General features: G+C 56.6%; 34 protein-coding genes. 15 read left to right on the top strand and 19 right to left on the bottom strand.

The features are described 5' to 3' along the window. Positions 1-155: 155 nt before the first annotated feature. The 7 genes from rho to HJW02_RS11930 all read right to left on the bottom strand — a co-directional run bounded on the left by rho (position 156) and on the right by HJW02_RS11930 (position 9,731). Positions 156-1,601, bottom strand: a complete 1,446-nt coding sequence (rho, locus tag HJW02_RS11960) for a transcription termination factor Rho (protein WP_102721219.1) — start codon at positions 1,599-1,601, stop codon at positions 156-158. Then, on the bottom strand, positions 1,594-2,199 hold the full coding sequence (coaE, locus tag HJW02_RS11955) for a dephospho-CoA kinase (RefSeq protein ID WP_022398195.1): 606 nt from the start codon (positions 2,197-2,199) through the stop codon (positions 1,594-1,596). The genes rho and coaE overlap by 8 nt, the downstream gene beginning before the upstream one ends. Before the next feature lie 94 nt (positions 2,200-2,293). Further along, entirely contained in the window at positions 2,294-5,023 is a 2,730-nt protein-coding gene (locus tag HJW02_RS11950; RefSeq protein ID WP_102728664.1) for an Amuc_1098 family type IV pilus outer membrane protein, read from the bottom strand. Between the two features lie 71 nt (positions 5,024-5,094). After that, entirely contained in the window at positions 5,095-6,108 is a 1,014-nt protein-coding gene (locus HJW02_RS11945) for an Amuc_1099 family pilus-like system protein (RefSeq protein ID WP_102721221.1), read from the bottom strand. A 33-nt stretch (positions 6,109-6,141) separates the two neighbouring features. After that, the gene (locus HJW02_RS11940) at positions 6,142-7,098 is read right to left on the bottom strand and encodes an Amuc_1100 family pilus-like protein (RefSeq protein WP_102721222.1); all 957 of its coding nucleotides are present in this window, start codon (positions 7,096-7,098) and stop codon (positions 6,142-6,144) included. Positions 7,099-7,127: 29 nt separating this feature from the next. Continuing rightward, positions 7,128-8,966, bottom strand: a complete 1,839-nt coding sequence (locus HJW02_RS11935) for an Amuc_1101 family PilM-like pilus complex protein (protein ID WP_102721223.1) — start codon at positions 8,964-8,966, stop codon at positions 7,128-7,130. Between the two features lie 51 nt (positions 8,967-9,017). Next, positions 9,018-9,731 (bottom strand): Amuc_1102 family pilus-like protein, encoded by a 714-nt coding sequence (locus tag HJW02_RS11930; RefSeq protein WP_022398190.1) that lies wholly within the window; start codon positions 9,729-9,731, stop codon positions 9,018-9,020. A 193-nt stretch (positions 9,732-9,924) separates the two neighbouring features. Here HJW02_RS11930 and HJW02_RS11925 point away from each other — a divergent pair, with 193 nt between their 5' ends. Together HJW02_RS11925 and lgt are read left to right on the top strand one after the other, a co-directional pair. Continuing rightward, positions 9,925-11,004 (top strand): M42 family metallopeptidase, encoded by a 1,080-nt coding sequence (locus HJW02_RS11925; RefSeq protein ID WP_102721321.1) that lies wholly within the window; start codon positions 9,925-9,927, stop codon positions 11,002-11,004. An 11-nt stretch (positions 11,005-11,015) separates the two neighbouring features. Further along, complete coding sequence (lgt, locus tag HJW02_RS11920) at positions 11,016-12,074, top strand: prolipoprotein diacylglyceryl transferase (protein ID WP_022398188.1); 1,059 nt, start codon at positions 11,016-11,018, stop codon at positions 12,072-12,074. Here the strand turns inward: lgt and HJW02_RS11915 are convergent. Beyond that, a complete protein-coding gene (locus HJW02_RS11915) occupies positions 12,071-12,805 on the bottom strand; it encodes a DUF3313 family protein (protein WP_102726533.1) in 735 nt (244 codons plus the stop codon). The genes lgt and HJW02_RS11915 overlap by 4 nt on opposite strands. 81 nt (positions 12,806-12,886) lie before the next feature. Beyond that, on the bottom strand, positions 12,887-13,588 hold the full coding sequence (locus HJW02_RS11910; RefSeq protein WP_146018172.1) for a DUF3313 domain-containing protein: 702 nt from the start codon (positions 13,586-13,588) through the stop codon (positions 12,887-12,889). 118 nt (positions 13,589-13,706) lie between these two features. On the opposite strand from HJW02_RS11910, the gene HJW02_RS11905 reads away from it, so the two are divergent. The 8 genes from HJW02_RS11905 (at position 13,707) to HJW02_RS11875 (ending at position 21,453) form a co-directional block, all read left to right on the top strand. Beyond that, a complete protein-coding gene (locus HJW02_RS11905; protein WP_102721226.1) occupies positions 13,707-14,990 on the top strand; it encodes an aminopeptidase P N-terminal domain-containing protein in 1,284 nt (427 codons plus the stop codon). Between the two features lie 65 nt (positions 14,991-15,055). Next, positions 15,056-15,931, top strand: coding sequence for an ATP phosphoribosyltransferase (hisG, locus tag HJW02_RS11900; protein WP_022398184.1), 876 nt, complete (start codon positions 15,056-15,058; stop codon positions 15,929-15,931). A 39-nt stretch (positions 15,932-15,970) separates the two neighbouring features. Beyond that, positions 15,971-16,075: a hypothetical protein gene (locus HJW02_RS14170; protein ID WP_012420149.1), complete on the top strand. Its 105-nt coding sequence runs from the start codon at positions 15,971-15,973 to the stop codon at positions 16,073-16,075. 187 nt (positions 16,076-16,262) lie between these two features. After that, positions 16,263-17,264, top strand: coding sequence for a hypothetical protein (locus tag HJW02_RS11895; RefSeq protein ID WP_146018173.1), 1,002 nt, complete (start codon positions 16,263-16,265; stop codon positions 17,262-17,264). Continuing rightward, entirely contained in the window at positions 17,257-18,093 is an 837-nt protein-coding gene (locus tag HJW02_RS11890; RefSeq protein ID WP_146018174.1) for a hypothetical protein, read from the top strand. The genes HJW02_RS11895 and HJW02_RS11890 overlap by 8 nt, the downstream gene beginning before the upstream one ends. 195 nt (positions 18,094-18,288) lie before the next feature. Then, positions 18,289-20,037, top strand: a complete 1,749-nt coding sequence (locus tag HJW02_RS11885) for a hypothetical protein (RefSeq protein ID WP_102733132.1) — start codon at positions 18,289-18,291, stop codon at positions 20,035-20,037. A gap of 243 nt (positions 20,038-20,280) precedes the next feature. Beyond that, positions 20,281-20,751, top strand: a complete 471-nt coding sequence (locus HJW02_RS11880; protein WP_146023790.1) for a hypothetical protein — start codon at positions 20,281-20,283, stop codon at positions 20,749-20,751. Positions 20,752-20,757: 6 nt separating this feature from the next. Continuing rightward, a complete protein-coding gene (locus HJW02_RS11875; RefSeq protein ID WP_102728670.1) occupies positions 20,758-21,453 on the top strand; it encodes a hypothetical protein in 696 nt (231 codons plus the stop codon). 87 nt (positions 21,454-21,540) lie between these two features. On the opposite strand, the gene HJW02_RS11870 is transcribed toward HJW02_RS11875, so the two are convergent. Beyond that, the gene (locus HJW02_RS11870; RefSeq protein ID WP_102721231.1) at positions 21,541-22,770 is read right to left on the bottom strand and encodes an ATP-binding protein; all 1,230 of its coding nucleotides are present in this window, start codon (positions 22,768-22,770) and stop codon (positions 21,541-21,543) included. Between the two features lie 12 nt (positions 22,771-22,782). Next, entirely contained in the window at positions 22,783-23,487 is a 705-nt protein-coding gene (locus tag HJW02_RS11865; RefSeq protein WP_022398179.1) for a response regulator transcription factor, read from the bottom strand. 216 nt (positions 23,488-23,703) lie between these two features. Here HJW02_RS11865 and ilvD point away from each other — a divergent pair, with 216 nt between their 5' ends. Then, positions 23,704-25,380 carry a dihydroxy-acid dehydratase gene (gene ilvD, locus HJW02_RS11860; protein ID WP_102721232.1) on the top strand — a complete coding sequence of 559 codons (1,677 nt, stop codon included), beginning with the start codon at positions 23,704-23,706 and terminating at the stop codon, positions 25,378-25,380. A gap of 244 nt (positions 25,381-25,624) precedes the next feature. Here the strand turns inward: ilvD and HJW02_RS11855 are convergent, their stop codons facing one another. Together HJW02_RS11855 and HJW02_RS11850 are read right to left on the bottom strand one after the other, a co-directional pair. After that, positions 25,625-26,044 (bottom strand): hypothetical protein, encoded by a 420-nt coding sequence (locus tag HJW02_RS11855; protein WP_022398177.1) that lies wholly within the window; start codon positions 26,042-26,044, stop codon positions 25,625-25,627. Positions 26,045-26,113: 69 nt separating this feature from the next. Next, on the bottom strand, positions 26,114-30,190 hold the full coding sequence (locus HJW02_RS11850) for an autotransporter outer membrane beta-barrel domain-containing protein (RefSeq protein ID WP_102721233.1): 4,077 nt from the start codon (positions 30,188-30,190) through the stop codon (positions 26,114-26,116). 390 nt (positions 30,191-30,580) lie between these two features. Here HJW02_RS11850 and HJW02_RS11845 point away from each other — a divergent pair, with 390 nt between their 5' ends. Further along, positions 30,581-31,579, top strand: a complete 999-nt coding sequence (locus HJW02_RS11845; protein ID WP_180970983.1) for a tyrosine-type recombinase/integrase — start codon at positions 30,581-30,583, stop codon at positions 31,577-31,579. 92 nt (positions 31,580-31,671) lie between these two features. On the opposite strand, the gene HJW02_RS11840 is transcribed toward HJW02_RS11845, so the two are convergent. Next, positions 31,672-32,598, bottom strand: a complete 927-nt coding sequence (locus tag HJW02_RS11840) for a uracil-DNA glycosylase (protein WP_022398174.1) — start codon at positions 32,596-32,598, stop codon at positions 31,672-31,674. Positions 32,599-32,807: 209 nt separating this feature from the next. Here HJW02_RS11840 and thiH point away from each other — a divergent pair, with 209 nt between their 5' ends. Both thiH and HJW02_RS11830 read left to right on the top strand, forming a co-directional pair. Continuing rightward, positions 32,808-33,944, top strand: coding sequence for a 2-iminoacetate synthase ThiH (gene thiH, locus HJW02_RS11835; RefSeq protein ID WP_102721322.1), 1,137 nt, complete (start codon positions 32,808-32,810; stop codon positions 33,942-33,944). 107 nt (positions 33,945-34,051) lie between these two features. Beyond that, entirely contained in the window at positions 34,052-35,938 is a 1,887-nt protein-coding gene (locus HJW02_RS11830) for an LTA synthase family protein (protein WP_102721235.1), read from the top strand. Between the two features lie 63 nt (positions 35,939-36,001). Here the strand turns inward: HJW02_RS11830 and HJW02_RS11825 are convergent, their stop codons facing one another. Beyond that, positions 36,002-37,159, bottom strand: a complete 1,158-nt coding sequence (locus HJW02_RS11825) for a hypothetical protein (RefSeq protein ID WP_102721236.1) — start codon at positions 37,157-37,159, stop codon at positions 36,002-36,004. Between the two features lie 225 nt (positions 37,160-37,384). On the opposite strand from HJW02_RS11825, the gene HJW02_RS11820 reads away from it, so the two are divergent. Further along, the gene (locus tag HJW02_RS11820; RefSeq protein WP_180970984.1) at positions 37,385-39,739 is read left to right on the top strand and encodes a glycoside hydrolase family 95 protein; all 2,355 of its coding nucleotides are present in this window, start codon (positions 37,385-37,387) and stop codon (positions 39,737-39,739) included. Positions 39,740-40,007: 268 nt separating this feature from the next. On the opposite strand, the gene HJW02_RS11815 is transcribed toward HJW02_RS11820, so the two are convergent. The 4 genes from HJW02_RS11815 to HJW02_RS11800 all read right to left on the bottom strand — a co-directional run. Further along, entirely contained in the window at positions 40,008-41,381 is a 1,374-nt protein-coding gene (locus HJW02_RS11815; RefSeq protein ID WP_102721238.1) for a DUF2851 family protein, read from the bottom strand. Positions 41,382-41,398: 17 nt separating this feature from the next. Next, positions 41,399-41,926 (bottom strand): STAS domain-containing protein, encoded by a 528-nt coding sequence (locus tag HJW02_RS11810; protein WP_022398168.1) that lies wholly within the window; start codon positions 41,924-41,926, stop codon positions 41,399-41,401. Between the two features lie 156 nt (positions 41,927-42,082). Further along, positions 42,083-43,606, bottom strand: a complete 1,524-nt coding sequence (locus tag HJW02_RS11805) for a prenyltransferase/squalene oxidase repeat-containing protein (protein WP_102721240.1) — start codon at positions 43,604-43,606, stop codon at positions 42,083-42,085. A 229-nt stretch (positions 43,607-43,835) separates the two neighbouring features. Continuing rightward, positions 43,836-44,986, bottom strand: a 1,151-nt coding sequence (locus tag HJW02_RS11800) for a prenyltransferase/squalene oxidase repeat-containing protein (protein WP_208050645.1), incomplete at its 5' end; no start/stop codon positions are given.

Below are 44,986 nucleotides of genomic sequence, written 5' to 3'. Positions count from 1 at the left end.
TGTCCATGATGTCCATGATGTCCATGATGTCCATGATGTCCATGATGTCCATGATATTGCCGCGAAACCCGGAAATGACGGGGAACATCTCCATAAAAAACCTCCGTCCCGGTGAGGGAACGGAGGCGGTAAAGACGGAAAAAGGGAGGTGAACCTTAACGCAACCCTGTCAGCAGGAGTTCCGCATTGTTCTGTGTCTTGGAGATATTTTGCAGGAGGGCCTGGAGGCCTTCCCAGCCCGGCTTCATGGCGAGCTGGCGGCGAAGCTGCATGATCTTGACGAACTCCTGTTCGTTGTACAGCCTGTCGTCATTGCGGGTGCCGCTCTGGGAAAGGGCGATGGCCGGATAAATGCGCCGTTCGGAAAGCTCCCGGTCCAGCCGGATTTCCAAATTGCCCGTTCCCTTGAATTCTTCAAAAATCACTTCATCCATTCTGGACTCCGTATCCACCAGGCACGTGGCGATGATGGTCAGGCTGCCGCCTTCCTCCACGTTGCGCGCGGCGGAAAAGAACTTGCGCGGTTTTTCCAGCGCATTGGAACCCAGGCCGCCGGACATGATGCGTCCTCCCGTCTGGTTGGCGTTGTAGCCGCGGGCCAGCCGGGTAAGGGAGTCCAGCAGGATGACGACGTCCTTGCCCATTTCCACCAGCCGCTTGGCTCTCTCAATGACTAGGTCGGAAACCTGGGCGTGGCGGCGGGAAGGCTCGTCAAAGGTGGAGGCGTACACCGGAGCATCCACGGTTTCTTCAAAATCCGTTACTTCCTCCGGGCGTTCGTCCAGCAGCAGCACGATCAATTCCACTTCCGGATAATTGGCCCTGATGGAACGGGCGATTGTTTTCAGAAGAACGGTTTTGCCGCCGCGCGGGGGCGCCACGATCAGGCCGCGCTGGCCTTTGCCGAAAGGGGTCATGAGGTCCAGCACGCGCATGGCGGCGGAATTGACCTCCTTGTTTTCCAGAAGGAGGCGTTCCTTCGGGAAGAGGGGGGTGAGGCGTTCAAAGTCACTGCGCGCCCGGTACTCTTCTGCGGGGATGCCTTCCACGCTGATGACGGAAGAGGCGGAAAGGTACTTGTCATGGGGACGCAGCTTGCGCAGCCTGACCTTGATCTGCTGGCCTACGCGGAGGTGCAGGGGCTTGATGAGGTTGCCGCCCAGGTAAATATCATCCGGAGAGGTGCGGAAGCTTTTAACCGGATCCCTCAGCATGGCGTAATTGTCCTTGGCCTGTTCCATGACTCCGGAGACGACTACTTCATGGCCCTTTGCCAGAAGCTGCTTTCCCAGCTCAAAAATCAGTTGGGACTTGGTGAGGGAGGCCGCGTTCCGGATAGGGAGGCTTTCCGCCATCTCCTGAAGATCGTTCAGGGGGCGTTCCCGCAGTTCATTGATGTCAATCTGTTCCGGAACGGGAGCGGCGGCTTCCTCCGCCCGGGCCGGGACTGCCGGAGCGCAGGCCGTATCCCCTGCGTTTTCCTCCGGAGCGGCAGCCGGATGTTCCTCAGAAATCCCTTCCGGTGCGGGAAGGGGCTTGGGGGGAGCCGCCTGCGGATCCTCTCCGGAGGGGAGGGGCTTGTTGTCGAGTTCTTCAGTCATGAAAAAAATGTTGGTAGAGTCTTTGGATTTGCTGGCGGAGCAGGTCCGGCGGTCCTTCGTTCCAGAGGACGAAATCGGCCGCGGCCACTTTTTCCATGATAGGACGCTGGGCCGCCAGAATGGCTTCAATCATGTCCTCACGGAATCCGTTCCTGAGAGCCAGGCGGGTCTTCTGCGTTTCCCGGGAAACGGCCACCACGCACACGGCATCCTGGTGGTAGCGCGCCGATGTTTCAAAAAACAGGGGCACGTCAATGACAAACCCGGCTACCGCCGCATTCTGACGCGCCGCCCGCATTTGCGCAAGACATTCTTGGTGCAGCAGGGGGTGAATGATTCCTTCCAGCGTCCTGCGGCTTTCCGGATTCCGGAAGACAAGCTCCCGCAGGAAGTTCCTGTCCGCGCGGCCGTCTTCATCCACGCTGGCGGGTCCGAAGGCGCGGGAGAGCCTCTCCCTGAGCCTGCCGCCGTCCAGCAGCCTGCCTGCCTCCGCATCACAGTCAAAAAGGCGCAGGCGCGGCCCCCCCTCCTCCATCAGCAGGCGGATGGCGGTGGACTTTCCGGTGGCGATTCCGCCGGTCACGATCAGCGTCTTCATGAGGGAAGGGAAAAACCGGGTATGTATGGGACATAAAGAGCGGGTGAAAGGTTCACCCTTTCACCCGCTCCAATATGGACGTTATGCACGCCGCCTACATGGGAGGCAGCAGGCCTTCGGAAGCAGGCAGTGCGCTTTCCGGAGCGGCCGCGGTGGGAAGGGCGTTGCCGCGTACGGGCTGGCCCGTGGCGTCAATGATCTGTCCCGTCACGAAGATCATCAGATTCTTCTTGATGTGGTTGTCGGAGTTGCTGCGGAAGAAGCGTCCGATGAGAGGCAGGTCACCGAAGATCGGCACCTTGTCTTCCACCGTCTGCACGTTTTCCGTGATCAAACCACCGATTGCCACGGTGTGGCCGTCGTAGATGAACAGGGACGTTTCAACGGAACGCTTGGAGAAGATGGGCTGCTCAATGCGGTTTTCCGTCAGAGTCAGGGACATCGGCTTGCCGTCGGAACCAACGCCGGTGGACTGGATCGGGCTGCCGTAGTTCACGAAGCCTTCAAATTCCACGATGCTGGGCTTGAAGTTGAGGTCAATGATGTACTTGTTGTCACCAATGGTGGGCACAACTTCCAGGGTCACGCCGACGGGCTTCATTTCAAACACGCCGGGAGTGGCGGGAGTGACGGGGAAGCTGGTGACCTGGGCCTGGTTTTTGGTGCCTACAAGGTCATCCAGAACGTTGTTCCGGTTATTGTAGTTGCCGCCGCCCCAGCTGCTCACGTTGTTGGGAAGTTCCGGGGGTTCGTATTCGGTGGGGTACCAGAATTCGCGGATGATTTCAATCTTGGCGGTTTCACCGGACTTGGCGGTCACGCTGGGAGCGGTGAGAACGTCGGAACCCTTCTTCTGGGACAGGCCGCGCATCAGCATCTGGAAGGCGCCTTCGTCATAGATGCCCGTCAGGGACATGATGCCGGGAGCCGGATTCTTCTTGGTGGCTTCAGTGCGGTTGGTGCTGTTCAGCAGGTTGTCCACGGAGTTCTTGGCAATGGCGTAGTCGCCCGTGCGGTTGCCGCCGGTGGCGAGGCCGTTGATCAGGCCGTTGCCGTCCGTATTGGTGCTGTTGTTGTTCACGGGCCAGCCGCTTACGCCGCCAGGGGACTGGGTGAAGTCATCGGGAACGAGGCCGGTGCCGTAGTTCGTGCCGCCGCCCAGGAAGGTGCTGCGGTCGTTGCTGACGGAGAACGGCGTAACGATCCAGTCAAAGCCGAGTTCTTCCGTGTTTTCCTGGGTCACTTCCACGAACTTGGTCATGATGCGCACCTGCTGGGATTCGCCGCGGGTGTTTTCAATGAGCTGTTCGATCAGGTCCAGGTTGCCGGAGGTGTTGCGGACGACCAGGGAGGAGTTGCCGTTGACAAGGAATGCCGTGGCGCCTTCCGGGAAGCTGATGCCGCTCTTTTGCAGCAGGCTGCGGATGGAGGGCATGGGCTTGAGGCCGGAGGAGCTTTCACCACCGCCGCCGAAGGGGTCTTCGCTGACGTCGCCGCCGCCGTCGCCGACGGTGGTGCGGAGAGCGGACTGGAAGCCCGGAGGCACGGAGAAGGTGCGCTGGTAGAGATCCACGTCATTGCCGCCGGCAGGAAGGATGGTGACGGCATAGTCTTCCACCTTCTGGCGCAGGCCGGCGTTGCTGCAGATGAAGCGGAGCACTTCCAGCATGGGAACGTTGGTCAGCTTGAGCTGGCCGATCTTGCGGGTGCGGATGCTTTCCTGCGGAGCGGCAACCGGAGCGACTTCCGTGACGTCCGTTGATTCCTCGCCGAAGCCGCCGTCGTCAGCTGCGGGAGCTGTCGGAGTAACGGCTGCGGGCTGGGAGTCGTTGATAACAAAGTTGATGCCGCGTTCGCCGTTCGGGCCTACCGTACGGTCCAGTTCGATAGACTTCTTGCGCAGGTAGTCGATGGCGTCTTCCACGGTGGTGTCTTCAAAGGAGACGGAGGGGATGATGATGCTCTTGAGCTTCATCAGGTTGGCCGTGGCGCCGTTGACATCCGTGATCGGGGCGTTGTCCGCTCCGTCGGCTCCCGTCGGGACTTCCATCGGAATGGGGCGTTCCCACATTTTGTCTACTTCCGCAAGCATGGTGCTGCGGGTCTCGTCGTAGGCGGCCGCATAATAGGCCATTCTGCGGCGGTTGACCGTTTCCTGTCCGCGGCGGGCTGCCACGTTGTACGGGTCAATGGAAAGAACCTTGTTGAATTCGGCGATGGCTTTGTCGTAGTCGCCGAGGTCATAGTAACCATAGGCCATGTGAAGGAGGGTGTTCACCTTTTCCACGTTCTTGACGTGTTCGGGGGTAAGCGCCGGATTCGTGCGAATCGGGTCCTTCATGTATTCGAGCGTCTGCTTGGCAAGCTTGGCGCTCCGGGGATTGAGCTTGATGGCGTCCTGGAGAAGCTTGTCGGCTTCGTCATAGCGGCCCACTTTGATGTATTCCTGAGCAACGGCGATGCTGGCGTCGCCAATGTGGTTGGCGATGGCTTCCTTGCGCTGGTCGTTGATCGGCGCGGAGGGCAGCATGTTGTAAGCGGCATTGTATTTGTCCAGGGCTTCCTTGTACTTGCCTTCGCGGTACAGGTTGCGGCCTTCTGCAAGGAGCTGCATGGCTTCCTGGGTCTGCGCTTCGCGGCGGGCCATGGCTATGCGCGCTGCATCGGACTGGTAGTAACTGCCCGGTCCGGCGTAGGACGATCCCAAGGCACTGGAGGTTCCGACGGCGCCGCCATCACCAGCCTGCGCAAACGGGCAGGAGGCAGCAATGGCCATCAGCGCGATCAGGGAACGCTTCGGTTGATAAAGTGGTGCGTGGTCCATAGTTAGGTTCTTCTTTTTACATGTTTTTCGGATTTGTGAAGCTTTTTTTTCAGAAAAGTTTAAATCCGGGTCTATTTTTTCTTGCTCAGTGTTGTTTGTTCTCCAGTGGTTTTGTTGGCAATGGTTACGGTCTGCGTAGCATTATCAACGGTTTTCAGCGTATAGGTCTGTTTGGTGTCTCCCGGGATCTGGAAGTCGGCGCCTTCCTCCACTTCAAAGCTGGTATCCCGTTCGGGGCCGGCGGCGATAGTAAGGTTTACTTTCTTATCAATGATTGGAATGACGTATTTTGTGCCGCGCCTGATGGTGTAGGTTTGGCCGTTTTTGGTCGGCTTCAAATCCTTGACGACGGCTTCCTCATCCGTTTCCACCATGTCCAGGCTGGGGTTCTTGAATTCCTTGCTGGCGACGCTGACAAGCTCGAACCTGGGTTCGTCTTTCGTGTTCTTGCGGGTGCCGAACTTGCCGTTGGGCTGGACAATGTTTCTCCAAAGCTCCTGCCTGGCGCGGTTCATGCCCTTGAAGGTGAAGTCATTGCCGTCCGACTGCGTGAAGGCCAGGTAAAAGCCGAACTGCTTGATTTCGTCCACAAAGAGCTTGTTGACGAGGGGTGGGTGGCTGTTCGGATCATTGGGATGCGTTTTAGCCTCATATTCCTCCTGTACGGTGAATCCGTCGTTGTCAGGGTCCCGGGTGAGGACGTCCGAGTAAACGAACTCATTTTCCAGACCGTTGTCCAGGAACCATTTGTTCGGGATGTTGCCGTGGATGGGAGGTCCTGAAATAATGTCAAAGGGTTCCATTCCCCCTTCCTTGATCCAGAGATTGGGAGCTACGAAGCCCACGTACTGCTGCGTTTCCTGCGCAATGGGCTTGAGCTCATGGGAGGCGGAAAGCTCCTGATTGACTTCCGCGGCTTTCTTGATGCCGGGAGGAGGTCCAATCGCCTTTTCCGAAACCTGCGTGGTGAACTTGTACTTGTCATTCAGTCCCAGAAGGGTCACCGTACCATAGACGGCTACCCCCAGGCCCAGGACGATGCCGGAGGCCAGCAGGATTTTGTCGTAGTTTTGTTTTTCAGACATGTTGAAAGTATTTGCTGCGGTTGGTTGCCGTAATTAATCTTCAGACGGTTCCTGTGCCTTGGGCTGGTTGAAGTGGACCAGGTTGAGGGAGACCTGGACAAAGATTTGCTCGTTGCCCATGTAAGGTTTGATGAGTTGCTGGATGGCCGGTGCTGCAGGCGCAGCCGCTTCATCAGCCGGCGTCAGGGATGCCGCTCCCGCAGCGGGCTGGGCGGCGGCAGGTTTGGCCGCTGCCGGATTGGCGATGGGGGGAGGCATCATACGCTCGTTGCGGATCCGGATGGAATTAACCGTGAACAGGTAATCCTGGGAGTCCGTAATAGCGTTCATGGCTTTCAGCACGCTTTCCCGGTTGCCCTGGAAGGCGATTTCCAGGGGCATGGGAGTCCAGGGTGCCTGGTTGGGCTCGTCAGCGTCCTCTTCCGGATTGTTCGCCGGATTTTCAATGGGGAGCTGCGGACGGTACACCTTGATGAATTTGGACAGTCCGCAGTCCGTCAGCTTGTTGACGAGGCTGTTGACGGCTTTCAATTCAAAGCCCAGCGTGGAGGCCGCCTGCACGGACGGAGCCTGGGTGCTGTAAACCTGGAAGCCGAGCCAGGAGGAAGTGTCCGTGATCAGGATGTTCTTTTTCTTGCAGGAGGCGATCAGGGCGTCCCTGAACGTTTTCAGTTCATTCTGGAATGCCGTGGGCGTGGTGGGAACCAGCGCGGAGGAAGCAAGGAAGGGCTTGTATGCCGTTTCCAGGCTGGTGACCGCCTTAGCATAGCGGTTCAGTTCCTTTTCCAGCTCCTCATTGGATGCGCGGCTCGGCGTGATTTCAGCGGCGTTGGCGGATTTGATCTCCTTGGAGGCGACGCTGATTTTCTTGTCCAGCTCGCTGCGTTTGGAATTGACGATGTACCCAGTTACGGATAACCCCAGGAATAAGAGAAGCCCCACGCCCGCCACCATGGCGGCGGGCTTGTTGTCTGTAATCCAATTGCTCATAAAATATGTCTTGTTCGGGTTGGGTAATCTTATTTGTTAAAGTTCACGGGAATGGGAGTTTTTAACGGAAGCACCAGCTTGAAGGGGACAAAGGCCCCTGCCGCTGCGTCTACCTTGGCGTCCTTGGCTCCCAGCTCCATGATCTGGCGGGCTTCCAGCTTCACGTCTCCGGGCTTGAAGGTGAACAGGGATTCCTTGTTTCCGTCTATTTTTGCCTGAAGGTCCTGGATGATTCTCTGGCCGCCCAGACTGCGCCGGACAAACCCGGTCAGGCGCACGGCGTTAACGCTGTAAACGGACGGTTCGTCTTCACTGGAGGTGTTCGCGGAGGATTCCGTCCTGATGTCGTCCACCAGGGACGTGTTTTTATCCGACGTGAAGGAATCCTTGATAACGGAGTAGCCTGTGATCTGGGTGGTATCCTCCGGATTGAAGTGGGCCAGCGGTTCGAAGTCCGTGAACCAGTAGGGATAATCCTTGTGTTCCGACTGTTCCAGCAGGTGCTTGATGATGTCCGCATATCCGTAGCGCTGTAGCGTGAGCTGCTGGTAGGAGGCCAGGGTGGCGTCCAGTTTTTTCAGCTCCTGTTCCTTCTGGCGCAGGGCGGATTGCTCCGACTTAATGGAGGTGACGGTGGGGTGCACGCCGGCGAGGGTTTCCTCCGCCTTCTGCACGCCCATATATCCAGTGACGGCATAAGCTGCGGCGCCGAGAACGGCGATGGCGGCTCCGGCGATGATGGCGGGCATCTTCTTCTGGTTGGCGCGCTTTTTGGCAATTGCCGTGGGTTCCAGGTCAATGTTGAGGGAAGCCCTGCCGATGGCGTTGACGGCGGTGCCGATCAGGCCGCCCAGGATAAAGGCTTCACGGGAGATGGTGTTCACGTCCACGCCGGAGCCCACGCCCACGTTGTGCATGGGGTTGAAGAAGGAAATCGGAATGCCCAGCTTGTCTTCCAGGAATTCCTTGGTGTAGGGCAGGGACGCGCCGCCGCCGCACAGGTAGGCCTTCACGGGAGCGCTTCCGTTCATCTGGGCGCGGTAATGGTTGGTGGTGCGCTGGATTTCGGAAGCCAGCCTGGTCATGGCCGTGCGGATGACGGTAGCCAGGTTGGCCGTGGCGGGATCCAGCCCCTCCGTCTGTCCGTTGCTCATGGAAACGAGGCCGCTGGTGGTCTTCAGGCGTTCCGCCTCCATGAAGGGAACGTTGAATTCCCGGGCGATGGCGGAAGTGACGAAGATGCCGCCCGCGGAAATGCTGCGGGTGAAGAAGCGGCCCTGTTCGCTGTAAATCAGGTCCGTGGACTTGGCGCCGATGTCGATGAGCATCACCGGCTCTTTTTCATCCGGGTAGCTGTCCACATACGCGTTGTACAGGGAGGTCAGCGCGCAGTCCACCTTGCCGGTGGAAAGGTTGTGGGAGACGATTTCGTCATTAAGGGAATCCAGATCTTCCGCCTTGATGGCTACAAGGACGGCTTCCCGTTCCAGGCCCTTGGCGGGGAGGAGGTGGTAGTCCCACACCACTTCATCCAGCGGGAAGGGGACGTGCTGCTGGGCTTCAAAGCGGATGAGCTGTTCCACATCGGTATCGTCCAGGGCCGGAAGCTTGACGAAGCGGATGAAAACGGATTGCCCGGAAACGGAATAGTTGGCAACGCTGCCTTTGACATTGAGTTCCTGGACGAGGTCGGCGATTGCCTCCCCTATTTTCGTCAGGCGCAAGCCTTCCGCCGACGGGTCCAGCACTACGAGGCGCGTAGCATAGCGGTCCAGGATAAGGGCGTCTTTGGAGGTCTTGGAAAAGACGCCCATTGAAACTCTCTGGGAACCTACGTTTAATGCGACGATTTGTCGTGAATTAGCCATGGGTGATTTCTGTTAAATAAAAAATGAGATGAGAAAAATGTTGATGGGGCTTTATTCGCCGTCCGCAGCCGGAGCTTCCGTGGGCGTGCCGAACGGGGCCGGGCTGGGAGCCGCCTGCTGGCTGTTGGGCCTCATGATTTCCGGATAACGGTCATACCAGTACACGGAGAAGGGCGTTTCATCCTTGTTCAGGAGGGGATAGTAGGAGGTTTCCACGATGCTGGGGGACTGGATGGTCCACCATTTTTCCATCTTGCCGCGTTCGGAGGAATAAGTGGCGACGATTTTGCCATTGTATTCCACCACCACGCCCTGGTACTTCACCCACTTGCCCCTGCCGCCTTCCGAACCGGTGATGCGCTTGACGGAAGAAGGGGAGAGATAGACGGAGGCATACGTGGCTTCCCCTACCGGAACATTGACGTATTTTACTTCCTTGTACAGTTTCAGGTACTGGCGGGCACGGTCCGGGTTGACTACGGCAATATAGAATTTGAACGTCAGGGAATCAATGTAGCCGGACTTGGGCACGGGAGCGGCTTCCACCTTGAAGGGCATTTCAAAATCCGCCCATCTCTTCGGCTTCGGGAGCGGCCGGGGGTCGTCCTGGGTCATGACATTGGGGGACTGGCGCATGTACAGGGACAGCTTTTCCAACGTGACCTTCACCTGCATTCTGGGATTGCTGGTGGTTTGCGCCGATGCCGCAGGAATGAAAAGCACCGCAGCCAGCATGGCCGTGATAGTGTTAAGGATGGATTTCATAGCACAATTCGATTCCCTGATTAGTTACACCAAAAACCGAACTGTGGCTAGCAAAAATCTCTTGTTTCTTTCCATGTAACGGGTGTTGCGCAGGATGAGGCTCAATCCGGAGGTTCCCCCGTGCGGTCAAGAAAAAATCATGCGGCATGGCTGCGGGCTTGACCTGGAAGGGGTGTTTTCACATGCTCGGCCCATGGCGATTGATTCGGATCTGCTGAAAAAGTTTTCAGAAGCCCACGGTATTTCAGGGCATGAGGATGAAGTACGGAACCTTGTGGCGCAGGAACTTGAAGGATGCGGGGAATTTTCCTCCGACGGTTCGGGAAGCCTGTTCTGCACCAATGGCGATTCAGGCCCCCGCGTGATGCTGGCCGCCCACATGGATGAAATCGGGTTCCTGGTACAGAACATCACGGCAAACGGCTTTCTTCAACTGGTGGGGATAGGCGGCTGGTGGCCGCATACCCTGTTGAGCCAGCGTGTTCTGGTGAAAACGCGTTCAGGCCGCAGCGTTCAGGGGGTGATCGGTTCCAAGCCTCCCCATTTTCTGCCGGAAGGCCAGCGCAACAGCGTCATGAGCATGGAAGCCCTGTTTGTGGACGTGGGCGCTGAAAGCGCGGAACAGGTGAAAAATGAATTCGGCATTCATCTGGGTGATCCCGTGGTGCCGGACGCGGCATTCTCGCCTCTGGAAAATCCGTTCCGGGTCATGGGCAAGGCCTTTGACAACCGTGCCGGCCTTTCCGTGATGATAGAGGCCTTCAAGACATTGTGCCGGGAAGGACACCCCAATACACTGATTGCCGCCGCCACGGTGCAGGAGGAAGTGGGGACGCGTGGCGCGAAGACGGCCGGAGTCGCCATGCGCCCGGATTGCGTGATCGTGCTGGAAGGCCCCCCCGCGGACGATACCCCCGGTTTTACCGTGGCGGATTCCCAGGGAGCCCTGGGCGGCGGCCTGCAGATCAGGTTGTTTGACCCTACGGCCATCACCAATCCCCGTCTGGCCGCCCTGGCCGAGAAAACGGCGGCGGATGCAGGCATCCCCTTCCAGCTGACGGTGCGCCGTTCCGGCGGAACGGATGCGGCGGCCCTTCATCTCTCCGGCAGGGGAGTTCCCACTATCGTGCTGGGAATCCCCACCCGGTACATTCATGCCCATAACGGCGTGCTGGACCTGCGGGACTACCGCGCGGCGGTGGAACTGACGGTGGAGCTAGTGCGCGCCCTGGACCGTGAAGCCGTGGAAGCCCTTACCCATTATCTGCCCTGAAAGGAACGCCCATGAATTTGACCGCTTACGTACACGACCTGGACCCCGTCATCTGGCAGGTGACGGACTCCATTGCCCTGCGCTGGTATGGCGTGGCCTACCTGATGGGCTTCATCGGCGGCTACTTTCTGCTCTCCTGGCTGTCCCGCCGGAAGCTGTATCCCATTCCGCAGGACAGGCTGGCGGACTTTGTCACCTATGTGGCGATCTTCGGCGTCCTGATCGGCGGACGGCTGGGATACGTGCTCTTTTACCAGATACCCAACCACGGCTGGTCCCAGTTCCTGGCGGACCCGCTCATGGCCCTGCGGGTATGGGAAGGGGGCATGGCCAGCCACGGAGGAATGATCGGCGTGGGGCTGTACACGTTCTACTACGCGTGGAAGCACCGCGTCAAGTGGGTGGCCCTGCTGGACGGGCTGGCCATTGTGGCCCCCGTAGGGCTCTTCTTCGGGCGCATGGCCAACTTCATCAATGGGGAACTGTACGGGCGCATTGTATCGCCCGGATCCGCCCAGGGAATGATCTTTCCGGCGGAACTGTCCCAGGACCCGGACTTGTTCGTCCGCGTGGCCTCCCGCATCTATGAAACGCCCGGATTGCTGGACAAGCTTTCCCTCTCCGGAATAACCGTGCCGGACCGCATGACTGCCGCCTGGGTGACCGACCGGGTGAGGGATACGCCCGCCATCAAGGAAATCGTGGGGCAGATGATGCAGGACCATGCGCGCTATCCTTCCCAGTTGTATGAAGCATTTGCGGAAGGAGTGCTTCTCTTTGCCGTTCTGTGGTTCATCCGGGTGAAATTCCCGCGTGCCTGGAATGGCGTGTTCTGCGGCATCTTTGCCATTCTCTATGCTGTCGGGAGAATCGTTTGCGAGGAATACCGGGAACCGGACTCCCCCTTCTCCATGGGATTGACCCGCGGGCAGTTCCTCTCCGTCTTCCTCGTGCTGGTGGGCGTCGCCTTCTTCGTTTATGCCTTTAAAACCAGGCAGACGGTGCAGGAATGCACCTTCTATGATCCTGAAAAAAAGAACAAGGAGGAATCAGCCGGAAAAGCCGCTTAAAACGGGTCCAGGTCAACTTCCCCCGTCTTGGGAATATAACTGGAAGGTCCGCCCTTGAAAATGGCGGAAATTCCGCTGGCGAAAAGCTGCAAATTCTGCTGGTCAAAGGCGAAGCGCTCGAACTCCTTCACGGAAAACAGCGTGATGGGGTCCGTATTGTAGGCCTTGAACTCCATGATGCTGGTGCCCGTGCGCATGTCTGACAGGCGCCCTTCAATGCCTACGTCCCCGCTCATGAAATTGCCGAGGATCAGGGAAGTGCCCGGAAGGGGGGACGCCAGGGAAACCAGGTCGGACATGATATTGCCGCCTACGTCCGTAGGCTTCAGCTTGACCATGGCGATGTAAAGAGTCACGCCGCCCGGTGCGGGGCGGTCAACCAGCTGCCACTTGATCCTTCCTCCGGTCTGTTTGGATTTATTCTCCAGCACCCTGCGGATGTCTTTCTGAAGCTCCGTCCTGAACTGTTCTGCCAGGGCCGGGGCCTCCTTCGGGAATCTGGCCTTGATATAATCAATATTGATGGGGGCCACATACACCTTCAGGCGCGGGGAATTCCAGATGGCCTGCTCTGTGGGGTTGTACCAGACGCCCTGGAAGCAGCTCTGTTTGGAATCCGCATGAAGAGGATGGGTAATCAAGGGGGAAACGGGCATGTGCTGGGAACTGGAACAGGAAAAAACCAATCCCGTTCCCAGCGCCAGCAGGAGCCGTGAAATAGCACCGTACATGCAGGATAAGACGGCGCCCGCATGTCCGGTGTTCGAGTCATGACCCGATTGTCATCAAGAGTTTTCCCCGCCGGGGGGAAATCAGGAATGAGAAGGGTCCTCCTCCAGAATTTCCGCAATCTGCCGGGCAAAACGGTCCAGGTTGTACTTGTCGCAGGCGAACTCCTCAAAATTGTTGCAGGAAAAAATATTGATGGGATCCCTGTTGCGCCCGTAAAATTCCTTCAAGATCGTCCCGTTGTCCAGGGAAACGATGTTGCCTTCAATCCCTACCGCTCCAGAGGCGAAATGATTGATAATGAAGGAAACGCCCGGAATCGGCGAGACGATTCCCACGCCCAGGGCCACGACTTTTCCCCCAACGTCCGTGGGCTTTAATTGGACGATCGCCAGGGAAACCTTCACGCCGGGCGTGCGCGGGCGGTCGCTCAGCACCCAGCGGACATGATTGCCGGGCTTCTCATTATTGCGGTCGATCAAGAGGCGAACCTCCTTTTGCAGGGAATCCCGGAATTCGCGCGCCAGGTAGGGGGAAGCCTCCGGGAACTGCTGCCGGATGGAGCTGATTTCCACGGGGGCGATGTAAACGTACTGCCGCCTTTGCTGTTTCCAGAGGAATTGCCCGGCGGAGGGATGGCACCAGACGCCGCCGAGGTTGCCGCGCGCCTCCTTCAGCTCCGCAGCATGAGTAATGAGCGGGGAAACGGGCCGGTAAGGACCGGAGGAGCAGGAAACGCCCGTGAAAAGAATAGCTGCGGCGGAAAAAACAGCACGGAAAAGCATAAAGCCCAGAATGAACAAAAGAATGCCGGGCCGCAAGAACTTAATATGAACCGCAGGAAGGCCGTTTCGTGTCCGGATGCATGATTGACAAGCTGGAAAAGCGGGGCATGCTGTCGGTATGAGATACGAGCCGCTACCTTCCTCCTTTTTTGCCGGCAATCGTGCGGAACTGGCTTCCCGCCTGCCCGCCGGCAGTATGCTGATCCTGCATGCCAACGACGTGTTCCCCACGAATGCGGACGGCACCTTCGCCCTGCACCAGAATGCCAACCTCTTTTACCTCACCGGGATTGACCAGGAGGAAACCGTCCTCATCATGACCATCCGGGAGGACGGCTGGGATGAAATCCTGCTGTTGCGTGAAACGAATGAACAGATCGCCATCTGGGAAGGAGCCCGTCTCACGCAGGATCAGGCGAGGGAATTGAGCGGCATCCAGGACGTGCGTTGGACCAATGAATATGATACGCTGCTGGATACCCTGGTTCCGGCCGCCACCATGGTCTTTGTGGAAGCCAACCAGCATCCGCGCTGCACCTGCCCGGTGGAAACGCGCAATGCCCGCATGACCAAGGAACTGAAGGAAAAATTCCCGGATGCGGTTCTGAAAAACGTTTATGAAATCATGGCGGAGATGCGCCAGATCAAAAAGCCGGAGGAAATCAAGGCGCTCAGGAAGGCTTGTGACATTACCAATGAAGGCTTCCGGGCGCTGCTCCGGTTCATCAGGCCGGGGGTGGGGGAATGGCAGATCGAGGGCTTTCTGGCTAACGAATTCATCAGCCGGGGGCCGCGCAAATTCTCCTTCCTTCCTATCATTGCCTCCGGAAAGGACACCTGCGTGCTGCACTACATCCAGAACGACAAGAGGTGCGAGGACGGCGGCCTGGTACTCATGGACATAGGCACGGAATACGGAAACTACAACTCCGACATGACCCGCACCGTTCCCGTGAACGGAAAATTCACCCCACGCCAGCGCGCCGTGTATGAAAGCGTGCTGAACATGATGACCTATGCCAAAAGCGTCCTGAGGCCCGGCATCTTGAAATCGGAATATGAGCGCCTGGTGCGCGTCTTCGCTGCCGGAGAACTCATCAAGCTGGGACTTGTCACGCCCGCGCAGGTGGCGGAAAAACCGTCCGATCCTCCCATCGTGCGGAAATACTACATGCACGGCTGCTCCCACTTCCTGGGGCTGGACGTGCACGACGTGGGGGAAACCAACCCCGTCGTGCTGCCGGGCATGGTCTTCACCATTGAGCCGGGCATCTACATAGCGGAGGAAGGCATCGGCATCCGCCTGGAAAACGACATCCTGATCGGGGAAAAGGAAAACATTGACCTGTTGGGGGACGTGCCGCTGCTGCCTGATGACATTGAACGGCTCATGGCCCGGTAAAATGGGCCGGATTCGGTTCTAAACTTGACAATGAGGCCCGCGTGGGTTTTCATTCCCGTCCCATCATGTCGAAGAAACTCAAAATAGCACTTCCCAAAGGCAGTTTGCAGGACTCCACCGTGGAATTGTTCCGCAAGGCCGGCTACAATGTATACGTGTCCAGCCGCGGGTACCGCCCGACCTGTGACGACGACGATCTGGAACTCTTCCTGATCCGCGCCCAGGAAATCGGCCGTTACGTCAATGACGGTTTCATCGACTGCGGCATCACCGGACGCGACTGGATTTATGAAAACCGCGCTGACGTGGAAGTGCTGACGGACCTTCAATACTCCAAGGCCACCTCCAAGCCCACCCGCTGGGTGCTGGTGGTTCCGGAAAACTCCCCTATCACCTGTGCGGAAGACCTGCAGGGCAAGCGCATCGCCACGGAAGGCGTGGGCATCACGGAACGCTGGCTTCAGGAAAAGGGCATCAAGGCCCATGTGGAATTCTCCTGGGGCGCTACGGAAGTGAAAGTGCCGGAGCTGGTGGACGCCATTGTGGACATCACGGAAACGGGCAGCTCCATCAAGGCCAACAAGCTCCGCATCGTGGACACCTTGATGACCTCCTATCCCCAGTTCATCGCGAACCGGGAAACGATGCAGGACGAATGGAAAAAGCAGAAGCTGGAAAGCCTGGTCATGATGCTCAGGGGCGCTCTGGAAGCCCGCCGGAAAGTGGGTCTGAAAATGAACCTCCCCGCCGCTTCCCTCAATGGCCTCGTGGAAGCCCTGCCGTCCCTGCGCCGTCCCACCATCTCCCACCTGGCGGAAGAAGGCTGGCTGGCCGTGGAAACGGTCATTGACGAATCCGTCGTCCGGGATATCATTCCGCAGCTCAAGGCCCTCGGCGCGGAAGGCATCATTGAATACCCGCTCAACAAGCTGGTCTACTAATTTTTCTCACCACAGTAAAACAACAAACGAACCACAATCATGGGATCGCTCAAAAAACGCCGTAAAGCAAAAATCAACAAGCATAAGCGCAGCAAGCGCATGCGTCAGAACCGTCACAAGAAGCGTTTGCGTTACAAGTCCTAAGGTTTGTGCGCTTCGCTGCTCAAACTGGCAGTCTATCCGATTTCCGGAAAATCCCGGCGTCCTCCGTTTTATGGAAGGACGCCGTTTTTTATCTACAGAGCAATAGGTATATATTCAATATTGTTGACAATATTGGGATAAATGCATATAGGTATATATGCCCAACTTTATACTACCTATATTTTTTGTGATATTCATATTCGTATGTACCGCTCATGCAGAAGATGGAGAGAATACAGGTGAACTCAACATAGAATCTAAGACAGAACTATATTCTGCCAATTTGTACATAAAAGCAGAAGATAATGATGTTTCTGAAAAAGAAAAGGAGGATGATCGAAAGAGAGATAAAATAGGTATGGGGGAGACGATAGAGCTTACTCTGTCTGGAAAAGAGGCATTAGTTGGAGATCCAAGTAAAATCGAATGGAAAATCGTGGGGGAAGGAGCAAATTTTGTTGGAGAGACTAAAGGAAAGAAAAAAGTTACTTTGGAGATTTCGAATGAATTGAAAGAAAATATTTCCTTAAAAGTGCAGGCTATTACGGAAGGTCAAAAGGTAATAGAGGGAGAAACTAAACCTGCAGAAAAAGAATTTTTTATCAAAGTTCCGTCTCACCTTACAGCTCAACATGCACGAAAAGCCCCAAAGAGCCAAGAGCGAGGGATTCCTGCAGTAATTAATGGCGTTCTGATGAGTAAAGACGGATGGACTGAAATACTAGGAGCATCTGCGCAATTGGAAGTTACATTTTATCCAACAAATGTCAGTTTTCAAAAGGTAAGAATTAAGGAATTTTCAGAGGATGATAATAAAAAAGTATTTCCCAGTTTGGGAGGAAAACATGAAACTACAGTTTCCGGTTTTCTTATTTATGGAAATCGCTTTTATGATAATATAGCAGCACGCATAACTCTGCCTTCTTTTAAAATAGAAAAACATAACTTGTCTCAAGATTGGACATGGGATTGCTCTATTAAAGTAGTAGGTAGTGAGGATAAAGAAATTTTAGTTGTCCATAAAACAACTCAGTTTTTTGATTGGCGATGGGTGGATATAAATAAATCAGCTGTAGTTGCAACAGTTCGAAAATTTGAAGGTTGTCAGGTAAAAAGAGATAATCGACCAGGAAATAGGCATAGTTATACTGGAGGGCAATCAATTAAACTCACACCAGAAAATGAATAATATTATTATAAATTGTACATTAGGCATAGCATGTATATTTGTTGCTCAAGGCGACTCTGTTACTTTTGACAGAAATGTTTCAATTCCTGTATATCCTCAGGAACTCTTAGAAGAAAAAGTAGGGGATTCGCTTCTCTTGTTGAGGGAGATGCTTGTTAATAATGAATTGGAGAAATTTTATGAGAAGGCTAAAGCGGATTTACAGGCCTCTTCTGTAACTACAGAATTAACTAAGGATGAACTTGTGGAAAGGCTTTGGATATTGTACTATATTTCGCTTGCTCCCATGTATCCTTTGAGTTTAGAGTCAGGTGGGGGAAGATATAATAATGATGATGATATTTCTGTAAAATATTCTGCTTGTACATTTTTAGACAGCATTTTTGTTGAAAAAATTGCTAATGATCTTGATGTTCAAGTTGATCAAATAAAATTTTTGTACGCTGAATATTATTCTCGCATACTGAAGAATTTGCGTGAATCATACGATCCTTTGCTTGAGAAAAAAGAAAAAAATAGACTGGATTTATTGAATAAAGGAAATTTTAATAATAAATTAAAAAATTGGGAAGAAGGTGTTAATTATCGGAATCATTTAGGACGTCTCCGAACAAGAAACGAGATTATCAAATTTAAAATTGATTCTCTGGAAGAAGATTTTGCTCCGATGTTAGTGAGATATTTTTCGAATAAAGCTAAAGATGTACGCAAGTATCTTAAAATGGCCGGGTATGAAAATAGGGAGGCAAATGATTTAATAGATCGATCAATAGGAAGAAATCCAAAAACAGAATTTCTTTATAAAGGTCGACCCATGATGAAAAAGTAATGTATTGATTGTTGAATTCTACGGGAATACTTGAAGAATTCGTGTTTCCCAAAAGTAAGGAAACGATGCGTTGACTGCATTACAGAATATATGAGTGAAGGAGAATAAACTTTCCAGAGTTGCTCTCAACATGGTATTGAGAATGGCATTGATTTTCGCCTGTAAAAAGCATAAAAAAGGTAAATAAGGTAATGTATGCTTAAGATTTTCCTATTTTTCTTTTTATTTTTGTTGCCGTTGCATGCTGAAGATTTGCAACGGCAAAGGCTGGCGTGGCAGATGGAGGGAGGGGATGTGAGGAATATTGCCGGGCTGTGCCGTCAGTATGTGCAGAAGAAGTTTGAGGCTCAGAAGACGTTTTCTGTAGAGGCGTTGCTACAGGACCGGGATGTGGCCCGGGCTTGTTATATGGCCCATTTCTTTTCCCTGGTGGGAAAAGACAGGACGTATCTTCTGCATGAGTTGAAGGATAAGGAGTATGTACAGTGGCTGTTGGAGCATCCGGAGGTGTTTGAAAAACTTTCTTTTGCCCATGCTTCTGGGAAAGATACGCTGGCTGTTTTGCGTAACATTTGGTTGAAGGAAGGGAAGGAGCTTTCCGGGGTTGGCCTCAACATGGCATTGGGTGCGGCGTTGATTTCTACGTCCCGGGAGCCGGAGGCATGCGAAGCCCGGTATGATTTTTACAAAAAGTCTTTTGCGGAGAAAAAACTGTTTCCGCAGTTCATTACGCTGGAACCGTGGGAATTCGGCATTCTTTTCCGGGGCAGGGAAAGTATTGAGGAGCTTGCCTGGGCACAGGATTACCTGGCTGGCAAAAAGAAGATCAAGGCGGGGAACGCAGGGTATGCCTGTTGCGGTCTGATCCCCTACCGGATGAAGAATAAGCAGGGAATCAGCGTGCATGCCGGTGGAGCGTTCTACGATCATAAACCTATTTCTTTGCAAATTTACGTGGAGTATGGGGGTGTGTGCGGCGCCGTTTCCAAAGGGGCGGCCGGATTTGTGAAGGCGAAGGGGATTCCTTCCTACACAATCGGCCAGCCAGGGCATTGCGCCTTTGTGTGGAAGGGGGCAGACGGAGAATGGAAGATAGGAAATAACATTTATGGCTGGATATGGTCGGAAGGCGGGTCCGGCGGACCGTGGAAAGGTTCCGTTTCCACGATTACAGAGCTCCCCCGTTTTTGGAAGGGGAAGGATGCCGCTGCATCCAATCTCTGTTATTATTTATCCCTGCTGGCTGCCGATCCACAGAAGGCGGAAGCACTGCTGAAAGAGGCATTAAAACGGAATGCCTCCAATTATCCCGCATGGCAGGCCTTGATGAGAAGGAATGTCCGCCTGGCGGAGAAAGATAAATTGGCTTTGCTGGAACAATTCAAGGAGGCTTTTCCCGGAAATCCCACTCTTTGGGAGTATTTCATGAAGAATGAACTGGGGCTTGATTGGAAAAAGGCGAATGGCTATGCCGTTTATCCAACATTGCTGGCGCAAAATGAATCATGGGATTCCGTAGACGCGTATATGCGCAATTTCTGCGCTTTAGCCCGGAAAGATATTCCGGACATGGCCGGAAAGTTGCCTTATGAGGTGAAAACCAAGAGAATCTTTTTCAAAAACTGGCTGAAATTTTACCAAGAGAACAAAATCGACCGGAAGGTGAGGGTACAAACCTGCGCTGTGCTGGAAAAGGCGCTTCCTTCGCTCTTGAGTCATGAAAAAACGGCATTGCAGTTTCTAGGGTTTTATGGGCAGGTGCTTGATTTATGGAAAGACAAGCAATTGTCGGCCCGGGCCGATACCTTCCTGACGGTATGGTTGAAGGAAGTAGACAAAGCTTCCGTACGGAAGAAGATGGCGGAAATAGGTCTGAAAGTAGCCGAGCATCTGGGAGACAAAAAAGCGCTGGTTCGTTATGCGGAGACTCAGGCTGGATATTGAATAGCGTGATTCTTTCTATCTACATAGAATAATCGTCTTTTCTGGACTGGTTGGTGATCAACATGGTTTGAGATTATTCAAACTTATACGGTCAATAGTCTGGTAGATGAAGAGAAGTATCTATGTAATTATTGTTAATTTTATGTTGCCAGGTATAGTGGTTTTTTCTTGGATTATCTATTTTTTGCTCTATCATATGCTTTGATGAAATGACACCTGGTGGCAAGTTTACTCGTATTGAGTATGTTATCTGTAGGTCCTGCCAAGAATGCAACCAACCCTTGTAGAGTGGAATTAGTAGGTATCATGTTTTTTACCACTCCTATTGGTTCGGAGGTTCCCAACATAGCAGGTTCCCAGGATGAATTGGAGATTGATTGGGAGAGTGCTGCAAAAGATTTACTGGAAGAAAAATTAGGATCTGTCGTTTCGGTGAGAGTGGATACAATTTCATTGTTGGCATTTATTAATTCAAATGGGAAATTTTTTGCAAATGTCCGTTTAGTGTACGCTTACAGATTTCTTCACCATCATAAACCTGTTACTGCATGGAAATTGAAACAACAGAATAACTTGATGGATAACGGTATAGACTATTATCAAGTTGGGACGGCTGGAGTAAGAAGTGCTAAAGCGGCCGTTTTAAATGCTAAAAGAAAAATTCTTAGTGGCTTGGAAAAAGAATTGAAGGAACAATGTAAAGAACATCAGTAAATAATTATGAAATATTTAATGCTATTTAATGCTTGGATTTTTTGTTTTGCAGGCATTGCAGATTCAAATGCCGTCGAAAGCAATATTTCTGTACTGGAGGGAATTGGTTATGAAATGACCAATCCCATTTCTGTAAAAGGAGTTAAATCAAGAAAAGAACTTGATGAATATTGCCGGAATTATGTATCACAACATCTTCCTTCTTATGAAATAGGAGATACGATGATTTATATTTTAGGACAAGATACTGTACTTGAATTGGAATGCCGGGAGAAGGAAGGAAGCGCAAAAGTTTCATTGTATTTTAACATCTCGGAGTATATGGATAAAGTTAAGAAACAGAATAAGAAGTCTAACTCTAAATTCTTAAAATCCGTGAAACCGATGGATTTCCCGGAAGGGATTTCCTTACGCAAGCCTATTGTATTAAAAAAGGCTGTCACCCGTGAAGAAGTACAGAAACAGCAAGAGCAATATTTGGAAAAAAAGTATCCGGGTTATAAAATCACCCGAAAGGAAACCTGGATTTTCCATAAGAAGTTTTTGGAGAGGGTGAGTTTGAAAAAAGATGACGAGGAATTAATCGTCAATTTTGATGTTTCCGATTATATGAAAGAGTATGAAAAGAAGCATCAGTTAAAGAAAATTCAATTGTCTCCTGGTGTAGAAAGAGTGGAACTGCAACACGCGCCCATTCCGTGAACCGTGAAGCAATTCCGCCGGGTTGGAGAGTCTGTTTTTTCTCCCGGATTCAACAGCAATCATATCAGGCTGTGCCGCATCGGAATCTTATGCCTCCTTTTCTTCCCGGAACCGTTTCAGAGGAATGGTGATGGTGAAGACGGTTTCCCGGTGGGGAGTGCTGGAGACGGTGATGGCGCCGTCGTGAGCCTCCACGGCGCGTTTGACGATGGAAAGGCCCAGGCCCGTTCCCTTGATTTCCGAGGAGTGGTGGGTTTCCACCCGGTAGAAGCGGTTAAAGAGGAAGGGAAGGCTTTCCGCGGGGATGCCTACGCCCGTGTCCGTGACGGTGATCACGCAGGCTTCCGGTGTTCTGGCCGCGGCCACAGTGACGGAAAGGCCCGGTTCCGTGTTTTGCTTGAGAGCGTTTTCCACCAGGTTGAACAGAACCTGCGTCCAGTAGAAGGGGTCCCCGTAGAGTTCCCAGTCCGGCGGAATGTTCATGTGCAGGGCGGCCTGTTTTTTCTCCCGGATGGAGTCCAGGCGGGAGAAGACATCATCTACGCAGGAGGTGAGGTGGAACCATTGTTCCTTCAGGATGGCCTTGTGGCCTGATTCCAGCTTGGAGATCATGAGCATGTCTTCAATGATGTTCATGAGCCGCTGGCTGTTCTGGTGCATGACGCCGATGAATTTGCGCGCCAGTCCGGGGCTTTCCTCCATCAGATTGTCTTCCATCAGGTTTTCCAGATATCCCACGATGATGGTGAGCGGGGTGCGCAGCTCGTGGGAGGCGTTCGCCACGAAGTCCCGGCGCATCTGGTTGGTGAGGTAGTTTTGCGTGACGTTGCGCAGCAGGATGCGTTTTTCCTTGATCGGGGTGTCCGTGATGGCGCTGTCCAGGTGCCACGCCGTGATGCCGTTTTGCACTCCGCCGGGGGAGTTGGCGGCGCTCAGCGTAAATTCCTTGGTGACGGGGCCATCCGTGTCAAAGGCTTCCTGAACATGCCCCAGCAGTTCCTGGTTGCACACCAGGGCTCCCACTTTGCGTCCTTCCAGCCTTTCTTCCTGAAAGAGTTCTTTGGCCAGCGTATTGGCCAGCACGATGTGCCCGGCGGGACCGATGAGCAGGAAGGCCTCACCCAGAGCTTCCAGAAAGCGCCGTTTGTCCACGATGGCCTGTTCCTGGGCTTCCTCTCCGCGTTTCAGCAGGCGTTGGGCGTCCCGCAAGGCCTTTTTCCGGGCTTTCATGGCGGACCGGCATACCTGGACCAGGTGCCAGTTCAGGTACAGGGAGGCCAGAACAAGGATGATGAGGATGTAGTCGATGGCCGACATGGAACCGGAGCGTTAGACCTCTTCCTCCGGGGGACGCCGCCCCGGCAGGGTAAAGCGGTAGCCGATGCTGCGGACGGTTTCAATGCAGTCCGCATAGGGTGCCAGTTTCTGGCGCAGCCGTTTCATGTGCGTGTCCAGCGTGCGGCTCTGGGCCTGGTGGCTGTATCCCCACACGCAGCTGAGCAGGTCGTTGCGGTTCAGGGTCTGGCCTTCCCGTTCAATCATGTAGATCATGAGCTTGAATTCCGTGGCCGTCAGGTCCACTTCCTCCTTGTCGATGTAGAATTTGAGGGCGTTTTTGTCAAACGTGAAGGGCCCGTATTCCGCGATGACGCTGCCCGGCGTGTGTTCGCACCGTTTCAGCACGCTGCCTACGCGCAGCACGAGTTCCTTGGGGCTGAATGGCTTGGTCACATAGTCGTCCGCTCCCAGCTCCAGCCCCTGGATGCGGTCTTCCGCCTGGGCCTTGGCGGTCAGGAAGATGACGGGAATGTTCTGCGTGCGGCTGTCCCGGCGCAGCTCTCTCAGTACGCCGTGGCCGTCCATGCCGGGCATCATCTGGTCCAGCAGAATCAGTTCCGGCCTGTCCCTGCGCGCCACTTCCAGCGCGGTCAGGCCGTCATAGGCCGCCAGGGGCGTGTGGCCTGCGCGTTCCAGGTTGTAGGCCACGAGGTCTGAGATGGCGTGATCGTCTTCAGCGATAAGAATGGTTGCCATGGCTGTTTTTTACGATGAAGGAAGGGGCGGTGTCCCGATATTAGATGTGACGATTCGTTCACATTTCCCCGTCCGGAAGGGTGTTCCGGACAGCTAAAGTCTTTCCTTATGCAAACAGACTGTAACGGAGGCGTTTCCGTTTTGCAAGACTGGCCTAGATTCAACTTCTCTTCCCTGCGTCATGTGATACACTTGCGCCGCAACAGTTATATTGTTATGCGAAGCGATAGAGTTAAAGCAGGGTTCGAGCGTGCGCCGCACCGCAGTCTGATGCGTGCCACGGGGATGACGGATGAGGATTTAAGCCGTCCCTTCATTGCCATTTGCAATTCCTTTAATGAGGTGATTCCGGGCCATGTTCACCTGAACAAGGTAGCCGCCCTCATCAAGGAGGAAGTGCGCAAGGCCGGAGGAACTCCCGTGGAGTTCAACCTGCCCGGCGTTTGTGACGGCATTGCCATGGGCCACGGCGGCATGAAGTTTTCCCTGGCCAGCCGTGAGTTGATCGCGGACAGCGTGGAGACGATGCTGAGCGCCCACGCGTTTGACGCCATGATCTGCATTCCGAATTGCGACAAGATTGTTCCCGGCATGATCATGGGCGCCCTGCGCTGCAATATTCCCACTATTTTCTGCAGCGGCGGCCCGATGGCCGCCGGCATGGCGGAGGACGGCACCGTACTGGACCTGAACAGCGTGTTTGAGGCCGTCGCCCGCTTCAAGGCAGGCAAAATCAATGCGGAGGAACTCCATTCCCTGGAATGCCGCGCCTGCCCCGGCGCCGGTTCCTGTTCCGGCATGTTTACGGCCAATTCCATGAATTGCCTGAGCGAGGTAATCGGCCTGGCCCTTCCCGGCAACGGTTCCCTGCTGGCTACTTCCGAGGAACGCAGGGAGTTCTGGAAGCAGACCGCGCGCCGCGCCGTGGAGATGGCGAAGGCGGACGGCCCCCTGCCGCGCGACATCGTGAACCGTGACGCCATCGACAATGCCTTTGCGATCGACATGGCGATGGGCGGCAGCTCCAATACCGTGCTTCATACGCTGGCTATCGCCCGGGAAGCCGGCGTGGAGTATGACCTCCAGCGCATCAATGACATTTCCAAACGCACCCCGAATATCTGCAAGGTGGCCCCCTCCTCCCGCTTCCACATGCAGGATGTCCTGCGCGCCGGCGGCGTGAGCGCCATCATTCATGAGATCGCCAGGATTCCCGGGGCCCTCCACCTGGATTCCATGACCGTGAGCGGAAAGACGCTGGGTGAAACGGTTGAAGGATGCGGCATTACGGATGAAACGGTAATCCATCCGCTGGAAAAGGCTTATTCCCGTGACGGCGGCCTGGCGATCCTGTTCGGCAACCTGGCCCAGGAAGGCGCCGTGGTGAAGAAGGCCGGCGTGCATCCGGACATGATGAGCTTCCGCGGACCCGCCGTGATTTTCGAGTCCCAGGAGGAAGCCTGCGAAGGCATCCTTGCCGGGAAGGTGAAGTCCGGCGACGTGGTCGTCATCCGCAATGAGGGACCCAAGGGCGGCCCCGGCATGCAGGAGATGCTGGCCCCCACGTCCTATATCATGGGGCAGGGCCTTGGCGCGGAAGTGGCGCTTATCACGGACGGCCGTTTTTCCGGAGCCACCCACGGAGCCTGCATCGGCCATATTTCCCCGGAAGCGGCGGAAGGCGGCCTCATCGGCCTGTTGCGGAACGGGGATATTATTGAGTATTCCATTCCGGACCGTACGCTGAACGCCCATTTGAGCGAGGATGAGATTGCACGCCGCCGTGCGGACTGGCAGCCCACGTACAACAAGGTTTCCTCCTCCTGGCTGAGCCGTTACCGCCACCTCGCCACGAATGCCAGCAATGGCGCCGTTCTCCGGCGCGGGGAATAATGGCTCCCTTTTAAATGGCAGCCGCTTTCCCTGGTGGGAAAGCGGTTTTTTTATGACTGCCTCCGTTTCACAGGCGGCTGGCAAGCGGTATGGCCGGATTGCCTGCCCGGCAGGAATGAGCGGACGCCGGCGCATTCATGCCGGAGGCGGCCGCCATAAAAGGTCTGTCCGGTTAAAGCGGAACCGCTTCCCTCAACAGGAAGCGGTTCCTAATCAACAATTCATACTTTCCCGGGAAATTTTTCTATTTGGAGATTTTGAAGGGGCCGCCCATTCCTTCCGGGGAGAGAACGGTGGATTCATATTTGGTTGCCGAGTAGTAGCCCTCCGTTGCGGAAGTAAAGGTCATTTCTCCGGAGCTGGTGATGGTGGAGGGATGTTCCCCTCCGTCAGTCAGCGTCATGGAGAACCGGGCGGAAGCCGGACCCGGCGCATAGGAGTACGTTCCGGAAAAGCGGCCGTTCCCCGTTTCCAGCGTAGTGGGGGAGATGATTTTGTAGGAGACTCCATGGCCGTCCGTCATGCTGATGACGGAGCCTGTTTCCAGTGTTTGCGGGGGCTGGACTCCGGAGGAGTCCGATTTGCCGGAGCTGCCGCCGCAGGAGGCCAGCAGGACCGCACAGCCCAGCGTCAGGATGGGGCGGATTATTGTTGAAGAAGGCATGAAGAGAAGGGTTGAGGATTGCCTCCCCGGTCCCGTGGGGAACCGGGGAGACTGGAATAGGAACGCCCGTTAGAATGAGTAACTGACGGAGCCGTTGATTCCCTGGGCCGTCAGCCCGGCCCTGCTTTCCAGGGAGTACCCGATGCGGGCTCCCCATCTGCTGCCGAAGGCGGCGCTTACCCCTGCGTTGACGCGCAGGGCGGTGCGGCCTACGTTAACGCCGCGCGCCGTCCAGGTTCCCAGCTCACTGCTGACGGTTCCCTTGGGGTTGAGGCGGCTGAGGTCCTGCGCCACGGCAACCGTCACGCTGGGCGTCAGCGTGGTTTTGGCGCCTGCCGCATAGGTGCGGGAGAGAGTGACGCCTACGGGCAGCGTCCAGTTCTGGGCGCGTGCTCCGCTAAAGGTCCGGGCCAGGTCTCCGTGTTCGGAGAAGCTGTCCGTCTTCCCGGTCATGAATTCCAGCCCGGCAAACGGCGCGATGACCAGTTTGCTGCGGAGCTGTTCCGTCCAGGTGGCATAGACGGCGGCTCCGAAGGAGTCGGAATCAAATTTCCCGCTGGCGGAGGTGTCCGCCATGCGGGCCTTTCCGTCAAAGGACGTGGTGCCGAAGGCGGCATAACCGTCCAGGGCCAGCTTGGAAGCCCCTGCGGGCGTGTAGCGGCCGTAAAGCATGGCCATGAAGGAGTCCGCGTCATAGCTGGACAACCCTCCCTTGTCCTGGAAGGTTCCGTAGGACTGGCCGATGGCTACCCCAGCCAGGGCGGAGGAGGAGAGCTTGCAGTCCGCGCCCACGGCATAGCCGCCTGCGTCGTATTTGTAGCCGTCGATGCCGCTCCGTGCGCTCTGGTCTGTCCAGGAACCCAGTCCGCCCACCCATACGGAGCCGCGGCCTGAGGCCACCGGCGCCATGGCGATGGGGGAGCCCTTCGCGTCTGCGGACTGGACCGGCTTCGCCGCCGGAGCGTTCAGCCCCTGTGCGGCGGAAATGGCTCCCTGCGTCCTGCCCAGGGCGGCAAAGCCCTTGAGGGCGTCATTGGAGGCCCACGCCGCGTTGACCACGGTTTCACCGCTGACGGATTGAATCATGGCTGCCGCCGCGTCCGCGCTGGAGGTTCCCAGGAGGGTTTCAAAGAACCTGTGTGCGGCTGAACCGTCCCGGACTCCCGTCCGGGCCTGTTCCATGCCGGCTGCCGCGCCGGAGACGTTTCCGGAATATCCCTGCATGGGGGCGGCTACTCCGTGCATGTTCTGCGTCAACCGGATGGTTCCGTCTTCATGAAGTGCGGCGTTAGTGGAGACAAAGGCGGAGTTGAACAGGGGCAGTTCGCTGACATCGGCTCCGGTGATGGTGACGTTGTCCACGGAAGAAGTTCCGGCTGCGGTGTGGGTGAGGTCCCTTCCGTCGCCCGTTTCACCGGCATTCCAGAGCTTGATGGAGGAATGGCCGTTGAACGCGATGCCATTGAGGAGGAGGGAAGATCCCTCGCCCATTTCAATCACGGCGTTTCCGTTGAGTTCCAGCGTGTCGCCGGCCAGGGTGGAATCCTCCGTCAGAATAACTCCTCCTCCGTTGATTTCATAGTCCGTCAGGCCTTCAACGCCCAGTTGCGCGCCTTCCATGACCAGGGTGTCATCCACTTCAGCCAGATGGCCCACGATCAGGGAACCGGCTCCGGAATCCTGGATGAATGTTCCTCCGAATCCGTTGTCTTCCGTGTCCCGGCCGCCGTAGAGCAGGCCGCCGCTGCCCGTTTGCACCAGCGTGGCGGAACCGCGCGTCCACGGACCGTCGTCAAGGGAGTAGTAGTCCGCGTCGGAAATGCCGCTGTTGATGACGGTGACATCGTCCGCGGCGGAGTCCACCAGGATGACGGAGCCGTCTTCGGCAAAAATGTCGTTGGCTTCTTCCCCGGCCATATTGCCGTCAAAGAAGGCTCCGGAGCCAATCAGAAGAAGACGGTCTTCCATCAGATGGATGGCCCCTCCCAGTCCGGCGGCGGTGTTGTCCGTGAAGGTGACATTTTTGCCTATCCAGATATTGGCGCCTTCATTTTCAAATAAGTCGTCCACATTATCGCCCTCCTGCATTGCAAGATTGGTCGTCAGCTCGGAGGCGATGGCTCCGCCGTTGGCCCCGGCCGTGTTGCCGGAGAAGACGGAACCGCTCCCTACCGTGATATCAAGAACTTCCGTGGTCAGTCTGGAGGTGCGTTCCCCGTTTTCATAGGTGATGGCCTCGGCAATGTTGTTCTGGGCGAAGACGGCTCCGCCGGACCCGGCGGCCGTATTGCCGATGAAGCGGTTGTTTTCTCCAATGAGAATGTCTCCGTGCGCGTAGAGGGCGCCCCCTCTGGAAATATCCATGGCGGCGGACCTGCCCGGAGCCTTGCTGTTCATGAACGTGTTGCTGCGGCCCGTGGTGATTTTGTTTTCACGTTCCGTAACGGTAACGGTTCCGTTGAGGATGTCTCCGTTTTCATCCGTGTCAATGATGCTGGCGTGGACGAGGCTGTTATCCGCATCGCTGAAGGCGCTCATGTGGTAGACGGACGCTTCTTCCGTTCCCTGATAGGTCACGTTGTCCCCTAGTATGATGGTGTTTTCCGCGGCTACGGTGGTCATGGTCAGCGTAACGTTGTCGCCAATGACTACGTTCCCGCCATAAGTTCCTTCCGTGTATTCGCCGGAGGCCAGCACGTAGTCGCCGTCCGCGTTCTGCTTGAGCGTTCCTTCAAAGGAGATGGTTCCGCGGGAGGAGGCGCCTTCGTCGTCAATGGCTCCCACCGTATCCCCGGCCCAGATAGCGGCCATCTGGTTGCCGGAAAGGTCGTTATCCCCGGTGATTTCAGTATTGCTGCCGATGTAGATGTCTCCGCCTTCCGCATAGATATCCACGTCGTCCAGCGTGGAATTGGCCCCGATGGAAACGGTGGCCTGGTCTCCTACTGCGGTGGTTATGCGGACGGTACGGGTTCCGTCTTCCCCTTCAGCCATGGAGAAGGAATTCAGTTCCACGGATACGGCATCCAGCGTGACGGATGCCAGCTTTGCCCCTTCTCCGATGAAGATGGAGCCTTTCGCGTCCATGTCATAATTTTCAATGGAGCTGCCGCTGCCGATGGCGATGTCGCCGTACAGCCCCATGGATTCTTCCGTGCTGGTTCCCGGCAGGTAGGCTCCGTCTTCATCTTTCCTGGTAATGCCATGGGAAAGGACGAGGGCTCCCGTCGTAATTTCCGCCCGGTCCGTGGCTTTCAGGATGCTGTTGTTTCCCAGCAGTATTTCGCCGCCCGTGAACCGGTCTCCATCGCCTGCGGTGCTCAGATCGGTATCCGTCATCGTCACGGCTCCCGCGCTGAAGTCAATTCCTCCGCGGGCGCCCACGGATTCCGACTGGCCGATCAGAGTGCCGGACTCTTCGTTTTCGTAAACGGACGTGGTGTTGACGGCGCCTGTGGAGACGAGGGTGGAATCAGCCAGGGCAATATCTCCATGGGAGACAATTTGGCCGCGGACTCCGTCATTCATGGATAAATCCATTTCATTGATTTGGACGTCTTTTCCCAGCTCCATGGCAATTTCTCCCGGTGTGATAGTGACCACCGTGGAGATAAAGGCCCCTGTTTCTGGGTCCAGTCTGGTTTCTATGGAGGTGGAGTGGCTGGTGACGACGTCGTTCCGGTTGAGAATGGCTCCGTCTCCCGCCACCAGCTTGTTGTTTTCCAGGACAAGCCATGTGCCGTCCAGGGTGGAGCCGTCTTCTATGGAAAGGGTGTTTCCGGCGTCGCTCCGTCCGCTGAGCATTCCTTCCGTCATGCTGCCCACGCGGACGGTTCCTTCACCGTCCACATTTAGATCCTGCATCTCCACGGCGGACATGTCCTTGTAGTTGAAGTTGGAGATTTTTCCATGCCCGTCTGATTTGAGGACGATGGCAGCGTCTGCGGGCAATGCGCTCAATTCTATTCCTTCAAAGTCGATGGAGCCGGTAATGTTCAGCGTGTCTCCATTGGCCATCTGGTTCCAGGCGGTCTGGAATTCTTCCAGGGTGGAAGCTGTATATTCGGCGGCGAAGGCCTGGCTTCCAAGGACGCACATGGCTGCCAGCAGAGCCCGGCGCAGCGGGAGGGGTAAACGAAGATTCATGATTTGTTATATTCAGATTAATTCAAGGAAAAGTGGAAATGGGTGCCTTTTCCCTGCTGAATTTCTATGTACAGGATTGTTAATCCTGTGCGTCTGAATATATTCCGTCCGTTTTCCCGCCTCCGGCGCATGAACGGCGCGTTGTGCGGCGGAAGATTGAATCCACGGCTTATCTAACAAATAGATTTTTATTTGTACATAAGAAATTGGCCGTTAAAAGGGATTAATAGATGAAAATATTGTAATTTTTTTCTTGCTAACAGGATTAACAATCCTGTGCATGTATCATGCATTAATATCAAAAACATGGTGTTCGGAATGGCGAAACATGGAGAAAACCGGAATAAATATTTGGCGGCGGAAATGTTGTTGAAAGGAAGCGGTTTGAATATGCTGGATGCCGCCAGCCTGGCCGTGGAATTGCTGAGCCTGTGCGGGGGGCGCCGCAGCATGCGCCGGGCCAGAAAGGCAATTTTCCTGGGAGCGGAGGAATTGAGGAAAGGGGAAAAGACGGTTTCCTTTTCCGCCGCCGTGGAGGAGACGCTGAGGGCGAAGCGCGGGCTTCGTCCCACAACGCTGCGTGATATCAGGTATTTCACCGGAGCCTTGATGCGTAGGTGTCCGGAATTGAAGGATTTCCCGGTCCGGAAACTGACGCCGGAGCGTTGCGCGCGTTTTTTGGAAACTGCGTTTTCCTCCCGCAGGCAGCGTTACAAGGGCCGTGCGGTGATGAGCGGCGTGTTGTCCCTTTCCCTGCGGCGCGGCTGGTGCGGGGAAAATCCCATTGTCCGGGTGGAACCTCCTGCGTTCCGTGAACGGACCATCGCCGTTCTGGTCCCGGAAGAAATAAAAAGCCTCCGGGAGGTGGTGGAAATTCCTGAATTCCGTGACTGCGCTCCGGCGGTCTGGGTCATGCTGTATGCCGGCATCAGGCCGGGGGAAGTGATGCGTCTCCGCTGGAGTGACGTGGATATGGAAGAACGGGTCATTTCCGTAAGGTCCGTAGCCAGTAAGACGGGGGGAGTCCGGCACGTCACCATTCATGCCGTGCTCCGGCGGCTTCTGGCGGAATACGGGGCAGGGGAGAGGGATAGCTTGCTATGCCCTCCCAACTGGCCGGTGCGCTGGAGGCTGCTCCGGAAAAAGGCCGGGTGGGGCGTGCATCACCGCTTCGGGGAATGGAGCGCGGATGCTCTGAGGCATACCTATGCTTCCTATCATGCCAAGTGGTTCCGGGATTTTCCCCTGCTTCAGATGGAGATGGGGCACCGCTCCTCCTCCCTGCTGCGGGCGCGGTACCTGAACATGGAGGGAGTGAGCCGCGACAGGGCACGCCTGTTCTGGGAAGTGCCGGAACACGGAAGGAAAAAGCGGATCGTGCATTGCTGAAAAGGGAACGGGCCGTTCCGCAGGCTTTCCATGAAGAAACAGCCGTTCAGCTGCCGTGGCGGGAGAAGGGCGGCATGCAGGAATTCCCGGTTTTATTCCCTGGGCAGGAAGTAGCCGCGCTGTTTTTCCGAGATGGGCATGCCCAGGCGTTCCATGACGGCCAGCATGTCTTCCCAGACCTTGCGTTTTTCCCGCGGGCTGTCTGATCTCAACAGGTAGCTGGGATGGTAGGTAACGCGCACGGGAATGCCGTTGAGGTCGTGGAACCTGCCGCGCATGGAGCTGACGGAACCCTGTATCCCCAGCAGCCCCACGGCGGCAGTCCCACCCAGGGCTACGATCATCTTCGGCTGGATGACCTGGATTTCATTCATGATGATGGGCAGGCAGGCTTCAATTTCTTCCGGCGTGGGGGCGCGGTTGTTGGTCCGCTGGTTAGGCAGCGCAGGACGGAATTTGACGATGTTGGAGATGTAGACCATGTCTCGGGAGAGTCCCATGGCCTTCAATATCTGGTTGAGTTTTTCCCCGGCGCGGCCCACAAAGGGCTCCTGCTGCACTTCTTCATAATAGCCCGGCGCTTCCCCGATGAGCATGAGCTCCGTATGGGGATTGCCCGTGGCAAAGACCATGGTGTCCCGCAGGGAATTGAGCTCCCGCGCCGGCTGCCAGTTCTGCGCCAGATCCCGCAGGTATTGCAGCTTGTCTTCCATCGTTCCTTCCGGAAGAGCGACGGTGGAGGCCGGTTCCCGGCTCTCCGGAAAGAGCTCCGGCGGTTCCGGTGCCCCGGAAGATACGGAGGCCGGGGCAGGTTCCGCCTGGGGCGGCGGTTCCGGAGAAACGGGGGGAGAGGGTGGAGCTGCGGGAACGGCAGCGGCGGGGCGGCTTCCCTGTTTGGCGGTCACGTACCACGTCCTGAGAACGTTTCTGGCTTCATCCGTCAGGCTCGTGCGCGTTGTTCCCTGCTGGATCAGGGAATCGAGATAATGGCGGAAAAGGCTGTTCGGCGTGGCAGTCATGGGAGGATAAGGCCAGATTAGTCCATGAGAGGCCGTCTGTCACGACGATTTGCAGGGGCCCTTCTTTCCTCATGGAACGCTCCGCTCCGGGGAATGACACGGTAAAAGATGGAATCCTTTGTGAGGGAAGAGGCAAATTGGGCTTCTCCGGTTCAGGCGTGGAAATGGCCTTGGGCAGCCGGCTCTCTCAAATTTTATTTAATCTTCCTATGTCCTTTTCTGAAGAATTAAACGGTCTGATGGACCATCCCTCTTCCCTGGTGCGCCGCTTCATGGCATTGCTGGAACCGGTGGACGACGCCCGCCTGGAGGCGATGGCGCAGGAGAGCCGCCGCCTGACGCGCCTGCATTTCGGCCGGACCATCCGTCTCTTTGCCCCCATTTACCTGTCCAACGAATGCATCAATAATTGCAAGTACTGCGGTTTTTCCCGGGACAACCCCATCATCCGCACCACCCTTACGGTGGATGAAGTGGTGCAGGAGGCCCGTTACCTGCACGGGCTGGGCCTGCGCAGCATCCTGCTGGTGGCCGGGGAGCATCCCAAGTTCGTTTCTGACGGGTACATGCAGGAGTGCCTGGACGCGCTGCATACCTTTATTCCGTCCCTGGGGCTGGAAATAGGGCCGCTTCCGGACGACCGCTATGCGGAAATCGTCCACCATGGGGCGGAACAACTGGCCGTGTACCAGGAGACCTACAACCGGGAGGTGTATGAAACCCTGCATACGGCGGGCATGAAGAAGAATTTCAACTGGCGGCTGGATTGCCCGGAACGCGCCTACCAGGGCGGCTTCCGCCGCATTCAGATAGGCGCCCTGTTCGGCCTGTCCCCCTGGCGGCGGGAGGCCATGGCGCTCGCCGCCCATCTGGACTATTTGCAGAAGCATTGCTGGAAGTCCGCGCTTTCCGTGGCGTTCCCGCGCATGCGTCCCTACGCCGGGAATTACGAGTATGAACCCGATCCGGAACTGATGCTGGACGACCGCCATTTTGTCCAGCTTATGGCCGCCCTGCGCATCTGCTTCCCCAGGATAGGCATGTCCGTCAGCACCCGTGAACCCGCGCCGATGAGGGATGCCCTGATGCATCTGGGCATGACCCACATGTCCGCCATTGCCCGTACGGAACCGGGGGGCTACACGGGGGTGGGAACGGCCACCGCCCATTTGACGGTGCGGGGAAACCAGGTGGACCTTCCCGAGGACCGGAAAGGGCGCTGCAAGGCAACGGAGCAGTTTGAGATTTCCGACCAGCGCACTCCGGAACAGGTGGTCGGCGCCATCCGGAATGCGGGCCTGGAGCCTGTCTGGAAGGACTGGGACGCCGCGCTGGATGTGGTGTAAAGGGAGTCCGGATGCCCGGCGGCCGCTCTGCGGAATGACAGCCATACTTGCGTGATGCTGTGATGGAGCATTGACGGCATGCCCCGTCTGTCATATTTCCGGGGACGATGATTCGTTATTATTGGGGGAGGTTTTGGCCGTTCCTCCTGCTCGCGTTCGGTATTGAGGCGGTGGAAAACCTGTTTACGGTGTTTTTTGAATACCGCAACATGGATTTCGGGGTCATTCCCCTTCTGAAGACGGCATACATTTTCGTGACGGAGTTTTCCATCACCATGTGCTACTGGCTCATCCCTTATGCCGTTTATTTGTGGATTCTGCCGCGCGGTAGGGCGGGGGGAAAGGCGGACCGGTGGATCACCTGCGCATGGTTTTTCCTGTTTGTGCTCGCCAACCTGTTTGAGGACGTGGCGGAAGCCTTCTTCTGGAATGAGTTTGAAGCCAGCTTCAATTTCATTGCAGTGGATTACCTGATTTATACCAAGGAGGTGATCGGGAATATTTATGAATCCTACCCCATCATCCCGATTCTTATCGCCATTCTGGCTGTATCCGTCCTGGCCGTCTGGGGGATGAAGCGTTTTCTGGTTCCCCGCCATGGGGAAGCTCCCGCGGGGTGGAAGCGGGGCTGCGTGGTGCTGTTCCTGCTGGCGTGCATAACGGGAGGGTATTGGCTGGTGGACATCAAGGATGCGGATGCCGTGAACAACCGCTATAACTCGGAAATGGCCAAGGACGGCCTTTACAGCCTGTTCAGCGCCTTTCTCAAGAATGAACTGGACTACCGCGATTATTACAAGACGCTGCCGGACGCGGATGCGGCGGCGTTTCTGGCCCGGGAATTCACGGCGGATGACACGTCCGTGCCTGACGCCGCATCAGGCAGCGTGAAGAGGCGGGTGCGCCCCTCCGGGGAAGCCATCCGGCCCAACGTCGTGGTTGTGGTCATGGAGAGCATGGGGGCGGAGTTTTTAAACGAGTGCCGGGAGGACGGCGCGAATGTCACGCCGTGCCTGAGCCGTCTGGGCAAAGAGGGCATTTTCTTCCCGAATACCTATGCCACGGGCACCCGCTCCGTGCGCGGGCTGGAGGCGGTCAGCACGTCCATACCGCCTCTGCCCGGCATGTCCATCCTCCGCCAGGAGGGGAATGAGCATTTGCAGACCATCGGGTCCATATTCAGGGACAAGGGGTATGACCTCAAGTGGATCTACGGCGGCTACGGGTATTTTGACAACATGAATTACTTCTTCGGGAACAACGGCTTCCAGGTTCTGGACCGCAATTCCATGGATGATTCAGAGGTGACCCATTCCACCATCTGGGGCGTCTGTGATGAAGACCTGTTCCGCCGCGCCGTGCGTGAGGCGGATGAGTCCTTCAAAAGCGGCTCTCCTTTTTTACAGGTGGTGTTCACCACGTCCAACCACCGCCCCTATACCTATCCGGAAGGGCGCATAGACATTCCTTCCCATACCGGGCGCATGGGCGCCGTCAAGTACGCGGATTATGCCGTGGGGGCCTTTGTGGAGGAGGCCAGGAGCAAACCGTGGTTTGAGAATACGCTGTTCGTGTTTGTGGCGGACCATGGCGCGGGCAGCGCCGGGAAACAGACGCTTAATCCGGAAACGCACCGCATTTTCTCCATTTTCTACGCTCCGGCCCTGCTGAAGCCGGAACGGATTGAGACGCCTGTCAGCCAGATTGACGTGCTGCCCACCCTGCTCGGCCTGCTGAAATGGCCGTATGATGCGGCGTTTTATGGAAAGGACGCCTTGAAACCCTCCTACCAGTCCCGGTATTTCGTGAGCAATTACCAGTACATCGGCTACTTGAAGGGAAGGGACATGGTGGTGCTTAAACCCCAGCGCGGCGCGGAGTTTTTCCGTGACGGGGAGCCTGTGAAGCCGGATGCCCGGATGAAGGAGCTGGAAAAGGAGGCGGTTTATTATTATCAGCACGCTTCCGGCTGGCGCACCAGTTTGAAGGAATAAGCCCTTTCCCGTGATGCGGATGCCGCCGTCTCCGCGGCAATCCGCCAAGGGAGGGGAACCGGTTCAGGATTTGGGTTCGTCCCTGTAATCCTGGAGGGCGTCCCAGTGGAACGTGAAATGCTTCTGCATGTGCAGCCCGTTGGCGAGGATGAACATGAGGGAAATGCGGAATTCGTTGTTGGTCAGCCCGTCCAGTTCCTTCTTGTCAATCTTCATGGAAAACTTGCCGCTCTTTTTCCCCAGGCGCTGGGAGAAGGAAACGGCGTCATAGTCCTGGTTGACCGCATAGGGCGGGTCCTGGACGTAGACGTTCAGCGCCTTGACGGTCTGGGGGCTCTTGTAGCTTCCGGAGATGAGAATCTGGTCTCCCTTGAAGGAAATGGCCGTGTCCTTGATTTCCACTTCCGGCCTGCCTTCATAGAATTTCTGTGCCGGAGTGACGGAGAACACTTCACAGGCGTCCAGCAGGGCGCAGCTGGCGGGGGTCAGGAAGGTGGGACTGGTGCCGAACGTGTAGTTTCCCGCGCCCATCAGGGCCGTGCCGTACTTTTTGCCGTCCGAGGCGGTCTGGTGGTTATGGGGCAGGTTGAGGCCGTGGCCCAGCTCATGGGCCAGGCCGCCGTACCATTTGGTCAGCAGCTGCCCTTCCCTGGTTTTCTGGCCCAGGTGCTTGATGTCAAAGGCCGGATAATCCAGGGCAAAGCAATTGCGGCCCATGCCGTAGAAGGGAACGCCGCCGGGATTGTCGGGGCCGTTCTTTTCATCGTTCCAGGTAGGCATGATGACCAGGGTGTGCTGGCTTTTTTTCCTGTCCGGATTGGCCTTGAAAAATTCTTCAAGCTCCTGCGCGGCCTTCCAGCCGCCGCCGTTTTCATACGGATAGTGCGCCGCCGGGTTCTTGGCCTTGTATTCAATGATGTTCACGCGGCCGGGGGATTTGATGTCCAGGCCGAAGGAGCGCGCGCCGTAGCCGTGCCGCTGCATTTCCCTGCCGTAAAACTGCTGGAGGTAAAGCAGCAGTTCGCTGAGGCGCCGTTCGTAATCCGGAACGGGTTCCGTGTCACTGCCCAGAAAGTAAACGACGTTGAGCTGCTGGGCCGTTTTTTTCAGGGCAATCCGGTCTTTCAGAACGTCCGGAACGGTGACCCCGGCAGAAGATATTCCGGAAGCCGTCCCGAGAAGGGCGAAGGAAAAAAATGCGGAGAGAAGTCGTTTAAACATGCTTGCCTACGGTAGGCGCGCGCCCCTCAAAGACAAGGAAATTTACTGTCCGCGCTACCATTTGCGGAACAGGCGCCGGGTCAGGAGGAAGAACGGCGGAAAGGGGTGCGTCATGCCGTGAGGGTAAGTTGAAAAGGCTGAAAGATAGAGATTGCGGCGGCAGTAAATATATGACATCCTCATTAAAGCATGCATCTCCAATCTCTATTTCTATCTGCCGTTGCGGTGAGCTCCGTTTCTCTGGGTTGGGGGGCCCTGGACAAGCCTTCCGCCTCCAACCTGATCTGGTCTGATGAACCGGCCGTAGTTGTTTATCCGCAGGAGGACAAGAACCCCGACGGTAATTTCGGCAAATACAAGAAGCCTTCCGCCGTTTGGGAAGCGGAAGGGTATCCCATCGGCAACGGCCGCGTGGGGGCCATGATTTTCAGCGCGCCCAACCGCGAGCGGTTCGCCCTGAATGAAATCAGCCTGTGGTCCGGCGGCCCCAATCCCGGCGGCGGGTATGGTTACGGGCTCAATGCCGGCACGAACCAGTTCGGCAACTACCTGCCTTTCGGCGATTTGTTCGTAGACTTTAAAAAGGGGGACCAGCCAGCCTCCGTTTCCGTGGAGGATTTTACGCGCGCCCTGGATTTGCGGGACGGCATCCACAAGGTGAATTACAAGGCGGATGGCGTGACGTATGACCGCGAAGCATTCGCCAGCACGCCCGCCAATGTGCTGGTGCTGGAGTACAAGGCCAGCAAGCCCGGCCAGTTCAGCGCGGATTTTTCCATCAACAGCCAGCTTGAATCGGCTATTTCCGCCAAGGGCCCCGTCATCGCCTGGAAGGGAACCCTGAAAAACGGCATGAATTATGAAGGCCGTGTCCTGATCCGTCCCAAAGGCGGTACGCTTTCCACTGCGGACGATAAGATTTCCGTGAAGAACGCGGATTCCTGCATGGTCGTCATCGCCATGGAGACGGATTACCTGATGGACTATAAGAAGGACTGGAAGGGAGAGGCCCCCGCCAAAAAGCTGGACCGTTATGCGGCCAAGGCGGCCTCTGCGGATTATGCCGCCCTGAAACAGGCGCACATCGCCCAGTACAAGTCCATGTTTGACCGGGTGAAGGTCAACTTCGGCAAGACGGAGGCGGATGTAGCCAAACTGCCTATTCCAAAGCGGCTGGAAGCCTATAAGAAGAATCCGGTTGATCCCGATCTGGAAGAAACCATGTTCCAGTATGGCCGTTACCTGCTCCTGTCCAGCTCCCGGCCCGGCACGCTTCCGGCCAACCTCCAGGGGCTCTGGAATGTTTATCTCAATCCGCCCTGGGCCTGTGACTACCATAACAACATCAACGTGCAGATGGCGTACTGGGGTGCGGAACCCGCCAATCTTTCCGAATGCCATGAGGCGCTGATCAATTACGTGGAAGCGATGGCGCCCGGCTGCCGGGACGTCTCCCAGGCCAACAAGGGTTTCAATACCAAGGACGGCAAGCCCGTGCGCGGCTGGACGGTGCGTACCTCCCAGAACATCTTCGGCGGCAACGGCTGGCAGTGGAACATTCCCGGCGCGGCGTGGTATGCGCTGCATGTCTGGGAACATTACGCGTTCACCGGTGACAGGAAATATCTGGAAAAGCAGGCCTATCCCCTGATGAAGGAGATCTGCCATTTCTGGGAAGACCATTTGAAGGAGCTGGGCGCCAGGGGCGAAGGCTTCAAGACGAACGGCAAGGATCCGAACGAAGAGGAGAAGAAGGACCTGGCTGACGTAAAGGCCGGCACCCTGGTGGCCCCCAACGGCTGGTCTCCCGAGCACGGCCCGCGTGAAGACGGCGTGATGCACGACCAGCAGCTCATCGCGGAACTCTTCACCAACACCATCAAGGCCGCCCGCATCCTGGGCAAGGACGCCTCCTGGGCCAAGAGCCTGGAAGGCAAGCTGAAGAGGCTGGCCGGCAACAAGATAGGCAAGGAAGGGAACCTTCAGGAATGGATGATTGACCGCATCCCCAAGACGGACCACCGCCACACGTCCCACCTCTTTGCCGTTTTCCCCGGCAACCAGATCAGCAAGCTCAAGACGCCCAAGCTGGCGGAAGCCGCCCGCCTCTCCCTGGAATGGCGCGGCACGACCGGAGACAGCCGCCGTTCCTGGACGTGGCCGTGGCGCACCGCCCTGTGGGCCCGCCTGGGCGACGGGAACAAGGCGCATGAAATGGTGCAGGGACTTCTGAAATTCAACACCCTGCCGAACATGCTGACCACACACCCGCCCATGCAGATGGACGGCAACTTCGGGATTGTGGGCGGCATTTGTGAAATGCTGGTGCAATCCCATGCCGGCGGCCTGGACATCATGCCCTCCCCTGTGGAGGCGTGGCCTGAAGGCTCCGTGAAGGGGCTGAAAGCCCGCGGCAACGTCACGGTGGACTTCTCCTGGAAGAACGGCAAGGTGAGCAACGTGAAGCTGTATTCCGACCAGCCCAAGGTGCTGCCCGTGCGCGTCAACGGAAAGATGACCCGCATGAAAACCCTGCCGCTGAAACCCGGTGCGGAAGCTCCGCAGGCTGCTGCCAGGTAAAAGGAGGCGATTCCGTACCCGGTTTCAACTCCGGCAGCAAAATGACCATGGCTTCCAGCTCCCTCTTTATGGGGGCTGGAAGTTTTTTATTTTTCCGGCTTCACTGCGGGAAGAAACCGGCGTTTGGTTCAAAAAAGAGCGGAAAGGCACGGAAATGAGTACTGCCCGGAGAAAGGATTTTTTCTCTTAACGGAAAGGCGGCGGGAGACATTCCGGGGAATATCCGGAGGAATTGGCCTGCCTGCTTATGGAAAGAGGCGCAAGACGCTCATTTCTTTCCCATGCGCCCGATCAGCGAGCAGACGGTGCAGGAATGGAGGGAGCACAGGTCCTCGTGAATTTGAAGCAGGGCCTGGTGGTGCCATGCCTTCGCAAGAAAGGCTTTCGCGTCCGGCCTGCCGCCCAGCAGGGATTGGTGGACGGAGAGCACTTTTGTTCCCGCCTGTCCGGCCCGGAGGGAGAGGTAATGCAGCCACGCATGTTCGTCTCCTTTCGCCGGGAGAAGGTGGTTGACGGTAAAGTCCAGAATTCTGTCCCGGCCCATCAGGGCCATGGGGCGGGGGGACGGTGCGGAAGGCAGCGTCACATGGGTGCTCCAGTAGGGGTGCCTGAGGGAGGAAAGATAGTCCGCCAGTTCTTCCGCAGGGCCGGAATGGCAAAGACGCTTGAACGTGGCAAAATCCGCTGCGATGACGGCCAGCGCCCCCGCGCGCCTCTGCGGATGGTTGGCCGGCCTGCTGCCGGAGAACGTCCAGGGGAAGGAGCGCTCCGGCGCCAGTTCAAACTGTTCCCGCAGGGGCCACCATTGGGTCCAGAGTTTTTTATGATGCGCCACGGCTTCCGCCGTGCAGGAATCCGGCAGGACGGGGAGCAGGAATCCCGCCGTGCCGAAGAGGAGGGCCTCCGGGCATTCCCGGATGGCGCGCAGGGGGGCGCGCAAAGCCAGGTGCAGCATGGCGGCCTTGTTGGCATGGTAGCCCAGCGTTTCCGCCAGGCTTTCAAAAAGGGTTTGCTCTTCTCCTGCGTATTTGGCGCGTTCCGCATGGCGGCGGTGCTTGTTCCGGAACCGGTAGGCCGCTGCCGATTCAAGGAGGGTTTCCAGAAGCTCCGGAGGCATGGAGGTTAACAGGTCGGCGTGGCGGCAGTGGCGCACCGGGGCATTGCCGGAAGGGGCCGTTTTTGCCCGCGCCAGCGCAGCGGGAGGAATGACGGCCAGGGGGATGCGCTCGTGCCTGGCGTTGCGGGTGAACCATTCCCTGCGGCTGGGCGCGCAGGCGAGATGCAGGATGACGCCGCTGAATGCCGGGTTGGAGCCGTGCCCGTGGCGTTCCCAGTCTTCCGGAGCGGGGTCCAGTTCAATGTCTCCCGCCTGCGGAACGCCGTTGATGCGGATCCTGGCGTTTAGAAAATCCGGTCCGGCGGATTTGTTCCAGTCACCGAAGTCCAGAATGCGGACCTCCCTGCCCAAGTCATCCGTAAAGGAGGTTCCAAATGCGCCTTCCAGCAGGAGAAGCTGGAGCGTTCTCTCGTCCGGAAGCCCGGCAGGGAGGGAAAAGTCGGGTTCCCTGACGGCGCCTTGCCCTTCCTCCATTGCTGCGGAACGGGCGTCTCCGTACAGGGAGGCCATGGAGCGCATGTCCATGTTGGATAGGGGGAAGGTTATTTATCCTTCTGCCGTTCCAGTTCTTCCTTCAGGCAGTCGGTCACGTTGCGGAATTTTTCTTCGTTCTCTTCGCTCAATTCGCTCAGGGTCAGATGGGAGTTGAGAACGTGCAGAGTCTGGTCCTTGGCATCCAGATGAACGGTGGGAGCGTTCTCCGAGCCCAGGCTGGCGCGTATCTGGTCCACTTTCCCCCTCCAGGGGGCTGTGGGCGGTTCAATGCTGAGCAGGGCGTCCAGTCCCAGGCTTTCCAGCGCGCTCAGGCAGCGTTCGCTGGGGGAGGCGATCTGGACGGAGCCGCCGATGGGCAGCAGCCGGCGCGACAGTCCCGCAAGAGTGCCCATGAAGGTGGAGTCAATGCCGGAGCAGGTTTCCAGGTCAATGACGATCAGGCGTCCTCCGGAAGCGATGTAATCATCCCCCAGGGATTTGACGGTCGGGCTGTTGGCGAAACTTCCGCGTCCGGAGCACCGGATCCAAAGAAATTCGTCAAAAAGGCCGAAAAGAATGGAAGAATTGTTATTCACGTCGTTGGAAAATGGAAACCGTATGAATAACAAGAGAAGACGCCGCGGTCAAGTCAGGATTTAACATGCGCGCCGCCGGAAGAAGGCGTATCCCCCGTGTGCGGGGCCTGCCTCCGGCGGCTCTCTTCCCGTTGTGTGGAGGGAGCGCCGTGCGGTTCAGAAATTCCTGGCGCCTTCCCCCGTGCCGGGGAGGAAGCGGTAATACACCTCCAGCATCAGCGTAGCCAGGCACTGGCGGTAAATTCTATCGTTGGCATGCCGGTTCTGGCTGGTCTGCACCACTCCGCCGGGACCTCCGAAGCCGTTGGGCATAAAGCTCCCGTCGGAGGCCTGGGCGCCGAGGGTGGAGTCACGGAAGGCCCTGTTGTAAGCCTTCCAGACGTCGCCGCCGCGGTTCATGGCCGCCTGCACCCCGTAGTAATGCTGGTAGAGGTTGGAGGAAGTGTTGTTGGCCTTCCAGTTGAACGGCTGGTTGGTATTCTTGAGCATCCAGTCCAGCCCCCTGCGCGCCGTGCTGTCCGAGCCGCTGCCGCACATTTGCAGGGAAAGCACGCCCACGCCCACCAGGGAGGCCCGTGGTTCCCGGCCGTTTTCCTGGTAGGAAAAGAGGCCGTCCGGAAGGGCGGTTTTGCGGCAGTACATGGCCGCCTTCCGCAGGGCCGCGCGTATCTCTCCCCTGGAAGGTTTGATGCCGCCGTGTTCGGCTGCCTTCAGGGCCTGCACGTTCCAGCCGGTGACGGAAAGGTCCGTGTGGGCTCCGGGCTGGGTGTTGTAATTGTAGGCCCAGCCGCCGTTGGCATTCTGCCCCTTCATAATCTGGTCCACGGCCTTGGTGACGACTTGCTCCAGGTTGGCGATGGAGGGAATGTCCATTTGCTTGCAGAAGGTGTAGGCCTCGCACAGGGCATAGGTGGCGATGGCGTGGTCATAGCTGACCTCGTTCATTTGCGGCACCAGGGAGATGACGGGGGATTTCATTCCCTGGTCCACCAGGAAGGAGATGCCCTTCAGGACAGTATCGCCGAAGTCCTCGGAAAGAGGTGTTTCGCAGTGGGCCAGATAGGAGAGCAGGGAGAGCCCGGTCATGGCGCACTTGTAATTCTGGGGGCCGTCCCCCCAGGAGCCGTCCCTGTTCTGCTGCTTCTGGAGCCACTTGAGGGATTTGACCACGGCTTCCTCGCACTGCGGGGTGCCTCCGTTTTCCGTGATGCGCTTCATGCGGTCGTTCAGGTCGCAGCGCTTGGAAAGGACGTCTGTATCCGGTTTGTCCCATCCCGGGCCTTCTCCGTCGTCGAACGCGATTCCGTCTCCGATTTCAATACCCGTGAAAAACTCTTCCGTGGGAGCATCCTGTTCCAAATCCGGAATGGGCACGGCAATATGCAGGGGGGTGCTGGAGGCAATGACTTTCACCTGCTGGCCGGCAGGTGAATTGGAAGGGCGTGTGGCTTTCCTGACGAGTTCGGGTGTGTCGGGTTCCTCCGGTCCCTGGTTTTCCGACGGATAGGTAATGATGGAAGGCGGTTCCGGAAGGAACGTGATGATATTTGCCAGGTAGAGCAGGAGGCCCGTCATGGCGACGCCGAGGGCGGAGACGGAGACCGCCGCGGCCAGGTTTTTAACGCGCTGTTGTTTCAGTGCCGCAAGGGCTTCTTCTGTACTTTCAATATGCAGGCTCATGGAAGGAATGGGGTTTGATTAGGATTCCACCATCTCCCCAAGAGTGCGCAGGGACAAGTTTAAAATTTATAATATACTTATATTTAGCATGTTGTTATTAAAATGTTACTTAAGAAGGCTTGGAAATACCCCTGGCGGAAGAAAAGCGGCCTCCCGTTCCGCGCGAGGGATATGAAAAGCCCCCTTTCCCGGGAAGGAAAGAGGGCTGCGAAAAAGCCGGTGAATTTCGTCAGGAATTCTTGGTGCCTTCACCCGTACCGGGCAGGAAGCGGTAATAGGTTTCCAGCATCAGCGTAGCCAGGCACTGGCGGTAGATGTTTTCAGACTTGCCGGTCATGCCGGAAACGTAACCCACATCGTTCTTCCGGAAGCTGCCGTCCGCATTCTGGCCGCTGAGCACGGCGTCCCGGAACGCTTTGTTGTAGGAGGTCCAGACGTCTCCGCCGCGGTTCATGGCCGCCTGCACGCAGTAGTAGTGCATGTAAAGGTTGCTCTTGACGTTTTCCGTGCCGCTGCCCTGGCCCCACTGGAGGGTCTTGACGTTGTTCTTGATCCAGTCCAGCCCCTTGCGGGCGGCGCTGTCAGAACCGTTGCCCGTCATTTGCAGGGAAAGCACGCCCACGCCTACCAGGGAGGAGCGGGGCATGTTGCCGTTTTCCTTGTAGGCGAACTTGCCGTCCGGCATCACATTCTTGCGCACGTAGCTTGAGGCCTTGCGCAGCGTGGAGCGGATATCCCCCTTGGTGGGCTTGATGCCGCCGTGCTCCGCGGCCTTCAGGGCCTGCACGTTCCAGCCGGTGACGGAAAGGTCGATGTCCGGATTGATCTTGTTGTTGTAGCTGTAGGCCCAGCCTCCGTTGGGGCACTGGGCGTCAATGATCCTGTCCACGGCCTTGATGACGACTTTTTCCAGATTGGCGATGGAGGGAATGTCCATCTGCTTGCAGAAGGTGTAGGCCTCGCACAGGGCGTAGGTGGCTACGGCGTGGTCATAGCAGATTTCCTTCAAGGCGGGCTGTTCCGAGATGACGGGATTTTTCATTCCCAGGTCTACCAGGAAGGAGATGCCCTTCAGGACGTTTTCCCCGAATTCCTCGGAAAGGGGGGTCTCGCAGTGGGCCAGGTAGGCCAGCAGGGAGATGCCGGTCATGGAGGCGCGGAACTGGCCTTCACCCCAGGAGCCGTTGCCGTTCTGCTGTTTTTTAAGCCAGCGGAGGGACTTGACCACGGCTTCCTCGCACTGCGGGGTGCCGCCGTTTTCCGCGATGCGCTTCATGCGGTCGTTCAAGTCGCAGCGCTTGGAAAGAATGCCGGGAATGCCGCCCCCGTCCCCGTCGCCCGTGCCGGTCCCGAAGCCGTCGCCGATGTCGATGCCCATGG

The organism is Akkermansia sp. GGCC_0220, from assembly GCF_017566105.1.
Lineage (GTDB): Bacteria > Verrucomicrobiota > Verrucomicrobiia > Verrucomicrobiales > Akkermansiaceae > Akkermansia > Akkermansia massiliensis.
This window is presented reverse-complemented; position numbering and strand designations above follow the sequence as displayed.

Coding starts and splice junctions, on each gene's coding strand:
- rho (WP_102721219.1), bottom strand. CDS start 1,601: ATGACTGAAGAACTCGACAACAAGCCCCTCCCCTCCGGAGAGGATCCG.
- coaE (WP_022398195.1), bottom strand. CDS start 2,199: ATGAAGACGCTGATCGTGACCGGCGGAATCGCCACCGGAAAGTCCACC.
- HJW02_RS11950 (WP_102728664.1), bottom strand. CDS start 5,023: ATGGACCACGCACCACTTTATCAACCGAAGCGTTCCCTGATCGCGCTG.
- HJW02_RS11945 (WP_102721221.1), bottom strand. CDS start 6,108: ATGTCTGAAAAACAAAACTACGACAAAATCCTGCTGGCCTCCGGCATC.
- HJW02_RS11940 (WP_102721222.1), bottom strand. CDS start 7,098: ATGAGCAATTGGATTACAGACAACAAGCCCGCCGCCATGGTGGCGGGC.
- HJW02_RS11935 (WP_102721223.1), bottom strand. CDS start 8,966: ATGGCTAATTCACGACAAATCGTCGCATTAAACGTAGGTTCCCAGAGA.
- HJW02_RS11930 (WP_022398190.1), bottom strand. CDS start 9,731: ATGAAATCCATCCTTAACACTATCACGGCCATGCTGGCTGCGGTGCTT.
- HJW02_RS11925 (WP_102721321.1), top strand. CDS start 9,925: ATGGCGATTGATTCGGATCTGCTGAAAAAGTTTTCAGAAGCCCACGGT.
- lgt (WP_022398188.1), top strand. CDS start 11,016: ATGAATTTGACCGCTTACGTACACGACCTGGACCCCGTCATCTGGCAG.
- HJW02_RS11915 (WP_102726533.1), bottom strand. CDS start 12,805: ATGTACGGTGCTATTTCACGGCTCCTGCTGGCGCTGGGAACGGGATTG.
- HJW02_RS11910 (WP_146018172.1), bottom strand. CDS start 13,588: ATGCTTTTCCGTGCTGTTTTTTCCGCCGCAGCTATTCTTTTCACGGGC.
- HJW02_RS11905 (WP_102721226.1), top strand. CDS start 13,707: ATGAGATACGAGCCGCTACCTTCCTCCTTTTTTGCCGGCAATCGTGCG.
- hisG (WP_022398184.1), top strand. CDS start 15,056: ATGTCGAAGAAACTCAAAATAGCACTTCCCAAAGGCAGTTTGCAGGAC.
- HJW02_RS14170 (WP_012420149.1), top strand. CDS start 15,971: ATGGGATCGCTCAAAAAACGCCGTAAAGCAAAAATCAACAAGCATAAG.
- HJW02_RS11890 (WP_146018174.1), top strand. CDS start 17,257: ATGAATAATATTATTATAAATTGTACATTAGGCATAGCATGTATATTT.
- HJW02_RS11885 (WP_102733132.1), top strand. CDS start 18,289: ATGCTTAAGATTTTCCTATTTTTCTTTTTATTTTTGTTGCCGTTGCAT.
- HJW02_RS11880 (WP_146023790.1), top strand. CDS start 20,281: ATGTTATCTGTAGGTCCTGCCAAGAATGCAACCAACCCTTGTAGAGTG.
- HJW02_RS11875 (WP_102728670.1), top strand. CDS start 20,758: ATGAAATATTTAATGCTATTTAATGCTTGGATTTTTTGTTTTGCAGGC.
- HJW02_RS11870 (WP_102721231.1), bottom strand. CDS start 22,770: ATGTCGGCCATCGACTACATCCTCATCATCCTTGTTCTGGCCTCCCTG.
- HJW02_RS11865 (WP_022398179.1), bottom strand. CDS start 23,487: ATGGCAACCATTCTTATCGCTGAAGACGATCACGCCATCTCAGACCTC.
- ilvD (WP_102721232.1), top strand. CDS start 23,704: ATGCGAAGCGATAGAGTTAAAGCAGGGTTCGAGCGTGCGCCGCACCGC.
- HJW02_RS11855 (WP_022398177.1), bottom strand. CDS start 26,044: ATGCCTTCTTCAACAATAATCCGCCCCATCCTGACGCTGGGCTGTGCG.
- HJW02_RS11850 (WP_102721233.1), bottom strand. CDS start 30,190: ATGAATCTTCGTTTACCCCTCCCGCTGCGCCGGGCTCTGCTGGCAGCC.
- HJW02_RS11845 (WP_180970983.1), top strand. CDS start 30,581: ATGCTGGATGCCGCCAGCCTGGCCGTGGAATTGCTGAGCCTGTGCGGG.
- HJW02_RS11840 (WP_022398174.1), bottom strand. CDS start 32,598: ATGACTGCCACGCCGAACAGCCTTTTCCGCCATTATCTCGATTCCCTG.
- thiH (WP_102721322.1), top strand. CDS start 32,808: ATGTCCTTTTCTGAAGAATTAAACGGTCTGATGGACCATCCCTCTTCC.
- HJW02_RS11830 (WP_102721235.1), top strand. CDS start 34,052: ATGATTCGTTATTATTGGGGGAGGTTTTGGCCGTTCCTCCTGCTCGCG.
- HJW02_RS11825 (WP_102721236.1), bottom strand. CDS start 37,159: ATGTTTAAACGACTTCTCTCCGCATTTTTTTCCTTCGCCCTTCTCGGG.
- HJW02_RS11815 (WP_102721238.1), bottom strand. CDS start 41,381: ATGGACATGCGCTCCATGGCCTCCCTGTACGGAGACGCCCGTTCCGCA.
- HJW02_RS11805 (WP_102721240.1), bottom strand. CDS start 43,606: ATGAGCCTGCATATTGAAAGTACAGAAGAAGCCCTTGCGGCACTGAAA.